We start from the raw sequence: 43,622 nt of genomic DNA, 5'->3' as shown, positions 1-43,622 counted from the left end.
GCGCCTTCTTGCATCTCGCATGCGCCTATATCTGGCTACTGTGAACACGCCCTAGAGTTGCACGGGTACGCCGCGCTTTGCCGATTCGTATATCCCGCAGACCAGCGAGACGGTATTGCGGGCATCCCGGCCGCTGACGCTCAGGGGCGCCTGGCCTTCCAGCGCGAGGACGACTTCCTCCAGCTGGCGCAGATGGCCGTGGAAGCTGATCTGGTCGGGCGCGCCGGCACCCGATTGAGCCTGCCCGCCGTTGGCAGCCAGCAGCGCTGCATCGCCGGGTTCGGCCTCGCGGAAATCCCAGCGCACGATGCGATCGTCCTCGATCGAGGCCGAGCCGAATTCGCCGCAGATGTCGATCCGCCGCTCCCAGCCCGGCCACGCGGCGGTGGTTGCCTCGATGCTGCCGAGCGCGCCGTGCGCAAAGCGTAGCGAGGCGCAGGCGGTGTCTTCCGCTTCGATGCCGGTATGCACGCGGCGGGTGGTCCAGGCGAATACTTCGCTGGGCATGCCGGCCAGCCATTGCAGCAGGTCGACCGCGTGGATCGCCTGGTTCATCAGCGCGCCGCCGCCGTCCAGCGCGAGCGTGCCCTTCCAGCCTTTGTAGTATTCCTTGCTGCGATACCATTTCACGTAGGCACTGCACAGCGAGAGGCGGCCGAAGCGGCCCCTGTCCAGAGCGGCCTTGAGCGCACGGGCGCCTTCCGAGAAGCGCGCCTGGAAGATGGCGGCGACCATCAGGCCGGCGCGGTCGGCCGCCGCCAGCATGGCGTCGACGCGCGCCACGCTGATTTCCAGCGGCTTCTCGACGACCACGTGCTTGCCGGCAGCGATGGCCTGCAGTGCCGGTTCGAGGTGCGCGCCGCTGGGCGTGACGATGCAGACGACGTCGATGTCCGGATGGGCCACGAGCGCGGCCGTATCGCTGGTATGGAACGGCAGCCCGTGCTTGAGGGCGAACTGCTCAGCGGTGGCGGCCGTCCTGCACGCGATGCCGACCAGACGCACGTTGTGGTGTGCGGCGAGCGCCTGGATGGCTGCCGCGTGATAGTTGGCGATCATGCCGGCGCCGATGAGGCCGAAGCCGATCGTCTTGCCGGAACCTTGAGTATGCATGTCAGTCTCCTGTGCCGTGGATGATGTCGGTCTGTGCCTGCGTCATGGCGGCCCTGGTCGCGGCGCAGGATCAGGTCGTCGTGGGGCCGCAAGGAGCCAGCAGGCATGCACCACCCCTGCCGTTTTTCTGTCTTTGACTGGCAGGGCGCCATCGATGGCGACCCACACCTGGCTTACGCCTTGAGCGTGGATTCTGGCGTATAAGACACCGCATTCAGATCCATGAACCATAGGGGGTTTCCATGAAGATCACGCATGCGTCGCTGGAGGAGGCTGCTCGCCAGGGGCTGATCGGGGTCGGGCAGGTGGCGCCGCTGTGGGATTTCCTGCAGGCGCAGACGGCGGATCAGCCCTCGTTCCGCTTCACGCACATCCTCTACTACTTCGGTGGCCTGATCGCCATCGGGGCGATGACGCTGTTCATGAATCTGGGATGGGAACGCTTTGGCGGCTGGGGGCTGTTCTGGATCGCGCTGGCCTATGCGGGAGCCGGGCTGTGGCTGACGGAGCATTTCCTGCATCGCCTGAAACTGGCGATTCCTGCAGGCATCGCGGCAGCTTTCGTGGTGGCGCTCGCGCCGCTGGCGATCTACGGCTTGCAGGTAGCCTTCGGCTGGTGGGCGGACGGGCGCGTCTACCGTGATTACCATGCCTACATCGACTGGCGCTGGCTGATCATGGAGCTGGGCACGCTGGCGGTCGGCGCAGTGATGCTCTGGCGTTACCGCCTGCCATTCCTGGTGATGCCGGTCGCGGCCACGCTGTGGTACATGAGCATGGATCTCGCGCCTTTCCTTTTCGGCGCGACGGTGGATTGGGAGATGCGCAAGTTCGTCTCGCTGTGGTTCGGCCTGCTGATGATCTTGTTTGCCTTCTGGGTGGATGTGCGCAGCCGGCAGGCGCGGGATTATCCGTTCTGGCTCTATCTCTTCGGCGTGCTGGCGTTCTGGGGCGGTTTGTCGATGCTGCGGTCGGACAGCGAGCTGGGCAAGTTCCTCTACCTCTGCGTCAACCTCCTGATGATCGGCGTCGGCGCCACGCTGGCACGGCGGGTCTTCGTGGTCTGCGGCGGGCTCGGGGCTGCGGGTTATGTCGGCCACCTCGCTTACGAGGTGTTTCGCGACAGCATGCTGTTCCCCTTCCTGCTGACCCTGATCGGCCTTGGCGTGATCTGGCTGGGCATCCTCTGGCAGCGTCGCGAGGAAGCCATCGCCGCACGCCTGCGCGCCTTTTTGCCGGCACCTCTGCGTGCCTTGGTGGCACGGCGGCATTGATCCTGGCGGTTTTCCGTGCGGGGCGCATGCCTGCGGAAAGCCCCTTTGTGTGGGTATGTTATCGGTCTCAGGTTTCTGTCAATCGCTTTATCCACCAATCCCGGGTGAAGTATGCCCCGGCGTATAACCGCGCCACGCCAGATCGCCGTATGGATCGTTACCGGCCCTGCATGGCGCATTCCTGATTTCACAACGAAACGGTTGGGCCCTGGGCCTGCGATTGCATGGCTGCCGGCCCATGTTCTTCAGACGGAGTCCGAAGATGAAAAAGTTGGCGGCGCCCGCACTGGCGGTGGTTTTCCTGTTGTCCCTGAATGCCTGTAGCTTGATGAATTCCAGACCTTCCTCACCGCAAGTCGCACCGGGTTCTGCCAGTCGGCCGGTGCTGTCCGCCACCGAGGCCGCCCGTTTCATGCCGGCACGCTATTTCGCCCAGCGTGGCAGCCTGTCCGCGCCGGTGACTGATCCCTGGGCGCCGGCTGCGATCGATCTTGCCGGCGTGAAGCCGGATTTCACCGTCGGCAAAGGCGGCACGCATGCCACGGTACAGCAGGCGGTGAACGCCGCAATCGCCGGTGGCAAGCGCACCCGGCAATACATCCGCATCCTGCCGGGCATCCATACCGGTGCGGTGTATGTGCCGATCGATGCACCGCCGTTCACCCTGTTCGGTACGGGCAAGCCCGAAGAAGTGGATATCCAGCTCACGCTGGATGCGCGCACGCCGCCCAGGGCCTACATCGCGGCGGTGAGTCCTGCCGGCCAGTTCAAGGCAGGCGAACCGGCTTGGGAGATGTACAAGGTCTGCGCCGAACAGAATCCGGACAAGCCGATGGATACGCCTTGAGCCGCGGTGATGTGGGCACAGGCCGATGGATTCCAGTTGAAGAACCTGACGGTGACCAACACGCTGCTGGACACCATCAAGGATGAAGGCCACCAGGCCGTGGCCCTGCGTACGGATGGCGACAGGACCCAGCTGGAGAACGTGCGCCTGATAGGCCGTCAGGACACCTTCCTGGTCAACGTGGGCGAGGCGCCGACGCCGACCAACAAGGTCGGCACCTATCCGTTGGACAAGATCGCACGTGCCCACATCAAGGATTCATACATCGAGGGGGATGTCGACTTCGTCTTCGGCCGCGCCAATGCGGTGTTCGACAACTGCGAGTTTCATGTCGTCTCCTCGCGTCGCAGTGTGCCGGCGATCGTGTTCGCGCCGGATACCGTGCCGGCATCCTCGCTGGGTTTCCTGGTGATCAACAGCCGCATCACGGGGGATGCCGGGCATCAGGCGCTGAAGAAATCCAAGCTGGGCCGCTCCTGGGATCAGGGGGCCGGTGGCACGGGTTATCTGGTCGGCCAGTCGCCGAACGGCCAGTTGCTGATCCGTGATAGCTACATCGACGCAAGTTTCGATGTGGATGCCCCCTGGGACAAGGCCGCGACCACCGGCCGGCCGCACAAAGGCAACATCGCCGCGGAACGCAAGCTGGACGATCCGGCCTACAACCGCCTGTGGGAGTTCGGCAATTACGGGCCGGGCGTGAAATAACGCGGAACCTTGCGGCAAAAAGGGCGACCAAGGGTCGCCCTTTTTGCTTTGAGGGCTGGGCAAGATTTCCGTGGGCAGGTATGGTCGCCGGCCTGACGGGGGCCTCCGATCACATCGGGCCCGCCCGCCTCATCGACTGTTCTCCTGGATCTACGGATGTACGCTGCAATGGAACAACTGGCTGCCCAGCTGGCAGAGAACCCGCTGCTCTACACGCTGATTGCGCTCAGCCTGTTGTTGTCGCTTTCCTGGCTGGGAAACTGGATCGTCAAACGAATTCTGCTGGTCGCCCTGTTCCGTGCCCTGCGGGCCAGTCCGTTGGGCGAGGTGCGGCAGGGCGACGATCTGGATTTTATTGCGCGCCTGGCGAATGTGGTGCCGGCACTGATCATCTCCGAAGGCATCCTTTACGTGCCGGGCCTGCCGGAAGCGCTGGTGACGGTGGTCAGCAACGTCTCGCGCGCCTTCACGGTGGTCACCGTCGCCATGGCGATCAGCCATGTGCTGACATTGGTGAATCAGCTCTACGAGCGCCGCCCGGACGCACAGAACAAGCCGATCAAGGGCTATCTCCAGCTATTGAAACTGGTGGTGTATGTGGTGGCGACGATCCTGATGGTGGCGCTGCTGCTCGACCGCTCGCCGCTGATCCTGCTCTCCGGCCTGGGCGCGATGGCCGCGGTGCTGATGCTGATTTTCCAGGACACCCTCCTGTCGCTGGTGGCCAGTGTGCAGATTTCGTCCAACGACATCATCCGTGTTGGGGACTGGGTGGAGATGCCGCAGCTCAACGCGGATGGCAGCGTGATCGACGTCGCGCTGCACACCGTCAAGGTGCAGAACTGGGACAAGACCATCACCACCATCCCCACCCGCCGCTTCATCACTGATCCCTTCAAGAACTGGCGCGGCATGCAGGAATCCGGCGGCCGCCGCATCAAGCGCAGCCTGATGATCGACCAGCAAAGCGTGCGTTTCCTCGACGAAGGGGAAAAGACCAGCCTGCGCCGCTTCCGGCTGCTGCAGGACTACCTCGAGCAGAAGCAGCAGGAGATCGAAGGCTGGAATGCCCGATTGCAGGAGCAGGGCCGGGAGACGGTAAACACCCGCCGCATCACCAATCTGGGTACCTTCCGCGCCTACGTGGAGCGTTACCTGCGCCACCACACCCAGATCCATCAGGACATGACCCTGATCGTGCGCCAGATGGCACCGACGCCGGAAGGTCTGCCGCTGGAAATCTACTGTTTCACGGCCACCACGGCCTGGGTGGCCTACGAAGGCATCCAGGCGGACATCTTCGACCATCTGCTGGCGATCATTCCGGAATTCGGCCTGCGGCTGTTCCAGCAGCCCAGCGGGCAGGACATGCGCACGCTGGCCCGGGGGCTGCATGCCGCCGAGGCCGCGTGATCCGCGTGTGGCCGGCAAGGCGCCGATGAAGCGCGCCTGCGCGGGGCTGCTGCTCCTGTTGCTCGGTGGCTGCGCCAACCTGGGTTACTACGGCCAGTCCGTGCGCGGGCAGCTGTATCTGTGGTGGCGTGCCGCGCCGGTGGAGCAGGTGCTGGCCGATCCGGAGGTTTCCGCCCCCTTGCGTGCCCGCCTGCAAAGCAGCCAGGCGATACGCGATTTTGCCGTGAGCCACCTCGATCTGCCGGACAACCGCAGCTACCGGCGCTATGCCGATTTGCAGCGCCCCTTTGCGGTGTGGAACGTGATCGCCACGCCGCCAGACAGCCTGACCCCGCATCCGTTCTGCCCGCCTCTGGTCGGCTGTTTGCCTTACCAGGGTTTTTTCAGCGAAGCCGAAGCACTGCGCCGGGCGGACGCCCTGCGTGCCGAGGGGCTGGAGACGATCACCTATGGCGTGGCGGCGTATTCCACGCTGGGCTGGTTTGCCGATCCGCTGCTCAACACCTTCATGGGCTTGCCCGAGCCGGAGTTGGCCGGGCTGATCTTCCACGAGCTCACGCACCAGCAGGTCTTCGTGAAGGACGACGTGGCCTTCAACGAATCGCTGGCGAGTTTCGTCGAAGCACAAGGCATCCGCGAATGGCTGGGTACGCGCCCCGAGGAGCTGGCCGCCTGGCAGACACGGCGTGCGCGGGGAGATCGCTTGCGCGGGCTGGTGCTTGCCGCGCGCGATGAACTGGCGGCGCTGTATGCCGCGCATCCGGCGGACTGGGCTGCGCGCAAGGCCATGCGCCTGGCACGTCTGCGCGAAGATTTGGCCGCGCTCTGGCGCGAAGCCGGTGCGGAGCCGCGCGGGTTGTGGTTCGATACGCCGCTGGGCAACCCGCAGCTCACGCTGGTGGCCACCTATCACGCATGGGAGCCCGCCTGGCAGCGGCTGTTCGTTGCCAGCAAGCAGGACTGGCCCGCGTTCTGGCAGGCGGTGCGCGAGATCGCCCAGCGATCCAGCGCCGGGCGGGAAGCCTGTCTGCGCGGTGAAAGCTGCTGATGGCGGCGCTGATGACACGAGGCGTATGTGCCATCCGGCACAGCCGATGTCACGCAGGCCTGCTAACCTTGTCGCATGACTACAAACGGAAACATGCGGTGGCTGCGGCTGCCGCTGGAATGGTGAATGCTGTCTGAACTCATTTGGGCCAGCGTGTCGCGTGGCCGTCTGAAGTGGCCCGCACGGATCCTGGCAGTGCTGGCCGTGCTGGTGGGCGTGCTGGGATTTTTCGTGGCGCCGTCGGTGCTGAAACCGATCATCGAGCGCGAGGCCAGCCAGGCGCTGGGCCGGCAGGTATCGCTGGGCCGGCTGGCGCTGAACCCCTTTGCCCTGAGCGTGACCCTGGATGACCTGAAAATCGCCGAGGCTGACGGGCAAGGCGATTTCATCGCACTGGGCAAAGCCTACGTCGATTTTTCTGCCAACTCGCTGTTCGAGCGTGCGCCGGTGATCCGCGAACTGCGCGTGGCCGGCCTGCGCCTGAACGTGGCGCGCCTGGCTGACGATCGTTACAACTTCAGCGATCTGATCGAGCGCTTCAAACCGGCACCGGATGCCCCGGAGACGCCACCCGCGCGTTTCGCGCTCTACAACATCCAGCTGCAGGATGGCGACCTGCGCTTCGATGATCGCGTCACCGGCCAGCAGCACAGCATCGCCGCACTGCAGTTCGGCCTGCCTTTCGTCTCCAACCTGCCCAGCCGGATCGATACCTTCGTGGTGCCGCATCTGTCGGCGGACATCGACGGCAGCCCGCTGGTGCTCGATGGCGAGGTCAAGCCCTTTGCGGACCGCCGCGAAGCCCATCTAGCCCTCCAGCTGCAGCCGCTGGATCTGACGCGCTATCTCGCCTACCTGCCGCAAATGCCGCTGGCGTTGAAGCAGGGCGAACTGGGCGCGGATCTGCGCCTGCTGTGGAGCGAGGATGACAAGGGCGCGCAGACACTTGCGCTGGAAGGCGCGCTGACGCTGGACAAGCTCGACCTGAAGAGCGCGACCGGCGAGGAATTCTTCAAGCTGGAGCATCTGAAGCTGGCGCTCAAGCGCGTCGAGCCGCTGGCGCAGCCGATGCGCATCGAGCTCGCCTCGCTGGCGCTGGAACAGCCGCAACTGAATCTCGCACGCGATGCGCGGGGCAGGCTGAATCTTCCCCAGGCCACTGCGGACACGGAAGCCTCTGTCGCCAGCAAGCAGGCGCCCACCGGGTCTGCACCTGCACCAGTCTTCAGCCTGGATGAGCTATCACTACGCGGCGGCGTGGTGCATTGGGCCGATGCCGCCGTACCTGGCGGCTATCGCGGCGGTGCGCGTGACATCGAATTGCGGCTTGCCGACTTCGACCTTGCCGGGGAGCGCAGCGCCACGCTGGATCTGGCGCTGACCGGCGAAGGCGAATCGCGCATCACGCTGAAGGGCAATGTCCAGGGCACGCAGGCCGCGGATCTGCAGGCCGGCATCGCCACCCTGCCGCTGGGCCCCTATCTGCCCTACCTGCGCGCGGTGGTGCGCCGGGGAGATCTGCAAGCCGGGCTGGATGCCGGTGCACACATCCTGCTCAAGCGCGAGAGTGAGGTCTTGTCCACCCGCGTCGACAAGCTGCACGCCAAGCTTTCCGATCTGCGTCTGAACGAGCCCGGGCAGCGCCGGCCTCTGTTGCAAGTGCCGCTGCTGGAAGTGGCCGATACACGGATCGACCTGCAGGCGCAGACCGTGCAGGTAGGCAGTTTCCGCAGCCAGGGAGGCCGCCTGGCACTGGTGCGCGGCAAGCAGGGCGAGCTGAACCTGCTGCAACTGCTGCGTGGCGAGCAGGTGGCCGAGGCTGCGCGCGAGGTGGCTGCCGAGATCCACAGCAAGGCGTGGGGTGTCGCGCTGGCGAAGGCGGAGGTGAGCGGCTGGGCCGTGGGCCTGGAGGATCGCAGCGTCGATCCGGCCGTGCGCGTGCAGTTCGACCCCATCAATCTCGGGCTGACCGATGTTTCCAATCAGGCGAAGGCGTTGGGCGGGCTGACCCTGGATGCGCGCGTCAATCGTCAGGGGCGCGTGAATGTCGCCGGCAAGCTCGGCGTGGCGCCGGTGCGCGGCGAGCTGAGTCTGGGCCTGCAAGGGGTGGATGTGCTGATGGCGCAGCCCTATGTGGCGGACATGTATCGCGTGCTGATCACGCGTGGGCAGGTGGACGCCAAGGGGCTGGTGAGTTTCGACCTGAGCGATGCCGGCAAGCCGCGTTTCGGCTATCAGGAAGATCTTGCGCTGCGGGATTTCAACTCGCTGGATACGCTCAACGATACCGACTTCCTGCGCTGGAAGCGCTTTGCCATCAGCAAGGCCGATGTGCGCCTCCAGCCGCTGCGCTTCCATGCCGGCGAGGTTGCGCTGGAATCCTTCTACACCCGTCTGATCCTCGATCAGCAGGGGCGCTTCAATCTGCGCGAGTTGCGTGCGCGGGATGAAGTCGGGGAGGCTGACGTGGCACCCGCCCCGGCGACCGCCAGTACGGCGGCCCCCGTGGCCGAGCCGCCGGCAATCGATCTGCGCGTGGGCCGCATCGTGCTCGATCAGGGCGACGTGAATTACAGCGACCGCTTCGTGCGCCCCAACTATGACGCTCACCTGCTGCGCGTGAAGGGCGGTCTGGAAGGGCTTTCCTCCGACCCGGGCACGCTGGCCACGCTGACGCTGGAGGCCGCGCTGGACGGCAATGCGCCGGTCAGCGTCGAGGGCCGGCTCAATCCGCTGCGCCAGGATCGCTACCTCGATCTCAAGGCGAAGGTGAACGACGTGGATCTCACCGGCGTATCCACCTACTCCACCAAGTACGTGGGCTACGGCATCACGCGTGGGCGGCTGTCGATGGCACTGGACTATGCCATCCGTGACCGCCAGCTCACCGCGCAGAACCAGGTCTTCCTTGATCAGCTCACCTTCGGTGACCGGGTGGAGAGCCCGGATGCCGTCAATCTGCCGGTGAAGCTTGGCGTGGCGCTGCTCAAGGACCGCCAGGTCCGTATCGACCTCAACCTGCCGGTCAGCGGTTCGCTGGACGATCCGCAGTTCAGCGTGGGAGGCGTGATCTGGCGCGTGATCGTGAATCTGTTCAGCAAGGCGGTCACCTCGCCGTTCTCGCTGCTGGGTTCGGTGTTCGGCGGCAATGCGGAGGAACTGGCCTTCGTCGATTTCGCGCCGGGCTCCGCCAGCATCGCTCCCGCCGCCGAGGAGAAGCTGAAGGCCGTGGCACGTGCGCTGCAGGAGCGTCCGGCGCTGATGCTGGACGTGACCGGCCGGGCCGATCCGGCCAGCGATGTGGCCGGCCTCAAGCGCGAGCAGCTCGAAGCCCGGTTGCGTGCCATCAAGGCCGAGGCGCTGGTCAAGCACGGCCAGAGCGTGGCCGCCGTGGATCAGCTGGAGATCGAGGCGGCCGAGCGTGAGGCCTTGCTGCGCGAGCAGTATGGTCGGGAGAAATTCGAGAAACCGCGCAATGCCATCGGCCTGGTGCGCAAGCTGCCGGTGGACGAGACGGAACGGATGATCCTCGACCATACCGAGATCCGCCCCGAGGATCTGCAGGCCTTGGCCAGCCGCCGTGCCGCCACGGTACGCAACTGGCTGCTGGCCCAGGGGCTGCCGCAGGAGCGGGTGTTTCTGCTCGCGGGCAGTCCGGGCGACAAGGCAGCCGCAGCCACGCGTGTGGATTTCACGCTGCGCTGAGCGCGATCGGCGTCAGGCTCACTTGACGAGCCTGACGTCGCTGACCTTGACCTTGTCCGGGCCGAAAGCCTGGCTGATGTATTTGCCACGGATCTCTACCGGCGTGGTGTGATCGATGGACGTATCCGCCGGCCAGCGCCAGTGCTTGCGGTCGATGTCCAGATAGACGCTGCCGGTGCCATCGCTGAATTCGTAAAGATCCTTGCCGACATGCCGGGTGATGTTGCCCTTGAGCGTGACGAAGCGATCCTTGCCGATCAAGCCACCGAGCTGCTGGACGGTGCTGGAGGCGGCATGGGGACCGACATACTGCGCCATGGCCGGCAGGCTGCCGATGAGCAGCGCAGACAACAGGGCTGTGAGGGCGAGGGATTTTATGCTTGACTCCTTGTGGTTGCGGCCGACTGCGTTTCAGCTCAGCCTGCCGGGCAGTCTGGGTGCGTGTTCCTGAACCGGCGCTGAACGGGCCGGCCGTTGCGACGGCGGCTGTTCAGCCTGCGTTCAGGCAGGCGCAGGCATCCTTCCGTTTTTCGCCATCGACACGGCTTGCCGGCATCGCCATGCTTTCCGCACGCATCACGTCCTCATTGATGATCTGCCTTTGCTGCTGGGGGCTGCTCCATGCGGGCACGGCCCTGGCCGGACGCGATGGTCAGGATGAGGTACGCCGTGCCGTGCAGGCCGGGCAGGCCCATTCCAGACGGTGCAGGCCTGGGTGAGCGGCTTCTGCGGATGCGAGATACTGGAAGCCAAACTGCATGACGAGAAGGAAGACGGACAGCGTTTTCTGGTCTACGAGATCAAGGCCCTGAGGCCGGACGGACAGATACTCAAGCTGGAGATGCATGCCCGCACGGGAGCGCTGCTGAAGGTCAAGCGCAAGGGATTTGCGCATTGAGCGCCCCTGGCCGGGCGTGACGGAGTGCGAGATGAAGATCCTGGTCGTGGAAGATGAACCGGCCCTGCAGCGGCAACTGACACGCCTGCTGGAGGAGAGCGGCTATGTGGTGGAAACCAGTGGCGAGGGGCGGGACGCGCAGTATCGTGGCGAGAGCGAGGCGTTCGATGCCATCGTGCTGGATCTGGGACTGCCTGGTCGCGATGGCCTGAGCATCCTGCGTGCCTGGCGTGAGGCTGGCAAGGCTGTGCCGGTGCTGGTGCTGACCGCGCGCGGCGCCTGGCACGAGAAGGTGGAAGGCATGGATGCCGGTGCCGACGATTACCTCTCCAAACCATTCCACGGGCCGGAGCTGCTGGCGCGCGTGCGCGCCCTGATCCGCCGCAGCATCGGGATCGCCTCGCCGGTATTGCGCTGTGGCGACGTGGAGCTCGACACCCGCAACAGCCAGGTCAGCCTGGGCGGGCAGCCGGTCGCGTTGACGAGTCAGGAATTCAGGCTGCTGCAGTATCTGATGCATCACCCGGGCAGCGTGGTCAGCCGGGCCGAGCTGACCGAGCACCTCTATGCCCAGGATTACGAGCGCGACTCCAACACCCTCGAGGTCTTCGTCGGCCGCCTGCGCAAGAAACTCGGGGCGGATCTGATCCAGACCGTGCGTGGCATGGGTTATCGCCTGTCTGGCCATGTCTGAATCCTTGCCTACCGGCGGCGCATCCTCTCCGCGCACGCCGCAGTCGCTCCGATTCCGGCTGCTCTGGCTGACCTTGGGTGGCATCGCGCTGGCGATGCTGCTGGTGGGGCTCGCGCTCACGGCCCTGTTCCGCGAGCATGTGGTGAACCAGTTCCAGGCGGCACTGGCGCGCCAGCTGGACCAACTGGTGATCGAGCTCGAATTCGATGACGGGCGGCCCCATATCGATCCCGAAGTCATGCTCGATCCGCGGCTGTCGAAGCCGTATTCCGGGCTGTACTGGCAGATCGACGTGCTGGGGCCGGGCACGGCGACGATCTCCGGTGCGCAGCGTTCCCGCTCCCTGTGGGATGCCGATCTCGTGTTGCCCGAGCCTCTGCCACCTTCCGTCACGGGCATGGTGATCGGCCGTGCGGAGGGGCCCGCGCACGAATCCCTGCTGCTGCTGCAGCGGGTGGTCCGCATGGAGGAATGGCCGGACCGTGCCTTCCGGCTGATCGTGGCGGGGGATCTGCGGTTCAATCTCGACGCCACGAAGCGTTTCGGTCTCGCCCTGACTTTCGCGTTGGGCATCCTGTTCGTACTGCTGGGGCTTTCGGCCTGGGCGCAGGTCAGCATCGGGCTGCGCCCGTTGCGGGAGATGCAGTCGGCGTTGAAGGCCGTGCGCGAGGGGCGGGCGGAGCGGATGGCGGGCAGGTTTCCGCAGGAGGTTTCGCCGCTGGTCGAGGATTTCAATCTGGTCCTGGAGCGAAATGCGGAAGTCATGCAGCGGGCCCGGGCACTGGCTGGCAATCTGGCCCATGCGCTGAAGACGCCGCTGGCCGTCCTGGAAAACGAGGTAGACGGGCTCGAAGGCCGGCAGCAGCCAGCGGACGTGCTGCTGCTCAAGGAACAGCTCGCACAGATCAGGCGTCAGATCGACTGGCATCTGAGTCATGCGCGCGTGGGGGCTGCGCGTGGCCTGCCGGGATGGCGGACGGATGCCCGGGAGGTGCTTGCCGGGCTGTTACGCGTTTTCGAACGGGTATTCGCGGAGCGCGCGCTGACATTCCATGTGACCACCACCGAAGGGATGCCGCTGTTCGCGGGCGAGGAGCAGGATCTGCAGGAAATTCTCGGCAATCTGCTGGAGAACGCCTGCAAATGGGCGAATGCCAACGTGTGGATCACGCTGACGCCGGATGAGACTCCGGTGGGGCTGCGCATCCGCATCGAGGACGACGGCCCGGGTATCGCTCCCGACAGGCTGGACAGCGTCAGGCAGCGCGGCGTGCGTCTGGATGAACACACTCCGGGCTCCGGGCTTGGGCTGGCCATCGTCCAGGATCTGGTACGGATGTATGCCGGTCAGCTGGTGCTGGAGAACCGGCAGGATGCCCATGGCGTCCGGGTGAGCGTGCATCTGCCCGCCGTCCGGCACTGAACGCGTGCTTCAGCCGTGCCAGCGCATCCAGGCCGCGAGCAGTACGGCGGCGGCCAGGCACCAGGCCAGCGTGGCGGCGAGCAGCGTCAGCCACAGCGGCGCGCGGGTGCTGAGCTGGATCACCGTAAGCAGGTAGATGGCATACGGGATCAGCGACCACAGACCGAAGATGGCCGTGGTGCGCAGATCCGCGCCGCTCCGCTCGCTGCCCACGATGTAGTGGGCGATCAGCGCGAAGCTGGGGAAGAGCGGCACCAGCCCCGCGATGAAGAAGACCTTGCTGCGCGAGAGCACGGCGATGATGAGGACGGCGGCCGCGCCGATGGCCGCCTTGAGCAGGAGTGAAGGCATGGTTCAGTTTTTCGCGCGGCGCTCCATGCCCTGTTGCTGGTAGAAGTCCCGCTTGGCCTCATACATCTTCGCGTCGGCCTGCTGCACGGCCGGCATGAGATCCGCCGGGGTGTGGCAGACGGCGCTGCCAATGGCGAAGCTCAGGCGTGGGCCGGTGTAGAACTGGTTGTTGAGGTCGACCACGGCACGCAGGCGCTCCAGGGTTTCCTGCAACGCGATTTCATCGCAATGCTGCAGCAGCAGGGCGAATTCGTCGCCACCGATGCGGGCCGCGCAGATCTCTTCGCCCACGGTCTTGCGCAGGGCTTCGCCGGCGCGGCGCAGCAGGTCGTCACCCACCGAATGGCCCAGTTCGTCGTTGGCGATCTTCAGTCCGTTGAGATCGGCGATCACCACGCTGACGGGGTAACTGCCCTTGCGCGTCAGGCGCTTGAGCTCTTCTTCGTAATAGGCGCGGTTGCTTAGCTTGGTGAGCGCATCATGGCGGCCGAGGAACTCAAGGTAGGCCTCGGCCTTCTTGCGCGCGGTGATGTCGGTGAGCGACACCAGCACCAGCGACCAGTCCTGCTCGTGGCCGGGCAGCACGGAGAACTGCATGTGCACGTGCACGGCCTGGCCGTTGAGCGAGTAATTGATGGTTTCGCGCTGGGTGAAAAGCTTGTCCTGCCAGAGGTCCAGCAGCTGTTCGGCGAAGTGCTGATGCATGTCGTCGCGGAAGATGCGTCCGAGATTGGCGAGGATATCCTCCTTGTTCTCGGCACCGAAGGTCTTCAGTGTCTGCACGTTCACGTCGAGCACCACGATTTCCTGCATGCAACGGGTGACGAATTCCGGGTGCACGTCGAGGAAGGTGTGGAAATCCTCGATGCCCATGCGGCGCAGTTCGTCGAGCAACTGCTTGATGCGTGAGAAATCTTCCACCCACAGCGAAACCGGCGAATGCTCGAACAGCCCCAGTGCATAGCGTTCGCTGCGCTCCAGCTGCTTCTGCGCGCGTACGCGCGGTGTGATGTCTTCCAGTGCCACGATCACGCGGCTCCAGTCATGCTCATGGCCGGGCAGGATGCGCACGTTGACCAGCACGTCGATACGCCGGCCATCCAGGGCGTAGTTCACGCTCTGGCTGGCAAAGCCGTGGCTGCCATTCCACAGGGCCACCATGTCGCGTGCGTGCTGGGTGCGCATGTCGTCACGAAACACGTCGCCGAGCCGGTCATTGAGAGTCGTGAAATCGGGCGCGCCGAACATTTCCAGCGTTCGGTAGTTGACCCGCAATACTCGGATGGCTGAGGCGCAGGCATCCACATGCCCGAGATCCTCGGCGAAGTGAGCCTGCAGATCCTCCACGCCCTGTTCGCGCCAGGATTCGAACAGCGCATGCACGGCACTGAAATCCTCCAGCCAGAGGCTGATTGGAGCGTGTTCGAAAAGGGCCGGCAAGGCGTCCGGCGGAAGTGCGGTTGACGTCATGGTGCATGCTTGAGAAAGGCCTGCGGGATCATAGCGCTTGCAAAGAGATGCATTCACGATAGACCGCCCCGGCGGCACACTTTTTTGCCGCCGGGCCGCCCCAAGGCAAAAGCACCCCCTCGGGGGGGCAGCGAGCCCGCGCAGCGGGAAAGCGTGGGGGCTTGTTTGCCGCCGGGCCGCCCCAGGGCAAAAAGCCCCCCTCGGGAGTTGATACCGTTCCCTGAAGTCTCGATTCCTCTGTGTCGGCGTCATCCCGGCGCAGGCCGGGATCCAGACCTGCCTGAAAACACTGAATTCCGGCGTTCGCCGGAATGACGGCATTGTCTTGGAGGCCGTTCTCGATCTCGAAAAATGTAGTTCGGCGCCCATTCATGCTTCGATACCTCAGCACGAACAGGATTCAGACACGGGCTCGGCTCATGGAAACCGTTCGTCCCCGATCGGGTCCGGGGCAGGCTCTGAGCTTGTCGAAGGGTGAATAAATGACAAAGAAATGGTCGTGAACAGTTTCTTAAAGGATCTACCCCTTTGGGACAGCGAATCCGCGCAGCGGAGGCGTGTGTGGGTTTTTGATTCAGCCTGGCAAGATGAGGTCTTCATGCCCCGGAAAGGGGCGCAAATTTCCGTTCTGGGGCACATCGAGTTCTTTCCCAGCCGGTGAAAATGGCGGCGAAGCCTCTGCTGCAGGGGATGCCGGGCTCTCGGTAAAGCAGGCATGACTTCTGCTCTGACTGGTCAGACCAGTCAAGCCGGTGCATCTTCCACGCAATGCCAAGACTTTCCAGCGTCGCCGCCCAGACCCTGCAACGCCAGATCCACGACGGCGTGTATCCGCACGGCCAGCCGCTGCCCGGGCAGCGCGAGCTGGCTGCCAGCCTGGGCATCAGCCGGGCTGCGCTGCGCGAAGCCGTCTCCACACTGGAAGCGTTGGGGCTGGTGCGTTCGCAGGCCGGCAAGGGGGTGTTTGTCACCCGAGGCAGCTCCCGTGCTACCAGTGAGCTGCCTGCCGGGCCGCTGGCCCTGCCGCCGCAGCAGGTGTTCCAGTTCCGGGCGGTAGTGAAGCCGGCCGCTGCCGCGCTGGCCGCGCGCCAGGCGGATGAGGCGGCCCGTGCTGTCCTGCACGATGCGCAGGCACGCATGGAAGCCGCGCTGCATGGGCTGGATCTGGTGAGCGCCTCCAAGGCCGATCTGGATTTCCACCTGGCGCTCGCTGCGCAGTCGGCCAATCCCTTGCTGAATGCGGCGATCCATTCGCTGGAGGCGCCGATCGCCTATAGCCTGCGCCTGCCTTTTGCCGATCCGGCCGGGCTATGGGCGCCTGCCGACGAACACCGTGCGGTGCTGCTCGCCATCGACGCGCACGACGCACAGGCGGCGCATGCCGCCATGCTCACCCACCTGGTGCGCGCTGCCGCGCGTGTCGGGATTTCCTTTGAACTACCTTGAACAGGGCAGAGACCACCATGGCCATTGTCGAAACCGATCCCCAGGCGCCTGATTTCGTGCGCCGTCTTCCCAATCTTGCCGATCCGCGCCTGGGCGCGCGTGCCGTGGCGGCCAGCGACGAGTTCTTTGCGCCGCGCGACCGCATGCTGTCACCGGAGCCAGCGGTGTTCATCCCGGGCAAGTACGATGACCATGGCAAGTGGATGGATGGCTGGGAAACGCGTCGCAAGCGCGGCCAGGGGCATGACTGGTGCATCGTGCGGCTGGCACGCCGTGCCCGCATCCTCGGTGTGGATATCGATACCAGCCACTTCACCGGCAACTACCCGCCGGGGGCTTCGCTGGATGTCTGCCAGAGCGCCGATGAAGTTCCATCCGAGAATACGGTGTGGACGCCGCTACTGCCTGTGCAATCGCTGGCGGGCAACAGCCATCACTATCGTGCCATCGACAATGACGGGCTGTGGACCCACGTGCGTATTTCGATCTATCCCGATGGTGGTATCGCGCGCCTGCGCGTGCATGGTCAGCCGGTGCTGGAAGCCGGCGCGGATGAGATCATCGATCTGGCTGCGGCGATCAACGGCGCGTCGGTCGTGGCGGCCAACAACGAACACTTCGGCCGTGCCAGTGCGCTGTTGCTGCCCGGACGTGGTGTGAACATGGGGGATGGCTGGGAGACGCGCCGCCGCCGCGAACCTGGCAATGACTGGAGCATCATCGCGCTGGCTCAGCCGGGCGTGATCGAGCGCATCGAGGTGGATACCGCGCACTTCAAGGGCAATTTCCCGGATGCCTGCTCGCTGCAGGCGGCTTTCATGCCGGCCGCCACCGAGCAGACACTGGTCACGCAGAGCATGTTCTGGTCCGAACTGCTGGCGCCGCAGAAGCTCAAGGCCGATGCCGTGCATGTGTTTGAACTGCCTGCCGGCGCGCGTATCAGCCATGTGCGTTTCAATATCTTTCCAGATGGCGGGGTGAGCCGGCTGCGCCTGTTTGGCCGCAGGAGCCAGGCATGAGTGCAGCGCGCGTACCCTTGCGCGTCGAGCCGCTGAGTCGCGAGGCTTTCGTGCCCTTTGGCGAGGTGATCGAAGCGGGCACCACGGCGGATCAGTTCGCCATCAACGGCGGCACCTCGCAGCGTTTTCACGATCTGGCGACACTGGAGCCGGGTACTGAAGGCCGCCTGATCGTCTCGATTTTCCGTGCCCAGCCGCGCGCGCTGCCGTTTCCTGTGCGTATGCTGGAACGGCATCCGAAGGCTTCGCAGGCTTTCATGCCGCTTTCCGGCCGGCCTTTCCTGGTGGTGGTGGCGCCTGCCGGGGCGCTCGATCCCGGTGCGATCCGTGCCTTTCTGGCGCAGGGCACGCAGGGCGTGAATTTCGCGCCGGGCACCTGGCATCACCCGCTGCTGGCGCTGGAGTCTGTCAGCGATTTTCTCGTCATCGACCGCGACCGGCCTGAGGAAAACTGCGACGAGCAGGTGCTGCCGCAGGAATTCAGCCTCGCACTGGAGCCCGCATGCTGAAAGGATGCATTGCCTTGCTGGCCTGTCTCGTGGTGGGCGAGATCGTGGTCTATCTGCTGACGCTGCCGCTACCTGGCGCGGTGGTCGGTATGGCACTGGCGTTAGGCTTGCTGGTCTGGCGTGGCGGTGAGCCGCCGGCCGAACTGCGCGAGGCCTCGCAAGGGCTGCTGCAGTATCTGTCGTTGCTTTTCGTGCCGGCTGGCGTCGGCCTGATCCTGCATCTGGACCGGCTGCGTAGCGAATGGCTTGCCCTGTCGGTCGCGGTGGTGGGTGGCGCGCTGCTTACGATTGCCCTGAGTGCCTTGCTGTTGCAGCGCCTGGTACGTAGGGGAGGGCGTACGGATGATTGAGCGTCTGGGCGGTTTGTGGGGGCATCTGCAGGGGCTGCCGGTGTTTTGGTTGTTGCTGACGCTGGGCGTGTTCCAGCTGGCGACGATGATTGCCAGGCGTAGCGGCGGCTTTCCGCTGGCCAATCCGGTCGGCATGAGCATTCTGGCGCTGGTGCTGTTGCTGCATTTCACGGGCACGCCGTATGAGCGTTACTGGGCGGGTGCACAGTGGCTGCATCTGGTGCTGGCGCCGGCCACCGTGGCTCTGGCGGTTCCCTTGTATCTGCAACGTGCGCGCATCCTGCGTTTTGCGAAGCCGCTGCTGCTGACGCTGGTGCTGGGCTCGCTGCTGGCGATCTTCTCGGCGGTGGCAATCGGCTGGGCGCTCGGCGCGAGCGAGGGCAGCCTGCTGGCGCTGGCGCCGAAATCGGCGACCGCACCGGTGGCCATGGGCATCGTCGAAAAGCTTGGTGGCATCGTCTCGCTCACCGCCGCACTGGTGATCCTCACCGGCGTGACCGGCGCAATGCTCGGCCTGTGGCTGCTGGACCGGCTGGGCGTGAAGGATCCGGCAGTGCGCGGTTTTGCGCTGGGTCTGGCGAGTCATGGCATCGGCACGGCGCGGGCTTTCCAGGAAAGCGAGGAGACCGGGGCCTTCGCTGGCTTGGGCATGGGACTGAATGCGCTGATGACTTCGGTGCTGGTGCCGGTGTTGTACGGTCTGGTGTGATCCGGTGCCGGTTGCGATGCGCGCTTTGATGACGCCATGAACGTGGCATGCAGGATACGCCGCCCCGATTGTGTGGATTTATGCAAATCCATGGGCGCGCCTGTCGCTTTGCCACACTGGCCGGATTAGGCTTGACCCGCCATGGCTTCATCATCCCTTTCGAAACGGGCGCGCCCCTTGCGCGGGGTGTTGCTCTTTCTTTGCGCATTGCTGCTGTTTGCCTGCCTGGATACGACGACCAAGTATCTGTCGCAGCGTTACCCCGTCACCATGATCGTGTGGATGCGCTATGTGGTGCATGCGCTCCTGATGGCAGTCGTGTTGCTGCCCAGCAAGGGGATGACTCTGATGCGCACGCATCGCACCGGTCTGGTCTGGGTGCGCGCCCTGAGCCTTGCGGCCATGTCCCTGTTGATGGGGCTTGGCCTGCAGCGTCTGCCCGTGGCCGAAGCTACCAGCATCGGCTTCACGGCACCGATGCTGGTCGTGCTGCTGGCGCGGCCGGTGCTGGGCGAGCGGATCGGATGGCTGCGTGGTGGTGCGGTGGCGCTCGGATTCATCGGCGTGTTGCTGGTGGCCCGCCCGGGTGGTTCGCTGGACCTGTTCGGTGTTGCCGTGGTGCTCTGTGCGGCGGTCTGTGGCGCGGCCTATCAGTTGCTTTCGCGTGTGCTCAGCAGCAGCGAGCGTGCGGTGACCATGCTGTTCTACACCGCGTTGGCCGGTTGTGCGATCTTCGGCCCGCTGATGCCCTGGCTGTGGGGCGGTCCGCCGCCTTCCTGGCTGGATGTGCTGCTCTTCGCCAGTCTCGGGTTTTACGGCGGTCTGGGGCATCTGTTCTTCACCCAGGCCTACCGCTATGCGCCAGCTTCCTTGCTGGCGCCGGTCAGCTATCTGCAACTGCTGTGGGCGGCGCTGACCGGCTTTATCGTGCTCGGACATGTGCCGGAGCCGATGGCTTTGCTCGGCATGCTGGTGATCATGGTGTCCGGTGCGCTGGTGGCGGTGGGGGCCAGCCGTGGCTGAATTGCCCTGAAAGACAGGCCGCAGGCGCGCTCGCGACGGATCCCCCATGTACAATCGCCGACCATTGATCGCCAGCCGGACGACCGAACCATGATTGATTTTTCCGAACAACTGAATATCGAGATCCAGCGTGCGGTGGCCAATGCGCTGGCCGAGGACGTGGGCACCGGTGACCTGACCGCGCGCCTGATCTCGCCGGAGACCAAGGCCCATGGTCGCGTGATCACGCGCGAGGATGCTGTGCTGTGCGGCACGCGCTGGTTCGACGCAGTATTCCGTACGCTGGATCCGCAATTCACTGTGGTGTGGCATGCGCAGGATGGCGAGCGCGTGAGCGCGGGCCAGAGCCTGTGTGACATCCTGGCGCCAGCGCGCACCTTGCTGACCGCCGAGCGCACTGCGCTGAATTTCCTGCAATTGCTCTCGGGCACTGCAACCACGGTGGCCGATTACGTGACTGCCGTGGCAGGCACCAATGCTGCTGTGGTGGACACGCGCAAGACCTTGCCGGGGCTGCGCCTGGCGCAGAAATATGCCGTGAAGAAGGGGGGCGGCCTGAATCACCGCATCGGTCTGTATGACGGCGTGCTGATAAAGGAGAACCACATCATCGCGGCAGGGGGCGTGAGCGCTGCACTGATGCATGCGCGCAAGCTGGCGCCTTCCAACGTGTTCGTCGAGATCGAGGTGGAAACGCTGGCGCAACTGGAAGAGGCGCTGGCTGCCGGCGCCACGATGGTGTTGCTCGACAACATGTCGCTCGAAACCATGCACGAGGCGGTGCGCATCAATGCGGGGCGCCCCAAGCTGGAAGCTTCGGGCGGCGTGAGTCTGCAGCGTGTGCGCGAGATTGCCGAGACGGGCGTCGACCGCATTTCCATCGGTGCGCTGACCAAGGATGTGCAGGCGGTGGATCTCTCGTTGCGGCACATCGAAGACTGAGCCCTGTTCAGACTCCGCTCATTGCGAATATTGCGGCCCTGCGGGGCCGCTTTTCATTCGCGGCGCAGGATGCGGTCGACCAGCACGTCAGCCCAGCCCTGCGCGTGGAAATCCTGTTTGAGTGCTTCGCGTTCGTAGTGCTCGGTCAGCCACGCGAGGAATTCCTCCGGCGACTCGGCTCCGTCGGCCTGGCTGCGTTCGAAGAAGAAATCCAGAATGCCGGTCTTGGATTTGCGCAGATGGCCATAGCGCCAGGAAAGCTCCTGTTTCGCCTGCGAAACCGGTTCATTGCGGCGGAAAATTCGGTACAGCGCCGAGGCAAAGCCGGCACGGTCGGCGCCGCTCTTGCAATGGATCAGTGCCGGATATTCGATCTGGTCGAACATTGCCTGCGCGCGCAGCACGGCGTCGACTTCCGGTGCGCTGCGCGAGAGGATGCCCTTGAAGTCGATCAGCTTGATGCCAAGCTCGGCACAGGCCTGCGCTTCGAGCGCATAGCGGCGCGTGTCGTCGGCGCCGCGCAAGTTGACGATGGTCTTGATGCCATGACGGCGCTGATACTTGCGGATCTGGCCAGGGCTGGGCTGGCTGCAGCGATAGAGGCCGCCGGGTAGGGCATGCAGGTTGTTGTAGATCACGCGGAAGATGCCGTGATCCACGAACAGCATGTCCAGATAGGCCAGCAGCCGGCCGCCAAAGCTTGTCACGTCACGTGCCACGGAGATGTTTTCCTGTCGCCCGGCGGGCAAAAAAGGAGGCGATTATCCTTGCCTGCGAGCAGGCGGACAAGCTTAGCCTTTACGGCGATCGCCCAGCGCAAGGCTGACCAGTCCCGTCAGCAGGCTGTAGAGCAGTGCCCCACCCAGGGCAGGCCAGAAGCCGTTCACATGGAAACCGGCGACCAGTTCGGAGGCGGCCCAGAACAGCAACGCGTTGATCACCAGGGCGAAAAATCCCAGCGTCAGCACCGTGATCGGCAGTGTCAGCAACAGCAACAGGGGGCGGATCAACGCGTTGAGCAGGCCTATCAGCAGTGCTGCGGCCAGTGCGGCGGTATAGCTGCTGACCTGGATGGCAGTGATGATCTCCGGGATCAGCATCAGGGCTACGGCGTTCAGGGCCCAGCGCAACAGCAACATCATGGGGTGGCTCCTTGCTAGAGACGGTCACGATCTTACTGCGATGATGCGATCGAGGCTCATGTGCTGTTCGGCTGCCGCGGCGCGTAGCTTGTTCCGCGAGGTCTCATGTATCCACATACACTCCGGTTCTCGCGTGGCTCTTCACCTCGCAGACGGTCTCTAGTTACAGATGGCGAACAGCTTCTTATGGTGAAACGAGCCAATCCTGCATGTGACTGTTGGCCAGTTCGCGCAGCAGCCGGATGAAGCCATCGTCTCCATTCAGGCAAGGCAGGTAATGGAAGGACTTGCCGCCTGCGTTCAGGAAGGCGGTTTTTGCCTCCAGGGCGATCTCCTCCAGCGTTTCGATGCAATCCGAGACAAAGCCGGGGCAGATCACGTCTACGCGGCTGACGCCTTGGCGTGCCAGGGCGACCAGACTGGGCTCGGTATAGGGCTGCAGCCATTCGGTGCGGCCGAAACGCGACTGGAACGTCACCAGGTAGCGTGTTTCGTCCAACCCCAGGGCTTCGGCCAGCAGGCGGCCCGTCTGCAGGCATTCGCGATGGTAGGGGTCGCCTCGTTCGATCGTGGCGCGCGGCAGGCCATGAAAACTCATGACGAGTCGTTCAGGCTCTCCATCCTGGGCCCATGCGCGGCGTACGCTTGCGGCCAGTGCCTGGATATAGGCGGGATGCCCGGGGAAACTGCGCACGATGCGCAGCTCGGGAAGGTTGCGGATGCACAGCATGGCTTGGGCCACTGCGTCGCAGACGCTGCCCGTGGTGCTGCCCGCGTATTGCGGATACAGCGGCAGTACCAGCACACGGGTGCAGTGCGCGGCCTTCAGACGCATCAGCGCGGATTGCACCGCCGGCTCTCCGTAGCGCATGGCGTATTCAACCTGGATGTCGGCTTGGCCGGCGGCCGTGAAATAACCCCGTAGCAGCTTTGTCTGCAATTCCGTGTAATGGCGCAGCGGCGAGCCTTCCTTGAGCCAGATCGAGGCGTACTTTGCGGCTGAGGCACGACTGCGGAAGGGCAGGATGATTCCGTTGAGGATGGGCCACCAGAGCAGGCGCGGGATTTCGATCACACGCGGATCCGAGAGGAACTGGCGCAGATAGCGTCGTACCGCTGCAGGCGTGGGGGCTTCAGGTGTTCCCAGATTGACCAGCAGGACACCGATGCGTGCCGGATTGTCTTGTGAATGCTGAGGTTCTGGCAGAAAGCTGGGCATGGCCTTGAAAGCTAGCAGAGCGATGTGCCAGTGTAGCCCGGGTGGCGTATTTCAGGCTGGTGCGAGCGGCACGTAGAGATCGAATCGCTTCTCGAAGGCTGCAGGCAGATACTCCGTATTGAGGAAGCGGCGCAGAACGTGACCTTCCCCCATGTGGCGCCCGGTGGATTCCTGTATTCGTTCTTCGAGATCCTCGGGTAGTGGGCCGCTATGGTTACCCTCTATACGCAACACCGCATACTCACCGGCGGGAAGATGGCCCTGGCCGAGGCCGAGAATCCGGGTTCCTAATGGTTCCGCCAATAGTGCTGCCTGGATGTGTTGTTTGTCTGCAAGCCCATCCAGGTGGATGCACCAGCCTTTGCGTCGTTCACGTGCGATGCCTGCCAGCAAGGCGTGGGCACGTAGTTTTTCAAAAGGTTCGATGCTCTCGTCAAAGCGCCCCTGGAAAGTCAAAAACTGGATTGGCGTCGGCGGCAGATTTTTTACCCGGATAGGCTCGGGGATACTGGTTTGTGGCTTCACAGCAGAGGGCGCAAGGCCAAATTGAGCTCGGAATGCACGTGAGAAAGCTTCTGCCGAGGCGTAGCCAGCATCAAGAGCAAGCTCCGTTACGCTAGAGGCCATACCTTTTTCCAGGCGCTGGCGCGCATATGTCAAACGCAGGCGCCGAACCCGCAGAAGAGGAGTTTCGCCAGCATAGGCATGAAATACTCGCTCAAAGTGATAACGGGAAAGGTGGGCGATCTCTGCGAGCTCGTCCAGGCTCAGCGGACGATGCAGGTTAGTGTCGATGTACTGGGCCACCTTGCGTAGCCGGGCAAGCTTACGGGCATAGGTATCGACTCTCATGGACGGAACCGGTGGCGTTGCTGATTCGGACCTGCAGTCTGCCACCGTTTTGTTTATGTGTTCATAAAAAATGTTTTCGGTAACAGGGTTGCAGCCGGATCCAGTGCCTCCATACGTGGATTGCCTGTAGTTCCGCCAATCCCGTCCGTGTATTACATTTGCATGTTGCCGGGAAATGCCAGTTGCAGGCGTTTCACGCTGGGCAGCAGATCTAGGCCCGTGCTGGTTTTCAATGTGCGGGCAGCCGCCTGCAAGGCGCCGTCACTGATCGTGATGGGAGCCCCACTTGCGGCCAGTGCGATTACGTTGCCGCTGGTACAGGGAGGCAAGGCCAGGCAACGTCCGTCAAAGGCCTTGTACAACCGCTGAAGGGCTGGTTCGTACTGGTTGTCACTGCCGAAAAAGTTGGTGGCGAGCAGGCCTTGATCGCTCAGCCGGGCCCGGCAGGCCTGGTAGAAGGGCAGGCTGTCGAGTGCGCCGACACCGGCATCGGCATCGAAGCCGTCGATCTGGATGTAATCGAACTCGCGTTGCCCATTCAATACATAGTCCACACCGTCGCCGATTTCGATGTGCAGGCGCAGATCCTCGGCCGGCAGCTTGAAGTGGAAACAGGCTGCTGCATGTACGGCAGGATCGATTTCGACCACTGCGACGCGTGTCTGAGGCAGCTTCCAGTAGGCGAACTTCGTCAGTGAGCCAGCGCCCAGTCCGATCTGCAGGATGTTGCGCGGCCAGCGCGCGTCGGCGGTGAAACCTTCGCGCAACAGCAGGCCGAACATCATCTCGCGGGTGTATTCGAGCTCCAGATCCACCGGACGGCGGATACGCATGGCGCCCTGGATCCATTCCGAGCCGAAATGCAGATAACGCACGCCAGCTTCTTCACTGATGTCGATGGAGTCATGTCGCATGGCTGGATTGTCTCCGGCAGGCGATGTTCGGTGCAAGTACAGGCAGTGTAGGTCTGATTCTTATGCGTTTTCGTGTGCCAATGAGATGCCAATCTTCTGTTGTTTGAGTTGTTACCGCTCACATCTGAATCGCCCCGGGTTTCCTAGACAGCCCCGAGCTTCATGAAATACTGTTTTTCATAGTCTATCGGAGACATGCCATTTGCGTGGCTGTGTCGCCGTTTCGGGTTGTAGAACATCTCGATGTAATCGAACACGTCACGGCGGGCATCCTCGCGTGTTGGATAGATTTTGCGTTTGATCCGCTCGCGCTTGAGCAGCTGGAAGAAACTTTCTGCGACTGCGTTGTCGTGGCAGTTTCCTCGGCGACTCATGCTGCCCTTGAGCTTGTTGGCGCGCAGGAACGACTGCCAATCGTCGCTGCTGAACTGGCTGCCCTGATCCGAATGAACCATGACCTCCTGCGTCGGCTTGCGGTGCCAGACGGCCATCAGCAAGGCGTTCAGTGCGAGGTCTGCCGTCATCTGAGCACTCATCGACCAGCCCACGACCTGTCGCGAGAACAGATCCAGGACTGCCGCCAAAAACAGCCAGCCCTCATGCGTGCGGATGTACGTAATGTCAGTCACCCAGACCTTGTTCGGTTCGCTCACGTCGAACTCGCGCTGAAGATGGTTCGGTGACACGTTGGCAGGACAGCCCCCCCCGTAGCGGCCCGGCCGACGCCCATAGCCCGTCAGGGACTTGAGGCCGATCTGGCGCATCAGCCGAGCAACACGATGCTTGCCGCAGGATTCGCCCAGATCGCGCAGGTCATGCGTGATCTTACGGTAACCATACACGGCACCACTTTCCAGCCAGCACTGCTTGATCAGGCCTTCAATGCGCTGATCTTCCAGGGCAGGTGCAGACAGCGGCTGGGCTTGTGCCAGGCGTAGTACCCACTCGGATGGACCCGCATGACCTTGCACATGCGTCGGATTGGCCAGACGTTCTGATGCGCTTCGATGAAGGCGTACCTTACCCGGACTGCTTGGCAAAGTACGCTGTGGCCTTTTTTAGGATGTCGCGCTCCTCGGTTACCCGCTTGAGCTCGGCTCGTAGCCGACGTAACTCGTCCTCTTGGCTATCCTGCGTTTGACGCTCCTGCGGCGTCAGGCTGTAGCGCTTGATCCATGCGTACAGACTGTGGATGCTCACATCCAGTCGCCCGGCAACGTCCGCAACGCTATGTCCACGATCGGTCACTTGCTTGACCGCTTCAATCTTGAACTCTTCCGTGTATCGCTTGCTACTCATAGACACCTCCACTTGGTTGCCAGCTTAAGGCTTCGAAGTGTCTAGTGAACCGGGGGCGATTCAATGTACCAAGCACGAAACAAGTGTTGCTGCTAGCAGTCCGCGTTGCATGCGATCTTAGTCCGCTGTAGGGACCATACGCCAGTTGAGGCGTTTGAGTCTTGTACCAGAGGCGAAATCCCCGTCCAGATTCTCGACTTCACCGCCGGCTCCGCCAGCATCAAGCCGAATCTTGCCGCCAAGGTTGCCGAATGCCAAATCGGTGACCATCGAGCTAATGCCAAGAGAGGCCACACGAATGCCGCTGGAGTTGCGGAGTACGCTTCGTCCGAGTCCAAGGCTCACCGCATAGGCTTTGCCCGTACCGGCAGGGGAGCAGGCGTCACCATCTGGCAAATTTCCGGCCCAAGCGATGATGCCGTTGTTAGCTTCAGGATTTATTGTTACGCGTTCGGCGATCTGATTAGTGAGGGGCATGTCGTAATACCAGCCCATGGAATTGGTAGGGCTGCTGCCTATGCCGCTTAGTAAGTCTGTATTAGCCTCAAGATTATTTCGACTGACAGGGAAACTGGAGTTTTCTGGAAGGCTTATGCTGCCGCCATAAAAAGCGCCGAATGCTTTCTGGCCGTCAATAATGGCGTAGAAGCTTTGCTTTTGATTGGTGGAAATATCGGAGTCAGCGAGCAAACGTCCTGTTCCAACCAGCACATAGCGTTTCCCGGAGCTGGGTTCTGCTTCAACGAGAGGCCGGGTTGTGACAGGTTGGAAGCCTCCCGAAGGCGAAGAGAGACTAGCTATTTTGGTTGGCGCCAGGTAGTCGCCGCTGCTGGCAGTAACATCCAGTCGCCAGACATTGCCCTGCAGGTCTGCTGCATAGATGGCATCAGCTGTTCCATCCCTGTAATTTGGAGTATAGGCAGTCGCATGCGCCATATTCAGAGGCGAAGCAGTAGAGCCCTCGGATGTGGCAACCATTTCAAGTAACTCGCCGGTTCTGGGGTTTACAAAGAAGAAGTAACCTTTGCCATCATCATTGTTGTAGCCAGAGGTCAGCACGACGACCCAGCCATATTTAGCCGTTTTCACGACAGAAGCCACTCCGTAACTGTAGCCCAGGTGAGTATGTGAAAACTCCCAAAGAATCTTGTCGGCAATCGAATTTTCGGAAGTCCAGTCTGTCGGATCGGTTACGTCTATTGCGTAATACCCCTTGCCGCCCTTTCCAAGGCCACCGATCAAAATGGAACGCCAGTCAGTTGTGGTCGCCGTGGCATTGGGGGTTTTCTGAAAATCTATATCGGCAACATAGGGGGAACCATCTACCAAGAAACGATGGGTAAATGAGGGGTTTCCAAGTGAAGATAACCCTCCGCCGGTGGCCGAATCGGTGTCGCTATAGATTAAACCAGGAATGTAGGAAAATAACTCCTGGCCTTTATCGATTGCTGTGAGTGAGCCGTTGAACGCATGGAGCATGCCATCGTTGGCCCCGGCGAATACGACAGTGGGGCGGTTCGAATGATTTCTTTTGAATTCTCCATATCCTTGATTATAGAGGTCACTCCAAGGAAAGTCTGGCGCTCCAAGCGCGACCGGTTTGGCATTTACGATATCTCCTAGCCTCGACTCTCGTGTTCTATACGCACCGCCGTTGGCGACTTCCTGAGAGCGATCTCCCCGCAAGTAGTTCACGTAGTTTGACGCGGATTGATTGGCGGTGCTGATGCCGTCGACTGCAGCAAGTGATGCGGCACAGCTCATGCCGGAGCTCAATGGAATGCCGTCTCCATCGCAATAGGTGATGATCTTGCGGGTACTCCAGGCACGCGCATTCAATAGTGCCCCAGCTTCCCAGATTGTCGTTAGGACTGGAGCTCCACTACTGTTGTACGTAATTCTTTGCCCCTTAAGAGTGCCAGTCCAGCCGTCTGGATCGTAAGTGCTCTGGTAATTTCCTGATCCTGTTTCTGTTTTTTGGGGTGAAGGAGATGCTAGTGCTGTTCCCGTGGCGGCCGCTGCTTCGGCTGCAATCTTGGCAAATGCTGAAATCAGCCCGGAACGCATGGTTTCTGGAGAGTTGCCAGGGAAGTAGTTGTCGGGGCGTGGATCTTTGCTGTCGTTCGTGTCAGTGGTGAAGGAGTAGGTTCCGGATCCTTCGAAATTTGTGCCAGGGAATGGAAGCGTATCTGTGTTAGTACGCCACGACTCCGCAGTCAGTGAATCGGTGGAAAGATTGATTGAATAAGGATCGAAATCTTCTGGCACCTTGAAACCACCATACTTTGCAGCCATCCAATATTGGTTCTTGTGGCAATATTTGTTGTTTTCGTGGACATCCATCCAGTAGGTGCTGACGGTTTGCTTATCTGCAAGGTCCGGACGGATATCGCGAACATTCATGTCATAGGCCACGCTTGCTATATAGACACCATTGGTTCCGACTCTACATGTTGGAGATCTCCAGTCGCCATAGTAGGAGTTTCCTTCCAGCCGCCCTATTGCATTGGCTGCCTGTGCCACATTTTTAATCTTTCCATCGGGAGTGCTGGCATATTCACCGATTGTGCTTAGATCGTCAGACTCAATAAACGTCCTAACGGTGGAACTCTCGGTGGAAGAAAGAAGGTCACTTTTTGCTCCAGGTAGATTTCTATCATAGTGGGCATAGACATCCCCGATACCCAGAATGAAGTTTTTCTGGCAAGCGTATTGGATGGGATCTTGCCATGTGCGGAGAGCAGGAAAATTGTCAAGATACGTATTTGCGTTGGCGTTTGACCCTGCGCCAGCTAAAGACGTGTAGGCCGGGACATTCCCCTTGTTACGTAAGTAGCGGCTTACCGCGTAATAAAGTTCGCTGACCGGGTCGTTAGATTTGTACCTTTGGGAGTAGTAGCCAAACTTATTAAGGTAATTCATTACTCCGCTATTTTCTACTGTTACCGTGAATCCTTCCGCCGCCGCAGCGTTGATGGTTGCTGCGACATCTTCCGGGTTCGGATTGATGTGCATGATGCCTGTGCTGGGATCCCACTCTGAGTTTGGGTTGGCAATGGCCGCAGAACCAGGAATTGTCGAGGTAGGCCCAATGAATTTCATGGGGGCACGCAATACGCCACCGTCACGATCGTTACCATCTTGGTTGTAATAGCCAAAAGCAGCATAGCGCAATTGTTTTGAATATTGCTGCATCAAACCCTCTGGTTTGAAATTGCTGCCGTAAGCAACGCAGTTGCTTTCCTTGAGTGTGGAAGACGCACAAACTTCGATGTTTATATAAACCCGATAGATAGAGTTTGATTTGGCCCACTTTGTGTTTGTGTTGCTGACGGCGTTGTTGTGTCCATTATAATTAACGATGGTGCTGCCGCCTAAAGTGCCGGAAGTGGCTGCAATATACATAGCAGTACCAAGGGAGCGGACCCTGGTATGAGAGCTGCTCCAATTAAACGGAGTGGCAGTTGAAACTCCGCTTGAGATGCTTTTGTTGTCATTTAGACCGTTGTACCACGCGTAAGTCTTGGTGAGAATTGTTTGGGTTGTGTTATCTACGCTGCGATAACCTCCGGTTAGTATCCAGCGGAAGGTGTCCAGCGTTTGCATTGAGGCCCAATTTAGATAGTTTCCGCTCCATAGTTGGAGTGTTGTGGTTGCAGCGGGGCAGGTGCGGTTGGTAGCTGCTCTGTTCGGCTTAAAATAACTTGCTTCTGCGTTTGTGCTGTTGTATTGATAGGTGTAGCATTTATTCGAATCAAAATACCCAAGATAGGTTGTGTTGCTGCTATAACTGGTCGTATAGGCCGGCGTTGTGGCCGTTGGGTATTCGACAGAAAGAGCCAAGGCAAGATTGCCCGGGACTGAGACAGAAGAAAATAGCGGTGAGTCAGCCAAGGAAATTTCGCTTGCCGATGCCGCAGAATGCAGAGTGCATCCATATAGCATGATGACGATCAACGAAATTGGGTGGAGATGCATTCTATTTGTCATGACGGACTCCGTAACTTAAGACTCTCAGCGTACTAGCGTCGACTGGAGAAAAACTTGGGTGTTGCGAGGGCCGTCGACCCTTACACTCACACGATATACTGGCGTGTATTCAGCGCCGGCTCGTTTGTTTGCTAGGTGAGCAGAGCCGCCGGTGTCTGAATAACCGGGCAGATACACGCAGGTTGCGGTACTGAATGTTCCAGTATTCGAGCATTGACGATCAATGATGGTACGGATAATCACTCCATTATCCGAGATGTCCGTGCCGGTCATTCCCGCGGCTGTGTACTCGCTCGCACTAAGTAGTGCTTTTGGAATTCCTTTGGAGTTTGACGGAAGAATCGAGGCGGAATAGTTTGAGGACGATATGTTTCCTTGTCGGGCGCTTTCCGTTTGCAGGGGGCCACTATCGAAAGCCGCGATGGCACGCGCCATGCCGCGTTCTCCTTGATTGACCAAGTCTCGCTTGAAGGCAAGGCTGCCCGAGAGTTGCATTGAAGTGTCAAAGGAGCGGAGCAGAGCGACCGAGGCGATCAGAAGTACAACCATAACCAGCAGCGTTATCAGAAGAATGACGCCTTTTTGGCACTTAGGCCTGAGGAAAATACGCATCTGCATAGCTTACTCCAGTAGCATCGGATTGCGCAAGGGAACGTTGAATTCCATAGTGCGATAGCGATATAAAGTATTGTCTGTACTAAGAGCAGGGGAGTAGGCGAGATCACTCCCAAGATCGCTGAACAGGGTGAGCGACGGCGAGTTCGGTGCTTCCTTTTCCAGTAGTGATGTGCGCAGAATCAATCCGACGCGGATGGCCTTGATCTGTGAAATATTGCTGGCTGCGGCGCTACTGCCGGTAGTCAGGGCTGCATAGGCGAAATCATTTTCTGGTTTGCTCCAGCTATCCACCTTGCCGTCGCCATTCGTGTCCAATCCGTAAAGGGCGTGTAGTTCGAACACGCCGGAGGCGATGGCTTGGAGCGGGGCGGCAGTGCTTTGCAAAAGATCGTAGGAAAAGAGTGTACTGTTATCGCCAACGCCGAGTGCGGCAATAACGGGAGTGTTGCCATTAGCTATATTTCCGATATTCAGCGCGATATCGTGCTTTGCGTATCCGCTGACTTCTTGGCCGCTGATGGTGGCGGCGTAATAATCTCCACCTAGGGTCAGAGAACCACTTCCGCTTTCAACGAAGCTGGTGCTGACCTGGGTCAGAAAGCAGGGCTGAACTCCGCTGCTTCCGAGTTCTGACTTAGTGAGCAGCGCGAGGTCGCTGGCAGAAAAGCTTAGGGTATTTTTCAGTTCTAGTGAGTCACTGGCTGGGTAGTCATCCAGATAGGCGGGGGCCTCCGCCTTGCCAGACGTGCCGCCCATGATTATCAGTATGTCGGAATCGTTGCCGCTGTCGGTAGGAGTGCTACCGTCTTGCAGGATAAGGACGGGAGCGAGCCTGAATGTCTGATCAATATCGGCGAAAGGTGCAGGTAGGGCGCTGCTGCGCGGCAAGACTGTGCTGCCATTCTTGCTTGCCAATATCTTGCAACCGTAGATCAAATTGGCGAGTTGGGTGCTGTTGTCTTCAATCGTTGGGGCATTCAGAGCAAAGCCGGATCCGGCGCTGCGTAACAGGCTATCCAGCGTCCATGCAGCGTAGTTTCCGCTTTGATTAATATCGTTTACCGAAGTGGTTGTGCGTTTGTGCCCTTCATAGCTTGCCAGAACGCTGGCCACCGCAATGGCAAGCAAGGACGCAATCACGAGCGCGACCATCAGCTCGATGAGCGTTATGCCACGTTGAGGCTGGGGTGGCTTTGTCATGGGATCTGAACCTGCGTGCTGTAGATGTTGCTCTGCTCAGCGGAAGGGCGCCATGGGGCCTTCCAGGTGATGGTGACGTTGGCTACGCCACTGGCATCGACAGTGCTGTTCGCGTTGGCGGAAGGAAGGCCGTTGCTGGGATCCTGAACTCGCGATTCCCAAGCGGAGAGGGTGTCGCTGTCGAGCGAAACAGTTTGCTTTTCCCACATCTGTGCTACCAGATCGTTGGCTAGCATCGAGGCACGGGTACGGTCCTCTGCATCGATCGAAAACTGGGTCGACGTGGCCAGCAGGCCAATCAGGCCCAAGACGCCAAGGGAAAATATCAGGATGGCGATGAGCGCTTCCAGTAGTGCTGCGCCGCGCTGCTCGACGAGCACTGGCGTGTGCCTTTTCATGCTGAGCATCCTTCTGGTTGGGTTGATGAGAGTGTTTTGGCAGGGTCGCAAAGACGAACCTTGCCGCCCAGATAGACTTCCACGCGTAGCGGGCGATCCGCGCCCGTGGCTGTCAAGCCAAATGACACGAGGTTGCCCGGGAGCGTGCAGTCGTTGCCGAGGCCGGTCGATGTGTTGCTGGCCAAGCGTCCTTGGGAATTGAAACAGGTGACGGCGTTACCCGTGATCGTGACGGAGTTGGTCGAGGCGACTTTCTCTCCTCTGATGAAGGTGCTCGCGTTTTCACCCGCGTCCACTAGCGGCAAGACCTGCATGTACCAGTGTTTCCCATTGGCGCTGGCGGCTGCGTTGAGTGCCGGGGTGGTATTGGTCAGGGCGAAAACGACCTGGCGATTGCGCGTCAGCGCTTCTGCCTGTGCCTGTCGGATGGCATTTTGCATCGCTTCGGCGACGCTTCGCACGCGGCTGTTGGCCATCCAGGTAGCCAGGCTGGGAATGGTTAACATGGTCAGAATGGCCATGATTGCCAACACGATCATCAACTCAATCAGAGTGAAACCTGCGATGTAGGAGCGCCTCAGCATGTCTGCCCTTTGCGCTGAATCCAACAGCCGTTCGCCGCGCTTCCCCAGTCAGAGGGGATGGCAGTGGTCGCTTGGGTGCCACTCTGGTTGATGGTGTAGGTGAAACCGTTCGTCTGGCCACTACCGGTGGCCGTGATGGTGTAAGTCGTGTTTGTTACGTTGCAGGTAATGGCAAACGTGCCGGCGGTTTGATTAGCACTATTCGAACAGGGGGTGGTGAATGAGCCGACTGTCTGGTAGGTGCGGTTGTCCTGGAAATGCTGTTCCATCTGCGCGCGCAGGGTGGATAGTGCATTCGTTGCATCAACCAACCGGCTACGCGTGACGTAATCTCGATAGGATGGATACGCGATTGAAGCGAGAATCCCAATGATCGCTACCGTAATCATCAGTTCGATCAGCGTGAAACCCGCTGTATTGAGAAGGTTTTGTCTGGCTGTAGGCATTGGAAGATCCTTTTTTTGGTGTAAGGTTGTCGACGAATTTGTCAAATACAACAAATTTGCGATAAGTGGAATTCGAGTCCGGATGGGAGGGTTCTGATCTTGCAGAGATGAGGCGCATTGATCAGTTTGATTGGCTGGAGCACAAGTGCCTCGGTTTGATTGACGCTTGATGATTGACGGAAACGCTGCGTATAATGCCGCCTCTTTGCTGCTGTAGCTCAGTCGGTAGAGCAACTGATTCGTAATCAGTAGGTCACCAGTTCGATTCCGGTCAGCAGCACCAGTCTCGGGAAAGCCGCCTCTTTTGAGGCGGCTTTTTTCTTGTCTGACGCATCCTGCTCCGAGGGTAAGATCGCTGTCCTGTTGTTCAGCTTGCCATCTTCCCTTGTGCCTGCCACTTCTTCTGATACCTCTTTTTGCTTCCATTGTGGTCAGCCCTTGCCTAAGGAGCTAGAGCTGTCCGTGCAAGTGGATGGAAAACAGAGATGGGTGTGCTGTGGTGGCTGCCAGGCGGTTTGTGAGGCGATCCTGTCCAACGGACTGGGAGACTACTACCAGCATCGGGAAGGGTTTCCTGAACGTCCTGTTGACGTGCTGCCCGAGGCTCTGCGCGAGTTGGCCTTGTTTGACCAACCTGCTTTCCAGCAGGGTTTCGTGCGCCCGTTGGAGGGGGGGGAGCGAGAGGCAGATCTCATCCTGGAAGGGATCAGCTGTTCGGCTTGTGTATGGCTCAACGAGCGGCACCTGATGCAGTTGGTTGGAGTCAGTGCGGTACAGGTGAATTATGCAACGCACCGGGCCAGGGTGCGCTGGCACGAGGCGCAGGTCACATTGTCCGGGATCATGCTGGCCGTGCAGAGCATCGGCTATCGGGCGCATCCGTTCGATCCGCAGCGCAGCGAGGAATTGGCTCATCGGGAGCGTAGAGCTGCACTGTGGCGCTTGTTTGTGGCTGGTTTCGGAATGATGCAGGTGATGATGTATGCCTACCCGGAGTACATCGCTGGTGAGGGGGAGATGAGTACCGGGGCGTCGGCGTTGATGCGCTGGGCCAGTTTGATCCTCACATTGCCGGTGATTCTGTATTCGGCTGCGCCTTTTTTCCAGAGAGCGTGGCGCGATCTGCGTTTAAGGCGCCTGGGCATGGATGTTCCGGTGGCGTTGGGTTTGGGTGTGGCGTTCTTGGCCAGTTTGCAGGCAACACTGAGTGGTCAGGGCAGTGTGTATTTTGATTCGGTGACGATGTTTGTTTTCTTCCTGTTGAGCGGGCGTTACTTCGAAATGCTCGCACGCCAGCGGGCTGCACGTGGTGTCGAGCGGTTGGTACGAATGATGCCGACGTTTGCACGTCGCCTGTTGCCAGGAGGAGGGGTGGAAGAGCGCGTGCCAGTCAGCGCGCTGCAGATAGGGGATCGTCTGCTGGTTCGGCCTGGTGAGCTGATTGCGGCTGATGGCGTGGTGACGGCCGGCCAGAGTGAAGTGAACGAGGCTTGGCTGACCGGTGAGTCGGCTCCGGTGCCAAAGTGGATTGGTTCGGAAGTGCTTGGTGGTAGCACGAATGGCTCTGGTGCCCTTGAGTTCATCGCTCATCGCGTAGGCGCGACCACCCGGTTGGCAACCATCCGTCAGCTGATGGAGCGTGCTGTGACTGAACGTCCCAGGTTGGTGGCGCAGGCGGACAAGGTTGCAGCGTGGTTTACCGGCGTGCTGCTCTGCGTAGCTGTATTGACCTTCGTCTTCTGGTGGGAGCATGAGCCGGCGCGTGCGCTGGAAATCTTTGTCGTGGTGTTGGTGGTCAGCTGCCCTTGTGCATTGTCATTGGCGACTCCGGCAGCCCTGACTGTGGCGACAGATGTCCTTGCAAGACTGGGGTTGCTGGTGACGCGCGGCCACGCAATCGAGACGTTGGCGCGTATGGATCACCTTGTGTGCGACAAGACGGGGACGCTGACGACTGGAGATCTCGTACTGGATGCGGTGCGGACGGTGCCGGGCATGAATGTCGCTGATTGCTTGGCGTTGGCGGCGACGCTTGAACAGCATTCCGAGCATCCCCTGGCACGTGCATTGCGAACTGCGGCAGGCGATGTCCGTGCAGCGCAATCGGTCGAGTTGTCGGTAGGCAGGGGACTGTCTGGCGAGGTCGATGGCGAGCGTTATGTGCTCGGCAGCGAACGCTTCGTGCATGAATGGGCTGGCGTTGATTTGCCAGAGGCAATGCGTCCGCCTGTCGGGCAAGGGTTTGTTTGCCTGGGGCAGAAAGGGCGTTGGCTGGCGAGTTTTTCCTTTGTGGATGAAGTCCGCCCCTCGGCAAGGGTATTGGCTGCCGGTATCAAAGCTCAGCTCTGCAGGGTCAGCGTGTTCAGCGGGGATTCATCTGCTGTAGTCCAGAATCTGGCTGAGAAGATCCAGGTGTCTGATGCCAGGGGCGACATGGCCCCCGAGGCGAAGCTGGCTGCCGTGCAGAAGCTGCAGCAGCAAGGGGCGTGTGTGGGCATGGTCGGAGATGGTGTGAACGACGCGCCGGTACTCGCACAAGCCGATGTGTCCATTGCCATGGCTGGCGGTGCCGATCTGGCGCGTACCCAGGCAGACATTCTGCTGCTCAATGATGATCTGACGCAGCTCCTGGTCGGGCGCCAGCTGGCGCGCCGTACCTTGCGCATCATTCGAGAGAATCTTGCGTGGGCGTTTGCCTATAACCTGCTGGCTATCCCGGCGGCCATGGCGGGCTGGGTGACTCCCTGGATGGCTGGGCTCGGCATGGGGCTGAGTTCGCTATTGGTAGTGCTCAACGCTTTGCGTATTGCCAAGGGAGTCTCTGCATGGAAGCAAGCCTCTATATCCTGATTCCGTTGTCCGTTGCGCTGGTGATCGTGATCGCAGCGCTGTTCTGGTGGTCTCTGCGAAGTGGGCAGTTCGACGACCTGGAAGGGCCAGCCTTTCGGGTGCTAATGGAAGATGACAGCAAGCCCGAGATTGACACGGCAAAAGAACAACTCAAGGAGTAGGTCTTTGGTGTATCCGGATTGACTTCGGTCAAGCTCCGACATGCTCTTTCGAGCATACTTCATCCCATGCCGACGGGGGCGTCGGCAACGGTTGAACGAGCGTTCTCTTGTGATGCAGTTTGGCCGTGTAGTCTCTCTGTTGGGGTTGGGGGTGCGCTTGTCGCACCCTTTTTTTCGTCCCTACGTTGCCTTGTCACGAGAAAGCCCATGATGCTTGTGCTAGCATTTGCGCCAGCGCAAAAACTCGTTTGACTTTGGTCAAGCGTGCTGCAGCGAGAGCGATTCTGCTCTCCTGTTCGTCGGGCCCGTGCCGCTTCCTGCTCAGGTTGTCGCAGCGGGCTTTGCCGTTTGGCACGACTGGACATGGCGCTGGCGATCGAAATCCAACATGAGGTGGCAGGTATGCAAACCCAGGCAACTTACGACTACAAGGTCGTGAGGCAGTTCACGGTCATGACGATCGTGTGGGGGATCGTAGGCATGCTGGTCGGCGTGATCATCGCTGCCCAGCTCGTCTGGCCCGAACTCAATGTTCTTGAATGGCTGCATTTCGGACGATTGCGTCCGTTGCACACCAATGCAGTGATCTTCGCATTCGGTGGCTGTGCGCTGATCGGATCCTCTTATTTCGTCGTTCAGCGTACGTCACATACATCGCTTTTCGCTCCCTGGTTGGCAAGTTTTACCTTCTGGGGGTGGCAAGCCGTGATCGTACTGGCGGCGATTACTCTGCCGCTGGGCATTACCTCGGGCAAGGAATACGCTGAGCTCGAGTGGCCGATCGACATATTGATCGCAGTCGTCTGGGTAGCCTACGCGGTGGTGTTCTTCGGCACCATCGTCAAGCGAAAGACGCAACACATCTATGTGGCCAACTGGTTCTACGGGGCCTTCATTCTGGCCGTAGCCCTGCTGCACATAGTGAATTCTGCGGCCTTGCCGGTTTCATTGCTCAAGTCATACTCCGCGTATGCCGGAGTACAGGATGCAATGATCCAATGGTGGTATGGACATAACGCGGTGGGCTTCTTCCTGACGGCTGGTTTCCTGGGGATGATGTATTACTTCGTGCCCAAGCAGGCGCAGAGACCTGTGTATTCCTATCGCCTCTCGGTGGTTCACTTCTGGGCGCTGATCTTTACCTATATGTGGGCGGGCCCTCACCACCTCCATTACACGGCGTTGCCCGACTGGACGCAGTCCTTGGGCATGGTGTTCTCGCTGATTCTGCTGGCACCGTCCTGGGGAGGGATGATCAACGGGATCATGACCCTCTCGGGCGCTTGGGACAAACTGCGTACAGACCCGATCCTGAAGTTCCTGATCACGTCGTTGTCCTTCTATGGCATGTCCACTTTTGAAGGCCCGATGATGTCCATCAAGACGGTCAATGCGCTGTCGCACTACACAGACTGGACCATCGGTCACGTCCATTCAGGGGCGCTGGGGTGGGTTGGCATGATCACCATCGGAACGGTCTATTACCTGCTGCCGCGTATGTATGGCAAGACAGAGATGTATTCCGTGCGTTTGATCAACTGGCACTTCTGGGTTGCCACCGTCGGTATCGTTCTCTACATCGCGTCGTTGTGGATCGCCGGTGTCATGCAGGGGATGATGTGGCGCGCGGCCAACCCTGATGGCACGCTGACCTATGCATTCGTCGACAGCGTCAAGGAGAGCTATCCCTTCTGGATCGTGCGCCTGATTGGAGGTCTGCTCTATCTGAGCGGCATGTTCATCATGGCCTATAACGCGGTACGCACCATCATGGCCGGTAAGGCCGAGGATGCCCCAGTACTTGCGCCCGCTGCTGCGCATTGAGAGGAAGCAGTATGAAACTCAACAATGAACTGATCGAAAAGAGTGTGCCGTTGCTGGTCGTGCTGACCTTTCTGGTTATCAGCGTTGGCGGTCTGGTGGAAATCGTACCGCTGTTCTTCCAGCACTCCACAACCCAACCGGTATCGGGTGTGAAGCCGTACGACCCGGTCCGGTTGGCCGGACGGGATATCTACGTTCGCGAGGGCTGCTATGTCTGTCATTCGCAGATGATTCGCCCATTCCGAGCGGAAACCGAGCGTTACGGGCATTACTCCGTAGCAGGGGAGTTCGTGTATGACCGCCCCTTCCAGTGGGGGTCGCGGCGGATTGGCCCGGATCTCGCTAGGGTTGGCGGGCGCTATTCAGACTCTTGGCAGAAGGCGCACCTGCTGAATCCGCGTAGTGTCGTACCGGAATCGAACATGCCGGCTTTCTCCTGGCTAGATCGTCCGGTGAAGGCCGATGGAATTGAAACCCGCATGGAGGTGCTGCGCACCCTGGGGTCTCCTTATACCGACGAAGAAATTGCAGGGGCAGGTGCGGCGCTTACCGGCAAGACAGAGTTGGATGTGCTTGTGGCCTATCTGCAGGGGTTGGGAACCGCAATCCCTGGATCGGAGCCACCTTTGGCCGGAGGGGCGGGCGATGGACGTCAATGATCTGCGTTCCTTCCTGACACTGGCCGGCTTCGTGTGTTTCATCGCAATTGCTGTCTGGGCGTACAGCCGCGGTGCACGCAAGGGATTCGATGAAGCAGCCATGCTACCGTTTGCAGACGAAGAGGGTGAGCGCGCCACTATGGCGCAGCCGACTATCAGGGGTGAGGCATCATGAGTGATTTCGTCAGTGACAGCTGGCATTACTATGTGGCGGGACTGGTAGTCCTGAGCCTGATCTTCTGCGCCTGGATCCTGATTTCCAACATGACCCGACGCAAGCCGGGGCCGGTGGAACTGCAGGACCACGTATGGGACGAGACGCTACAGGAGTACAACAATCCCTTGCCGCGCTGGTGGCTCTATCTCTTCTGGCTCACGCTGGCTTTTGCCGTGGCTTATTTTGTTCTGTATCCAGGGTTGGGGCGTTGGCAAGGCAAGCTTGGCTGGTCCTCCTCTGGGCAGTACAAAGCCGAGGTTGCCACGGTCAACGAGCAGATCGGTCCGATTTACCGCAAATTCCTATCGCAGGATGTGCGTGCAGTTTCTCTCGATCCGGAAGCCCGCGCCATGGGGCAGCGTCTGTTCCTGACCTATTGTGCCCAGTGCCACGGTTCTGATGCGGGGGGTAACAAAGGTTTCCCCAATCTGACGGACAGTGACTGGTTGCATGGCGGAGAGCCGGAAAATATCCGAACCACCATCGAAAATGGCCGTATCGGTGTGATGGCGCCGTTCGGTGAAGCTTTGGGTAGCGAGAACGTGAAGGATGTCGCCAACTATGTGCGATCCTTGTCGGGGCTTGCACACGATGCCTTGCGGGCCCAGCGTGGCCGCCAAGTGTTTGCAGACAACTGCGTGGCCTGTCACGGTCCTGAGGGGAAGGGCAATCAGACCGTAGGTGCCCCGAACCTGACGGATCGTACCTGGCTGTGGGGTTCTACAGAGGCCACGATCATCGAGACCGTGACCTATGGCCGTGTCAACCAGATGCCCTCTTTCAAGACCTTGCTGGGTGACGAGAAGATCCATCTGCTGACAGCCTATGTACTTAGCCTGTCGGCTGGTAAGGATGCACAGACACGATGACCAGTGCGCCGCGCAGCGCGGAAACCGATACGCTTTACGAGGTCCGCCACAAGGTCTATCCCAGGGCTGTGAGTGGAATGTTTGCGCGCTGGCGCTGGGCCATGGTGTGGATCACCCAGCTAGTGTTCTACGGTCTGTGCTGGTTGCCTTGGAATGGGCGACAGGCGGTGCTTTTTCACCTGGCTGAACGGAAGTTCTATCTATTTGGCTGGGTGTTTTGGCCGCAAGATGTCTTCTATCTGTCGGTACTGCTGATCATCAGCGCTTTTTCCTTGTTCCTGTTCACCGCAGCGGCGGGGCGGCTGTGGTGTGGTTATGCCTGTCCCCAAACGGTCTACACCGAGATTTTTTTGTGGATCGAGCGTGTATGCGAAGGAGATCGTGCAAAGCGGATCAAGCTGGACAATGCAGCGGCGAGTTTGAACAAACTCAGTCGCAAGGGAGCAAAATATTCATTCTGGATCCTGCTTTCGTTGTGGGCCGGTATCAGTTTTGTTGGCTACTTCACACCAATCCGTGAGCTGATCTCTGAACTTTTCAGTCTTCAGGTGGCAGGATGGTCACTATTCTGGGTACTGTTCTATGGCGGATTCACCTATCTGATGGCAGGGGTGATGCGCGAGCAGGTGTGCAAATACATGTGCCCCTATGCGCGCTTCCAGGGGGTGATGTTCGATCCGGATACGCTTACGATCACCTATGACTCCTCCCGTGGTGAACCTCGTGGCGTACGTCGCAAGGGCGTGGAGCCCCAAGGGCAGGGGGACTGTGTCGATTGCGGTATCTGTGTGCAGGTCTGCCCGACCGGAATCGATATTCGCAATGGTCTCCAATATGAATGTATCGGCTGTGCGGCCTGTATTGATGCCTGTGATCAGGTGATGGACAAGGTCGGTTTGCCACGCGGGCTGGTGCGTTACTCCACGGAGAATGCCATCAGGCAGCACTGGGGAGCGAATGACATCCTCAGGCATGTGCTGCGCCCGCGCATCATGATCTACAGCGCAATTCTGCTGGTGCTGTGCGTAGGCTTTCTATGGGCCTTGCTGGCACGCCAGCCGGTGCATCTAGATGTGCACAAGGATCGCTCGGTCATGGCGCGCGAGGTTGAAGGGGAATTGCTGGAAAACGTCTACGTGCTTCAACTGATCAATATGTCAGAGCAGGATCACGTGTTCTCCGTGTCCGTACAGGGGGTGGAGGACGCTGCATTGCGCGAGTCAGAACCGATTGCGGTTCCGGCGGGGGAGAGTCGTAGCCTGCCTGTGAGTGTGCGCGTGCCTCTGGAGTCTATGCCCCGCGGTTCTTATAAGCTGTACTTCGAGATTTTGGCGCAGGATGCCTCTGAGCTGCATGCCCGCGAGCGCTCCGTTTTCGTCGTGCCCTGAGAGAGAGCATATGTCTGTGCAAAGCGTTCAGTGTCCCTGGTATCGCCATGCCTGGGTTTGGTTCATCATCTCTTTTCCGCTGGCTGCGGTATTGGGAGGTTTTGCAACCTGGTATCTGGCTTGGCAATCAGACGATGGCCTGGTTGTCACTGACTATTACAAGCGCGGTCTCGAAATCAATCAATCCCTGGCGACCCGCGATACCGCGCGCATGCTCGGTCTGCAGGCGGAGATGCTCTGGAAGGATGGGCGTTTGAGCCTACAGATGCAGTCGTCGCGCGAGTTGAGTTGGCCCGATGAACTGACCTTGGATGTCATGAATGCCACCCGGGCCAGCGCAGACCAACATGTACGCATGTTCAGGAATGGCGGACTCTATCTGGCCGAGCTGGGTGAAACCCTTCCAGCCGGGCGCTGGAATCTGCTGCTGAGCGACTTTGGACAGACTTGGCAGCTACATGCCAGAGTCGTGCTGCCATCCGAGGCGGAAATCCGTTTCGAGCCTTAATGAAAAACGCCACGAAAATCGTGGCGTTTGTTTGGAAAATGCCGGACGAGTGATTCAGCGATAAACCAGGACCGGGATTTTCGAGTGGCTGAGAACCTTCTTGGTTTCCGATCCCAGAATAATGCCGACCAGCCCCTTGCGGGCATGTGAGGCCATGAAAACCAAGTCGCAGCCCTCCGCGTCGGCTGTATTGATGATGACCTGATAAGGCACGTCACTGACTGCCGTGCATGAACTGGCTTCCACCCCTTGAGCCGCTGCCCGGGAGCGCGCTTCAGAGAGAATCTGTTCCGCCTGAGCTGCCGTATCACGCGCAAACTCCTCCCGATTTTCAGGTAGAAGCAATGCGCCTTCTCCGGCTATGAGCAGTGGGAACTCTGGTTGTACATACAGGAACGTTATCTTTGCCCCCAGACTCTTGGCAAAGTTGATGGCTTGGGTCAGGGCCTTGGTAGAAAGCTCGGAGCCATCGGTGGGAACCAGCAGATGGGTATACATGGAGACTTCCTTCCTAAAGTTGCGCCAGCGTAAACCGGTCGATCAGTAGTCAGTCTGCGCTGTCGAGCGCGTATGTCCATGCGGAGATACCCTCCCACGATGGAAGAGCATCGCCATAAAAGGCATTGCTTGATTCTAGGCTTTTTACCCCCTGCCGTGCCGGAAAGGTGTGCGTTCAGAAGAATTTTCTGTAGCGCGGTGGGGGCTGGATATGGGCGAAACAGGCCTCAGGAAGGCCCGACTCATGGCGTCGAGTGGTTGAGCAGAGCCTTCAGACCATCCGCGTTTAGGATGCGGATGTATTTTTGCTGGACTCCGATCAGGCCTTCGTCGTGGAACTTGGAGAAGGCGCGGCTCACGGTTTCGAGTTTCAGACCAAGGTATGAGCCGATCTCTTCACGTGTCATGCGCAGATGGAATTCCGAAGCCGAGTAGCCTCGCATGCGCATGCGCTGGGAAAGATTGAGCAGGAATGCTGCGATACGTTTTTCTGCACGCATCGAGCCAAGCAGGATCATCAGGCTTTGATCACGAACGATTTCGCGGCTCATGAGCTTGTGGAACTGCTGCTGAAGGGTTTGTATCTTGCGCGAGAGCTCTTCGAGCTGATCGTAGGGCATCACACAGACCTCGCTGTCTTCCAGCGCCGTGGCATTGCAGACATGGCGATCATTGCTGATGCCATCCATGCCAATGATCTCCCCCGCCATCTGGAAGCCGGTCACCTGTTCCAGACCCTCTTCGGTCAGGATGTCCGTCTTGAAGAAACCAGTACGGATGGCGTACATGGCCTCGAACGGATCGCCGGCCCGATAGAGTTGCTGACCACGCTTGAGCTTCCGCTTGGTCACCAGGTCGTCGAGTTTGTGCAGATCCCCTTCATCCAGACCCACGGCGAGACAAAGCTCGCGCAGGTTGCACTGGCTGCAGGCAACGCGCATGTTGTTCGAAGTCAGGGGGAAATTTACTTTCTGGTCCACGCTTTGAAGTGAATCGCCCCCGGTTCACTAGACACTTCGAAGCCTTAAGCTGGCAACCAAGTGG

The 43,622-nt window shown here is 60.4% G+C and carries 41 protein-coding genes, 1 tRNA gene and 1 pseudogene; 25 read left to right on the top strand and 18 right to left on the bottom strand.

The genetic code is table 11. From position 1 onward, the window contains the following. Nucleotides 1-51: 51 nt before the first annotated feature. Nucleotides 52-1,113, bottom strand: a complete 1,062-nt coding sequence (locus BGI27_RS09725; RefSeq protein ID WP_095524671.1) for a Gfo/Idh/MocA family protein — start codon at nucleotides 1,111-1,113, stop codon at nucleotides 52-54. Nucleotides 1,114-1,355: 242 nt separating this feature from the next. On the opposite strand from BGI27_RS09725, the gene BGI27_RS09720 reads away from it, so the two are divergent. The 6 genes from BGI27_RS09720 to BGI27_RS09700 all read left to right on the top strand — a co-directional run bounded on the left by BGI27_RS09720 (nucleotide 1,356) and on the right by BGI27_RS09700 (nucleotide 10,108). Then, nucleotides 1,356-2,387 carry a DUF2157 domain-containing protein gene (locus BGI27_RS09720; RefSeq protein ID WP_095524670.1) on the top strand — a complete coding sequence of 344 codons (1,032 nt, stop codon included), beginning with the start codon at nucleotides 1,356-1,358 and terminating at the stop codon, nucleotides 2,385-2,387. A 262-nt stretch (nucleotides 2,388-2,649) separates the two neighbouring features. Further along, nucleotides 2,650-3,234 (top strand): hypothetical protein, encoded by a 585-nt coding sequence (locus tag BGI27_RS18055; protein ID WP_223871725.1) that lies wholly within the window; start codon nucleotides 2,650-2,652, stop codon nucleotides 3,232-3,234. Between the two features lie 36 nt (nucleotides 3,235-3,270). Continuing rightward, nucleotides 3,271-3,942 carry a pectinesterase family protein gene (locus tag BGI27_RS18050; protein WP_239591307.1) on the top strand — a complete coding sequence of 224 codons (672 nt, stop codon included), beginning with the start codon at nucleotides 3,271-3,273 and terminating at the stop codon, nucleotides 3,940-3,942. Nucleotides 3,943-4,110: 168 nt separating this feature from the next. Then, nucleotides 4,111-5,355: a mechanosensitive ion channel family protein gene (locus BGI27_RS09710; RefSeq protein ID WP_223871723.1), complete on the top strand. Its 1,245-nt coding sequence runs from the start codon at nucleotides 4,111-4,113 to the stop codon at nucleotides 5,353-5,355. Then, the gene (locus tag BGI27_RS09705; protein ID WP_095524668.1) at nucleotides 5,336-6,403 is read left to right on the top strand and encodes an aminopeptidase; all 1,068 of its coding nucleotides are present in this window, start codon (nucleotides 5,336-5,338) and stop codon (nucleotides 6,401-6,403) included. Before BGI27_RS09710 ends, BGI27_RS09705 begins: the two co-directional genes overlap by 20 nt. A 126-nt stretch (nucleotides 6,404-6,529) precedes the next feature. Further along, on the top strand, nucleotides 6,530-10,108 hold the full coding sequence (locus BGI27_RS09700; RefSeq protein ID WP_095524667.1) for a DUF748 domain-containing protein: 3,579 nt from the start codon (nucleotides 6,530-6,532) through the stop codon (nucleotides 10,106-10,108). Nucleotides 10,109-10,126: 18 nt separating this feature from the next. On the opposite strand, the gene BGI27_RS09695 is transcribed toward BGI27_RS09700, so the two are convergent. Next, nucleotides 10,127-10,459, bottom strand: coding sequence for a NirD/YgiW/YdeI family stress tolerance protein (locus tag BGI27_RS09695; RefSeq protein WP_095524666.1), 333 nt, complete (start codon nucleotides 10,457-10,459; stop codon nucleotides 10,127-10,129). 364 nt (nucleotides 10,460-10,823) lie between these two features. Here BGI27_RS09695 and BGI27_RS09690 point away from each other — a divergent pair, with 364 nt between their 5' ends. Genes BGI27_RS09690 through BGI27_RS09680 form a run of 3 tightly spaced genes read left to right on the top strand, consistent with a single transcriptional unit; the run spans nucleotide 10,824 to nucleotide 13,123 of the window. Beyond that, entirely contained in the window at nucleotides 10,824-11,006 is a 183-nt protein-coding gene (locus BGI27_RS09690; protein ID WP_141239771.1) for a PepSY domain-containing protein, read from the top strand. A 31-nt stretch (nucleotides 11,007-11,037) separates the two neighbouring features. Next, nucleotides 11,038-11,700, top strand: coding sequence for a response regulator transcription factor (locus tag BGI27_RS09685; protein ID WP_095524664.1), 663 nt, complete (start codon nucleotides 11,038-11,040; stop codon nucleotides 11,698-11,700). Then, nucleotides 11,693-13,123, top strand: coding sequence for a sensor histidine kinase (locus BGI27_RS09680; RefSeq protein ID WP_095524663.1), 1,431 nt, complete (start codon nucleotides 11,693-11,695; stop codon nucleotides 13,121-13,123). The genes BGI27_RS09685 and BGI27_RS09680 overlap by 8 nt, the downstream gene beginning before the upstream one ends. Before the next feature lie 9 nt (nucleotides 13,124-13,132). On the opposite strand, the gene BGI27_RS09675 is transcribed toward BGI27_RS09680, so the two are convergent. Together BGI27_RS09675 and BGI27_RS09670 are read right to left on the bottom strand one after the other, a co-directional pair. Then, complete coding sequence (locus BGI27_RS09675; protein ID WP_095524662.1) at nucleotides 13,133-13,474, bottom strand: GlpM family protein; 342 nt, start codon at nucleotides 13,472-13,474, stop codon at nucleotides 13,133-13,135. A gap of 3 nt (nucleotides 13,475-13,477) precedes the next feature. Continuing rightward, entirely contained in the window at nucleotides 13,478-14,944 is a 1,467-nt protein-coding gene (locus BGI27_RS09670; protein WP_095524661.1) for a sensor domain-containing diguanylate cyclase, read from the bottom strand. A 768-nt stretch (nucleotides 14,945-15,712) separates the two neighbouring features. On the opposite strand from BGI27_RS09670, the gene BGI27_RS09665 reads away from it, so the two are divergent. From BGI27_RS09665 to nadC, 7 genes are all read left to right on the top strand, one after another. Then, a complete protein-coding gene (locus BGI27_RS09665; RefSeq protein WP_095524660.1) occupies nucleotides 15,713-16,390 on the top strand; it encodes a FadR/GntR family transcriptional regulator in 678 nt (225 codons plus the stop codon). 17 nt (nucleotides 16,391-16,407) lie between these two features. Further along, a complete protein-coding gene (alc, locus tag BGI27_RS09660) occupies nucleotides 16,408-17,409 on the top strand; it encodes an allantoicase (RefSeq protein WP_095524659.1) in 1,002 nt (333 codons plus the stop codon). Further along, nucleotides 17,406-17,918 carry an ureidoglycolate lyase gene (locus BGI27_RS09655; RefSeq protein WP_095524658.1) on the top strand — a complete coding sequence of 171 codons (513 nt, stop codon included), beginning with the start codon at nucleotides 17,406-17,408 and terminating at the stop codon, nucleotides 17,916-17,918. The genes alc and BGI27_RS09655 overlap by 4 nt, the downstream gene beginning before the upstream one ends. After that, complete coding sequence (locus BGI27_RS09650; protein ID WP_095524657.1) at nucleotides 17,912-18,268, top strand: CidA/LrgA family protein; 357 nt, start codon at nucleotides 17,912-17,914, stop codon at nucleotides 18,266-18,268. Before BGI27_RS09655 ends, BGI27_RS09650 begins: the two co-directional genes overlap by 7 nt. After that, a complete protein-coding gene (locus BGI27_RS09645; protein ID WP_095524656.1) occupies nucleotides 18,261-18,977 on the top strand; it encodes an LrgB family protein in 717 nt (238 codons plus the stop codon). Before BGI27_RS09650 ends, BGI27_RS09645 begins: the two co-directional genes overlap by 8 nt. A gap of 141 nt (nucleotides 18,978-19,118) precedes the next feature. Further along, on the top strand, nucleotides 19,119-20,000 hold the full coding sequence (locus tag BGI27_RS09640; protein WP_095524655.1) for a DMT family transporter: 882 nt from the start codon (nucleotides 19,119-19,121) through the stop codon (nucleotides 19,998-20,000). A 90-nt stretch (nucleotides 20,001-20,090) separates the two neighbouring features. After that, nucleotides 20,091-20,942 (top strand): carboxylating nicotinate-nucleotide diphosphorylase, encoded by an 852-nt coding sequence (gene nadC / locus BGI27_RS09635; RefSeq protein WP_095524654.1) that lies wholly within the window; start codon nucleotides 20,091-20,093, stop codon nucleotides 20,940-20,942. 53 nt (nucleotides 20,943-20,995) lie between these two features. On the opposite strand, the gene BGI27_RS09630 is transcribed toward nadC, so the two are convergent. From BGI27_RS09630 to BGI27_RS09575, 12 genes and pseudogenes are all read right to left on the bottom strand, one after another. Next, nucleotides 20,996-21,661 carry a fused DSP-PTPase phosphatase/NAD kinase-like protein gene (locus BGI27_RS09630; RefSeq protein WP_223871722.1) on the bottom strand — a complete coding sequence of 222 codons (666 nt, stop codon included), beginning with the start codon at nucleotides 21,659-21,661 and terminating at the stop codon, nucleotides 20,996-20,998. Nucleotides 21,662-21,733: 72 nt separating this feature from the next. Then, complete coding sequence (locus tag BGI27_RS09625; RefSeq protein WP_095524653.1) at nucleotides 21,734-22,084, bottom strand: phage holin family protein; 351 nt, start codon at nucleotides 22,082-22,084, stop codon at nucleotides 21,734-21,736. A 184-nt stretch (nucleotides 22,085-22,268) separates the two neighbouring features. Beyond that, entirely contained in the window at nucleotides 22,269-23,303 is a 1,035-nt protein-coding gene (hemH, locus tag BGI27_RS09620) for a ferrochelatase (protein WP_095524652.1), read from the bottom strand. Between the two features lie 51 nt (nucleotides 23,304-23,354). Then, entirely contained in the window at nucleotides 23,355-24,155 is an 801-nt protein-coding gene (locus tag BGI27_RS09615; protein WP_095524651.1) for an AraC family transcriptional regulator, read from the bottom strand. Nucleotides 24,156-24,307: 152 nt separating this feature from the next. After that, nucleotides 24,308-25,069: a spermine/spermidine synthase domain-containing protein gene (locus BGI27_RS09610; protein ID WP_095524650.1), complete on the bottom strand. Its 762-nt coding sequence runs from the start codon at nucleotides 25,067-25,069 to the stop codon at nucleotides 24,308-24,310. A 143-nt stretch (nucleotides 25,070-25,212) separates the two neighbouring features. After that, nucleotides 25,213-26,368 (bottom strand): annotated as a pseudogene (locus tag BGI27_RS09605) (IS3 family transposase). 117 nt (nucleotides 26,369-26,485) lie between these two features. Beyond that, nucleotides 26,486-30,358, bottom strand: a complete 3,873-nt coding sequence (locus BGI27_RS09600; RefSeq protein ID WP_095524649.1) for a pilus assembly protein — start codon at nucleotides 30,356-30,358, stop codon at nucleotides 26,486-26,488. Nucleotides 30,359-30,382: 24 nt separating this feature from the next. Continuing rightward, entirely contained in the window at nucleotides 30,383-30,976 is a 594-nt protein-coding gene (locus BGI27_RS09595; RefSeq protein ID WP_095524648.1) for a pilus assembly PilX family protein, read from the bottom strand. 3 nt (nucleotides 30,977-30,979) lie between these two features. Beyond that, complete coding sequence (locus tag BGI27_RS09590) at nucleotides 30,980-32,176, bottom strand: PilW family protein (protein ID WP_095524676.1); 1,197 nt, start codon at nucleotides 32,174-32,176, stop codon at nucleotides 30,980-30,982. Then, nucleotides 32,173-32,574: a type IV pilus modification protein PilV gene (pilV, locus tag BGI27_RS09585; RefSeq protein ID WP_223871721.1), complete on the bottom strand. Its 402-nt coding sequence runs from the start codon at nucleotides 32,572-32,574 to the stop codon at nucleotides 32,173-32,175. The genes BGI27_RS09590 and pilV overlap by 4 nt, the downstream gene beginning before the upstream one ends. Next, a complete protein-coding gene (locus BGI27_RS09580; RefSeq protein WP_095524675.1) occupies nucleotides 32,571-33,158 on the bottom strand; it encodes a GspH/FimT family pseudopilin in 588 nt (195 codons plus the stop codon). The genes pilV and BGI27_RS09580 overlap by 4 nt, the downstream gene beginning before the upstream one ends. Beyond that, on the bottom strand, nucleotides 33,152-33,604 hold the full coding sequence (locus BGI27_RS09575) for a type IV pilin protein (protein ID WP_095524674.1): 453 nt from the start codon (nucleotides 33,602-33,604) through the stop codon (nucleotides 33,152-33,154). Before BGI27_RS09575 ends, BGI27_RS09580 begins: the two co-directional genes overlap by 7 nt. 207 nt (nucleotides 33,605-33,811) lie before the next feature. Between BGI27_RS09575 and BGI27_RS09570 the strand changes: the two genes are divergently transcribed. The 9 genes from BGI27_RS09570 (at nucleotide 33,812) to BGI27_RS09530 (ending at nucleotide 42,080) form a co-directional block, all read left to right on the top strand. Beyond that, nucleotides 33,812-33,887, top strand: a tRNA-Thr gene (locus tag BGI27_RS09570). 104 nt (nucleotides 33,888-33,991) lie between these two features. After that, nucleotides 33,992-36,454 (top strand): heavy metal translocating P-type ATPase, encoded by a 2,463-nt coding sequence (locus tag BGI27_RS09565; RefSeq protein WP_223871726.1) that lies wholly within the window; start codon nucleotides 33,992-33,994, stop codon nucleotides 36,452-36,454. Continuing rightward, nucleotides 36,430-36,615 carry a cbb3-type cytochrome oxidase assembly protein CcoS gene (gene ccoS / locus BGI27_RS09560; protein ID WP_095524646.1) on the top strand — a complete coding sequence of 62 codons (186 nt, stop codon included), beginning with the start codon at nucleotides 36,430-36,432 and terminating at the stop codon, nucleotides 36,613-36,615. The genes BGI27_RS09565 and ccoS overlap by 25 nt, the downstream gene beginning before the upstream one ends. Nucleotides 36,616-37,017: 402 nt before the next feature. After that, complete coding sequence (gene ccoN, locus BGI27_RS09555) at nucleotides 37,018-38,439, top strand: cytochrome-c oxidase, cbb3-type subunit I (protein WP_095524672.1); 1,422 nt, start codon at nucleotides 37,018-37,020, stop codon at nucleotides 38,437-38,439. A gap of 11 nt (nucleotides 38,440-38,450) precedes the next feature. Continuing rightward, nucleotides 38,451-39,098, top strand: a complete 648-nt coding sequence (gene ccoO, locus BGI27_RS09550; protein ID WP_095524645.1) for a cytochrome-c oxidase, cbb3-type subunit II — start codon at nucleotides 38,451-38,453, stop codon at nucleotides 39,096-39,098. After that, nucleotides 39,085-39,273, top strand: coding sequence for a cbb3-type cytochrome oxidase subunit 3 (locus BGI27_RS09545; RefSeq protein ID WP_095524644.1), 189 nt, complete (start codon nucleotides 39,085-39,087; stop codon nucleotides 39,271-39,273). The genes ccoO and BGI27_RS09545 overlap by 14 nt, the downstream gene beginning before the upstream one ends. Next, the gene (ccoP, locus tag BGI27_RS09540; protein WP_095524643.1) at nucleotides 39,270-40,184 is read left to right on the top strand and encodes a cytochrome-c oxidase, cbb3-type subunit III; all 915 of its coding nucleotides are present in this window, start codon (nucleotides 39,270-39,272) and stop codon (nucleotides 40,182-40,184) included. The genes BGI27_RS09545 and ccoP overlap by 4 nt, the downstream gene beginning before the upstream one ends. Beyond that, nucleotides 40,181-41,572, top strand: coding sequence for a cytochrome c oxidase accessory protein CcoG (gene ccoG, locus BGI27_RS09535; protein WP_095524642.1), 1,392 nt, complete (start codon nucleotides 40,181-40,183; stop codon nucleotides 41,570-41,572). The genes ccoP and ccoG overlap by 4 nt, the downstream gene beginning before the upstream one ends. Before the next feature lie 16 nt (nucleotides 41,573-41,588). Beyond that, the gene (locus BGI27_RS09530) at nucleotides 41,589-42,080 is read left to right on the top strand and encodes a FixH family protein (protein WP_172425481.1); all 492 of its coding nucleotides are present in this window, start codon (nucleotides 41,589-41,591) and stop codon (nucleotides 42,078-42,080) included. 54 nt (nucleotides 42,081-42,134) lie between these two features. On the opposite strand, the gene BGI27_RS09525 is transcribed toward BGI27_RS09530, so the two are convergent. Next, entirely contained in the window at nucleotides 42,135-42,578 is a 444-nt protein-coding gene (locus BGI27_RS09525) for a universal stress protein (RefSeq protein WP_095524640.1), read from the bottom strand. 242 nt (nucleotides 42,579-42,820) lie between these two features. After that, nucleotides 42,821-43,534 carry a fumarate/nitrate reduction transcriptional regulator Fnr gene (gene fnr, locus BGI27_RS09520; RefSeq protein WP_263406609.1) on the bottom strand — a complete coding sequence of 238 codons (714 nt, stop codon included), beginning with the start codon at nucleotides 43,532-43,534 and terminating at the stop codon, nucleotides 42,821-42,823. Between the last annotated feature and the right edge of the window lie 88 nt (nucleotides 43,535-43,622).

The organism is Candidatus Dactylopiibacterium carminicum (assembly GCF_014736495.1).
Lineage (GTDB): Bacteria > Pseudomonadota > Gammaproteobacteria > Burkholderiales > Rhodocyclaceae > Uliginosibacterium > Uliginosibacterium carminicum.
This window is presented reverse-complemented; position numbering and strand designations above follow the sequence as displayed.

Excerpts from the sequence above, each read along its gene's own strand:
- BGI27_RS09725 (WP_095524671.1), bottom strand. The coding sequence starts at position 1,113 with ATGCATACTCAAGGTTCCGGCAAGACGATCGGCTTCGGCCTCATCGGC.
- BGI27_RS09720 (WP_095524670.1), top strand. The coding sequence starts at position 1,356 with ATGAAGATCACGCATGCGTCGCTGGAGGAGGCTGCTCGCCAGGGGCTG.
- BGI27_RS18055 (WP_223871725.1), top strand. The coding sequence starts at position 2,650 with ATGAAAAAGTTGGCGGCGCCCGCACTGGCGGTGGTTTTCCTGTTGTCC.
- BGI27_RS09710 (WP_223871723.1), top strand. The coding sequence starts at position 4,111 with ATGGAACAACTGGCTGCCCAGCTGGCAGAGAACCCGCTGCTCTACACG.
- BGI27_RS09705 (WP_095524668.1), top strand. The coding sequence starts at position 5,336 with ATGCCGCCGAGGCCGCGTGATCCGCGTGTGGCCGGCAAGGCGCCGATG.
- BGI27_RS09700 (WP_095524667.1), top strand. The coding sequence starts at position 6,530 with ATGCTGTCTGAACTCATTTGGGCCAGCGTGTCGCGTGGCCGTCTGAAG.
- BGI27_RS09685 (WP_095524664.1), top strand. The coding sequence starts at position 11,038 with ATGAAGATCCTGGTCGTGGAAGATGAACCGGCCCTGCAGCGGCAACTG.
- BGI27_RS09680 (WP_095524663.1), top strand. The coding sequence starts at position 11,693 with ATGTCTGAATCCTTGCCTACCGGCGGCGCATCCTCTCCGCGCACGCCG.
- BGI27_RS09675 (WP_095524662.1), bottom strand. The coding sequence starts at position 13,474 with ATGCCTTCACTCCTGCTCAAGGCGGCCATCGGCGCGGCCGCCGTCCTC.
- BGI27_RS09670 (WP_095524661.1), bottom strand. The coding sequence starts at position 14,944 with ATGACGTCAACCGCACTTCCGCCGGACGCCTTGCCGGCCCTTTTCGAA.
- BGI27_RS09665 (WP_095524660.1), top strand. The coding sequence starts at position 15,713 with ATGCCAAGACTTTCCAGCGTCGCCGCCCAGACCCTGCAACGCCAGATC.
- alc (WP_095524659.1), top strand. The coding sequence starts at position 16,408 with ATGGCCATTGTCGAAACCGATCCCCAGGCGCCTGATTTCGTGCGCCGT.
- BGI27_RS09655 (WP_095524658.1), top strand. The coding sequence starts at position 17,406 with ATGAGTGCAGCGCGCGTACCCTTGCGCGTCGAGCCGCTGAGTCGCGAG.
- BGI27_RS09650 (WP_095524657.1), top strand. The coding sequence starts at position 17,912 with ATGCTGAAAGGATGCATTGCCTTGCTGGCCTGTCTCGTGGTGGGCGAG.
- BGI27_RS09645 (WP_095524656.1), top strand. The coding sequence starts at position 18,261 with ATGATTGAGCGTCTGGGCGGTTTGTGGGGGCATCTGCAGGGGCTGCCG.
- BGI27_RS09640 (WP_095524655.1), top strand. The coding sequence starts at position 19,119 with ATGGCTTCATCATCCCTTTCGAAACGGGCGCGCCCCTTGCGCGGGGTG.
- nadC (WP_095524654.1), top strand. The coding sequence starts at position 20,091 with ATGATTGATTTTTCCGAACAACTGAATATCGAGATCCAGCGTGCGGTG.
- BGI27_RS09625 (WP_095524653.1), bottom strand. The coding sequence starts at position 22,084 with ATGATGTTGCTGTTGCGCTGGGCCCTGAACGCCGTAGCCCTGATGCTG.
- hemH (WP_095524652.1), bottom strand. The coding sequence starts at position 23,303 with ATGCCCAGCTTTCTGCCAGAACCTCAGCATTCACAAGACAATCCGGCA.
- BGI27_RS09615 (WP_095524651.1), bottom strand. The coding sequence starts at position 24,155 with ATGAGAGTCGATACCTATGCCCGTAAGCTTGCCCGGCTACGCAAGGTG.
- BGI27_RS09610 (WP_095524650.1), bottom strand. The coding sequence starts at position 25,069 with ATGCGACATGACTCCATCGACATCAGTGAAGAAGCTGGCGTGCGTTAT.
- BGI27_RS09600 (WP_095524649.1), bottom strand. The coding sequence starts at position 30,358 with ATGACAAATAGAATGCATCTCCACCCAATTTCGTTGATCGTCATCATG.
- BGI27_RS09595 (WP_095524648.1), bottom strand. The coding sequence starts at position 30,976 with ATGCAGATGCGTATTTTCCTCAGGCCTAAGTGCCAAAAAGGCGTCATT.
- BGI27_RS09590 (WP_095524676.1), bottom strand. The coding sequence starts at position 32,176 with ATGACAAAGCCACCCCAGCCTCAACGTGGCATAACGCTCATCGAGCTG.
- pilV (WP_223871721.1), bottom strand. The coding sequence starts at position 32,574 with ATGAAAAGGCACACGCCAGTGCTCGTCGAGCAGCGCGGCGCAGCACTA.
- BGI27_RS09580 (WP_095524675.1), bottom strand. The coding sequence starts at position 33,158 with ATGCTGAGGCGCTCCTACATCGCAGGTTTCACTCTGATTGAGTTGATG.
- BGI27_RS09575 (WP_095524674.1), bottom strand. The coding sequence starts at position 33,604 with ATGCCTACAGCCAGACAAAACCTTCTCAATACAGCGGGTTTCACGCTG.
- ccoS (WP_095524646.1), top strand. The coding sequence starts at position 36,430 with ATGGAAGCAAGCCTCTATATCCTGATTCCGTTGTCCGTTGCGCTGGTG.
- ccoN (WP_095524672.1), top strand. The coding sequence starts at position 37,018 with ATGCAAACCCAGGCAACTTACGACTACAAGGTCGTGAGGCAGTTCACG.
- ccoO (WP_095524645.1), top strand. The coding sequence starts at position 38,451 with ATGAAACTCAACAATGAACTGATCGAAAAGAGTGTGCCGTTGCTGGTC.
- BGI27_RS09545 (WP_095524644.1), top strand. The coding sequence starts at position 39,085 with ATGGACGTCAATGATCTGCGTTCCTTCCTGACACTGGCCGGCTTCGTG.
- ccoP (WP_095524643.1), top strand. The coding sequence starts at position 39,270 with ATGAGTGATTTCGTCAGTGACAGCTGGCATTACTATGTGGCGGGACTG.
- ccoG (WP_095524642.1), top strand. The coding sequence starts at position 40,181 with ATGACCAGTGCGCCGCGCAGCGCGGAAACCGATACGCTTTACGAGGTC.
- BGI27_RS09525 (WP_095524640.1), bottom strand. The coding sequence starts at position 42,578 with ATGTATACCCATCTGCTGGTTCCCACCGATGGCTCCGAGCTTTCTACC.